This window comes from Desulfovibrio inopinatus DSM 10711, from assembly GCF_000429305.1.
Classification (GTDB): Bacteria; Desulfobacterota; Desulfovibrionia; order Desulfovibrionales; family Desulfovibrionaceae; genus Alteridesulfovibrio; species Alteridesulfovibrio inopinatus.
In genome coordinates this window covers 57,672-115,342 of the sequence record NZ_KE386878.1, presented here as the reverse complement: position 1 = coordinate 115,342, position 57,671 = coordinate 57,672, and the positions used below count along the sequence as shown (strand labels likewise).

45 protein-coding genes, 3 tRNA genes and 1 pseudogene (2 of these 49 cut by a window edge) are annotated in these 57,671 nt (G+C 49.3%); 17 read left to right on the top strand and 32 right to left on the bottom strand.

From position 1 onward, the window contains the following. The 9 genes from G451_RS0120990 to G451_RS33860 form a co-directional block, all read left to right on the top strand. A protein-coding gene (locus tag G451_RS0120990) for an amino acid ABC transporter permease (RefSeq protein ID WP_027185775.1) crosses the window boundary here: on the top strand, positions 1 to 173 show its 3' end. It extends 598 nt beyond the left edge of the window; 173 of the gene's 771 nt are visible here — the last part of the coding sequence; its start codon lies off the left edge, out of view; the stop codon is at positions 171 to 173. Positions 174 to 199: 26 nt separating this feature from the next. Beyond that, positions 200 to 451, top strand: coding sequence for a glutaredoxin family protein (locus G451_RS0120985; protein WP_027185774.1), 252 nt, complete (start codon positions 200 to 202; stop codon positions 449 to 451). A 2-nt stretch (positions 452 to 453) separates the two neighbouring features. Further along, on the top strand, positions 454 to 807 hold the full coding sequence (locus tag G451_RS0120980; RefSeq protein WP_027185773.1) for a ferredoxin-thioredoxin reductase catalytic domain-containing protein: 354 nt from the start codon (positions 454 to 456) through the stop codon (positions 805 to 807). 121 nt (positions 808 to 928) lie between these two features. After that, on the top strand, positions 929 to 1,468 hold the full coding sequence (locus G451_RS0120975) for a hypothetical protein (RefSeq protein WP_027185772.1): 540 nt from the start codon (positions 929 to 931) through the stop codon (positions 1,466 to 1,468). 6 nt (positions 1,469 to 1,474) lie between these two features. Then, complete coding sequence (locus G451_RS30890; protein WP_051261750.1) at positions 1,475 to 1,978, top strand: DciA family protein; 504 nt, start codon at positions 1,475 to 1,477, stop codon at positions 1,976 to 1,978. Continuing rightward, positions 1,956 to 2,309: a hypothetical protein gene (locus tag G451_RS0120965; RefSeq protein ID WP_027185771.1), complete on the top strand. Its 354-nt coding sequence runs from the start codon at positions 1,956 to 1,958 to the stop codon at positions 2,307 to 2,309. Before G451_RS30890 ends, G451_RS0120965 begins: the two co-directional genes overlap by 23 nt. A gap of 311 nt (positions 2,310 to 2,620) precedes the next feature. Next, positions 2,621 to 2,694 (top strand) — tRNA-Gln (locus G451_RS0120960). Positions 2,695 to 2,704: 10 nt separating this feature from the next. After that, positions 2,705 to 2,782 (top strand) — tRNA-Glu (locus tag G451_RS0120955). A gap of 265 nt (positions 2,783 to 3,047) precedes the next feature. After that, a complete protein-coding gene (locus G451_RS33860; protein ID WP_281171577.1) occupies positions 3,048 to 3,368 on the top strand; it encodes a sodium/glutamate symporter in 321 nt (106 codons plus the stop codon). On the opposite strand, the gene G451_RS0120945 is transcribed toward G451_RS33860, so the two are convergent. Together G451_RS0120945 and G451_RS0120940 are read right to left on the bottom strand one after the other, a co-directional pair. Beyond that, positions 3,307 to 3,771 carry a threonine/serine exporter family protein gene (locus G451_RS0120945; RefSeq protein WP_027185770.1) on the bottom strand — a complete coding sequence of 155 codons (465 nt, stop codon included), beginning with the start codon at positions 3,769 to 3,771 and terminating at the stop codon, positions 3,307 to 3,309. The genes G451_RS33860 and G451_RS0120945 overlap by 62 nt on opposite strands. Next, on the bottom strand, positions 3,771 to 4,535 hold the full coding sequence (locus tag G451_RS0120940) for a threonine/serine exporter family protein (protein WP_027185769.1): 765 nt from the start codon (positions 4,533 to 4,535) through the stop codon (positions 3,771 to 3,773). The genes G451_RS0120945 and G451_RS0120940 overlap by 1 nt, the downstream gene beginning before the upstream one ends. A 701-nt stretch (positions 4,536 to 5,236) precedes the next feature. Here G451_RS0120940 and G451_RS33240 point away from each other — a divergent pair. Then, positions 5,237 to 7,606 (top strand): PAS domain-containing hybrid sensor histidine kinase/response regulator, encoded by a 2,370-nt coding sequence (locus G451_RS33240; RefSeq protein ID WP_169727924.1) that lies wholly within the window; start codon positions 5,237 to 5,239, stop codon positions 7,604 to 7,606. 178 nt (positions 7,607 to 7,784) lie between these two features. Beyond that, the gene (locus G451_RS33235; RefSeq protein WP_051261748.1) at positions 7,785 to 10,679 is read left to right on the top strand and encodes a cache domain-containing protein; all 2,895 of its coding nucleotides are present in this window, start codon (positions 7,785 to 7,787) and stop codon (positions 10,677 to 10,679) included. 97 nt (positions 10,680 to 10,776) lie between these two features. Here G451_RS33235 and G451_RS0120925 read toward each other — a convergent pair whose 3' ends face one another. From G451_RS0120925 to G451_RS0120905, 4 genes are all read right to left on the bottom strand, one after another. Next, positions 10,777 to 12,297, bottom strand: coding sequence for a sensor domain-containing diguanylate cyclase (locus G451_RS0120925; protein ID WP_051261747.1), 1,521 nt, complete (start codon positions 12,295 to 12,297; stop codon positions 10,777 to 10,779). A gap of 96 nt (positions 12,298 to 12,393) precedes the next feature. Next, a complete protein-coding gene (locus G451_RS0120920) occupies positions 12,394 to 13,779 on the bottom strand; it encodes a S1C family serine protease (RefSeq protein ID WP_027185767.1) in 1,386 nt (461 codons plus the stop codon). Between the two features lie 102 nt (positions 13,780 to 13,881). Continuing rightward, positions 13,882 to 14,313, bottom strand: a complete 432-nt coding sequence (locus G451_RS0120910; protein WP_245587853.1) for a response regulator — start codon at positions 14,311 to 14,313, stop codon at positions 13,882 to 13,884. 123 nt (positions 14,314 to 14,436) lie between these two features. Then, positions 14,437 to 14,913, bottom strand: coding sequence for a DUF4440 domain-containing protein (locus G451_RS0120905; RefSeq protein WP_027185765.1), 477 nt, complete (start codon positions 14,911 to 14,913; stop codon positions 14,437 to 14,439). Positions 14,914 to 15,164: 251 nt separating this feature from the next. Here G451_RS0120905 and treS point away from each other — a divergent pair, with 251 nt between their 5' ends. Together treS and treZ are read left to right on the top strand one after the other, a co-directional pair. Beyond that, positions 15,165 to 18,461: a maltose alpha-D-glucosyltransferase gene (treS, locus tag G451_RS0120900; RefSeq protein ID WP_027185764.1), complete on the top strand. Its 3,297-nt coding sequence runs from the start codon at positions 15,165 to 15,167 to the stop codon at positions 18,459 to 18,461. Positions 18,462 to 18,522: 61 nt separating this feature from the next. Next, positions 18,523 to 20,364, top strand: a complete 1,842-nt coding sequence (gene treZ / locus G451_RS0120895; protein ID WP_034643339.1) for a malto-oligosyltrehalose trehalohydrolase — start codon at positions 18,523 to 18,525, stop codon at positions 20,362 to 20,364. A gap of 127 nt (positions 20,365 to 20,491) precedes the next feature. Here the strand turns inward: treZ and G451_RS34695 are convergent, their stop codons facing one another. Genes G451_RS34695 through G451_RS0120880 form a run of 3 tightly spaced genes read right to left on the bottom strand, consistent with a single transcriptional unit; the run spans position 20,492 to position 24,132 of the window. Next, positions 20,492 to 20,656: a hypothetical protein gene (locus tag G451_RS34695; protein WP_169727923.1), complete on the bottom strand. Its 165-nt coding sequence runs from the start codon at positions 20,654 to 20,656 to the stop codon at positions 20,492 to 20,494. A gap of 28 nt (positions 20,657 to 20,684) precedes the next feature. Next, positions 20,685 to 22,889, bottom strand: a complete 2,205-nt coding sequence (locus G451_RS0120885) for an ATP-dependent helicase (protein WP_245587852.1) — start codon at positions 22,887 to 22,889, stop codon at positions 20,685 to 20,687. Beyond that, positions 22,819 to 24,132, bottom strand: a complete 1,314-nt coding sequence (locus tag G451_RS0120880; protein WP_027185761.1) for an alkaline phosphatase family protein — start codon at positions 24,130 to 24,132, stop codon at positions 22,819 to 22,821. The genes G451_RS0120885 and G451_RS0120880 overlap by 71 nt, the downstream gene beginning before the upstream one ends. A gap of 96 nt (positions 24,133 to 24,228) precedes the next feature. Between G451_RS0120880 and G451_RS0120875 the strand changes: the two genes are divergently transcribed. Beyond that, positions 24,229 to 24,315, top strand: a tRNA-Leu gene (locus G451_RS0120875). A 142-nt stretch (positions 24,316 to 24,457) separates the two neighbouring features. Here G451_RS0120875 and G451_RS0120870 read toward each other — a convergent pair. The 9 genes from G451_RS0120870 to G451_RS30870 all read right to left on the bottom strand — a co-directional run bounded on the left by G451_RS0120870 (position 24,458) and on the right by G451_RS30870 (position 36,810). After that, positions 24,458 to 27,454 carry a hypothetical protein gene (locus tag G451_RS0120870; protein WP_027185760.1) on the bottom strand — a complete coding sequence of 999 codons (2,997 nt, stop codon included), beginning with the start codon at positions 27,452 to 27,454 and terminating at the stop codon, positions 24,458 to 24,460. A 122-nt stretch (positions 27,455 to 27,576) separates the two neighbouring features. After that, positions 27,577 to 28,155, bottom strand: a complete 579-nt coding sequence (locus tag G451_RS0120865; RefSeq protein WP_156921756.1) for a Yip1 family protein — start codon at positions 28,153 to 28,155, stop codon at positions 27,577 to 27,579. Positions 28,156 to 28,176: 21 nt separating this feature from the next. Continuing rightward, complete coding sequence (locus G451_RS35225; RefSeq protein ID WP_281171576.1) at positions 28,177 to 28,302, bottom strand: hypothetical protein; 126 nt, start codon at positions 28,300 to 28,302, stop codon at positions 28,177 to 28,179. 90 nt (positions 28,303 to 28,392) lie between these two features. Continuing rightward, positions 28,393 to 30,246 carry an SLC13 family permease gene (locus G451_RS0120855; protein ID WP_027185758.1) on the bottom strand — a complete coding sequence of 618 codons (1,854 nt, stop codon included), beginning with the start codon at positions 30,244 to 30,246 and terminating at the stop codon, positions 28,393 to 28,395. 39 nt (positions 30,247 to 30,285) lie between these two features. After that, on the bottom strand, positions 30,286 to 31,191 hold the full coding sequence (locus G451_RS0120850; protein ID WP_027185757.1) for a CBS domain-containing protein: 906 nt from the start codon (positions 31,189 to 31,191) through the stop codon (positions 30,286 to 30,288). Between the two features lie 40 nt (positions 31,192 to 31,231). Next, positions 31,232 to 31,675, bottom strand: coding sequence for a response regulator (locus G451_RS30875; RefSeq protein WP_051261746.1), 444 nt, complete (start codon positions 31,673 to 31,675; stop codon positions 31,232 to 31,234). Positions 31,676 to 32,040: 365 nt separating this feature from the next. Further along, positions 32,041 to 33,777, bottom strand: coding sequence for a sensor histidine kinase (locus G451_RS0120840; RefSeq protein ID WP_051261745.1), 1,737 nt, complete (start codon positions 33,775 to 33,777; stop codon positions 32,041 to 32,043). Beyond that, complete coding sequence (locus G451_RS0120835) at positions 33,774 to 36,383, bottom strand: PEP/pyruvate-binding domain-containing protein (RefSeq protein WP_027185755.1); 2,610 nt, start codon at positions 36,381 to 36,383, stop codon at positions 33,774 to 33,776. Before G451_RS0120835 ends, G451_RS0120840 begins: the two co-directional genes overlap by 4 nt. A 7-nt stretch (positions 36,384 to 36,390) precedes the next feature. Continuing rightward, positions 36,391 to 36,810 (bottom strand): response regulator, encoded by a 420-nt coding sequence (locus G451_RS30870; RefSeq protein ID WP_034643335.1) that lies wholly within the window; start codon positions 36,808 to 36,810, stop codon positions 36,391 to 36,393. A 200-nt stretch (positions 36,811 to 37,010) separates the two neighbouring features. On the opposite strand from G451_RS30870, the gene G451_RS30865 reads away from it, so the two are divergent. Then, the gene (locus G451_RS30865; protein ID WP_051261743.1) at positions 37,011 to 39,581 is read left to right on the top strand and encodes a sigma 54-interacting transcriptional regulator; all 2,571 of its coding nucleotides are present in this window, start codon (positions 37,011 to 37,013) and stop codon (positions 39,579 to 39,581) included. On the opposite strand, the gene G451_RS0120820 is transcribed toward G451_RS30865, so the two are convergent. The 5 genes and pseudogenes from G451_RS0120820 to G451_RS35095 form a co-directional block, all read right to left on the bottom strand. Next, a complete protein-coding gene (locus G451_RS0120820) occupies positions 39,559 to 39,969 on the bottom strand; it encodes a response regulator (protein WP_027185754.1) in 411 nt (136 codons plus the stop codon). The genes G451_RS30865 and G451_RS0120820 overlap by 23 nt on opposite strands. A gap of 101 nt (positions 39,970 to 40,070) precedes the next feature. Further along, positions 40,071 to 40,922: a sensor histidine kinase gene (locus G451_RS30860; protein ID WP_051261742.1), complete on the bottom strand. Its 852-nt coding sequence runs from the start codon at positions 40,920 to 40,922 to the stop codon at positions 40,071 to 40,073. Then, a complete protein-coding gene (locus G451_RS0120810) occupies positions 40,919 to 41,320 on the bottom strand; it encodes a response regulator (protein ID WP_027185753.1) in 402 nt (133 codons plus the stop codon). Before G451_RS0120810 ends, G451_RS30860 begins: the two co-directional genes overlap by 4 nt. A 17-nt stretch (positions 41,321 to 41,337) precedes the next feature. Further along, entirely contained in the window at positions 41,338 to 42,996 is a 1,659-nt protein-coding gene (locus tag G451_RS0120805; RefSeq protein WP_034643332.1) for a sensor histidine kinase, read from the bottom strand. Between the two features lie 567 nt (positions 42,997 to 43,563). Then, a pseudogene (locus G451_RS35095) lies at positions 43,564 to 44,188 on the bottom strand (IS256 family transposase); the annotation flags it as partial. Positions 44,189 to 44,622: 434 nt separating this feature from the next. Between G451_RS35095 and dctP the strand changes: the two are divergent. Further along, entirely contained in the window at positions 44,623 to 45,645 is a 1,023-nt protein-coding gene (dctP, locus tag G451_RS0120790) for a TRAP transporter substrate-binding protein DctP (protein ID WP_034643330.1), read from the top strand. Between the two features lie 41 nt (positions 45,646 to 45,686). Next, positions 45,687 to 48,224: an ATP-binding protein gene (locus G451_RS33230; protein WP_051261740.1), complete on the top strand. Its 2,538-nt coding sequence runs from the start codon at positions 45,687 to 45,689 to the stop codon at positions 48,222 to 48,224. A gap of 66 nt (positions 48,225 to 48,290) precedes the next feature. On the opposite strand, the gene G451_RS0120780 is transcribed toward G451_RS33230, so the two are convergent. The 9 genes from G451_RS0120780 to G451_RS0120740 all read right to left on the bottom strand — a co-directional run. Further along, entirely contained in the window at positions 48,291 to 48,692 is a 402-nt protein-coding gene (locus tag G451_RS0120780; RefSeq protein WP_084448693.1) for a rhodanese-like domain-containing protein, read from the bottom strand. Positions 48,693 to 48,843: 151 nt separating this feature from the next. After that, positions 48,844 to 51,078 carry a polyribonucleotide nucleotidyltransferase gene (gene pnp, locus G451_RS0120775; RefSeq protein WP_027185748.1) on the bottom strand — a complete coding sequence of 745 codons (2,235 nt, stop codon included), beginning with the start codon at positions 51,076 to 51,078 and terminating at the stop codon, positions 48,844 to 48,846. A gap of 275 nt (positions 51,079 to 51,353) precedes the next feature. Continuing rightward, positions 51,354 to 51,623, bottom strand: a complete 270-nt coding sequence (rpsO, locus tag G451_RS0120770; RefSeq protein WP_027185747.1) for a 30S ribosomal protein S15 — start codon at positions 51,621 to 51,623, stop codon at positions 51,354 to 51,356. 47 nt (positions 51,624 to 51,670) lie between these two features. Further along, a complete protein-coding gene (truB, locus tag G451_RS0120765; RefSeq protein WP_027185746.1) occupies positions 51,671 to 52,636 on the bottom strand; it encodes a tRNA pseudouridine(55) synthase TruB in 966 nt (321 codons plus the stop codon). After that, on the bottom strand, positions 52,636 to 53,607 hold the full coding sequence (locus G451_RS0120760; RefSeq protein WP_027185745.1) for a DHH family phosphoesterase: 972 nt from the start codon (positions 53,605 to 53,607) through the stop codon (positions 52,636 to 52,638). Before G451_RS0120760 ends, truB begins: the two co-directional genes overlap by 1 nt. Then, a complete protein-coding gene (rbfA, locus tag G451_RS0120755) occupies positions 53,588 to 53,923 on the bottom strand; it encodes a 30S ribosome-binding factor RbfA (RefSeq protein ID WP_027185744.1) in 336 nt (111 codons plus the stop codon). The genes G451_RS0120760 and rbfA overlap by 20 nt, the downstream gene beginning before the upstream one ends. A 124-nt stretch (positions 53,924 to 54,047) precedes the next feature. Continuing rightward, positions 54,048 to 54,335 carry a DUF503 domain-containing protein gene (locus tag G451_RS0120750; protein ID WP_027185743.1) on the bottom strand — a complete coding sequence of 96 codons (288 nt, stop codon included), beginning with the start codon at positions 54,333 to 54,335 and terminating at the stop codon, positions 54,048 to 54,050. 6 nt (positions 54,336 to 54,341) lie between these two features. Continuing rightward, positions 54,342 to 57,491 carry a translation initiation factor IF-2 gene (infB, locus tag G451_RS0120745; protein WP_027185742.1) on the bottom strand — a complete coding sequence of 1,050 codons (3,150 nt, stop codon included), beginning with the start codon at positions 57,489 to 57,491 and terminating at the stop codon, positions 54,342 to 54,344. Further along, a protein-coding gene (locus tag G451_RS0120740; protein ID WP_027185741.1) for a YlxR family protein crosses the window boundary here: on the bottom strand, positions 57,484 to 57,671 show its 3' portion. Its footprint extends 70 nt past the window's final position; the window shows 188 of its 258 coding nt (coding positions 71-258); its start codon lies beyond the right edge, outside the window; the stop codon is at positions 57,484 to 57,486. The genes infB and G451_RS0120740 overlap by 8 nt, the downstream gene beginning before the upstream one ends.

Here is a 57,671-nt window from a genome sequence, read left to right as displayed (position 1 = left end):
CGTCTGAAATAGTAAACGCCACCACCTATAAAACGTTTGAAGCATACCTTCCGCTGGCCCTCATCTACCTCCTCTTAACCTTCCCCTTTTCTGCCTTGACCTACAGGTTGGAAAAGAGGATGAATTACGAAAAACGCAATGCATCCTCGTCACGAGGAACATTTTTTTCTTGATTATGACATAGTAAAGGAGAAGCAGCATGGCTCAAGATGTCAAAGTATACGCACTAAGCACATGTATTCACTGCAAAAACGCTAAAAGTTTTCTTGATGAAAAAAAAGTGGATTATGACTGCGTTTTTGTCGATACGCTCAAAGGCGATGACCGTAAAAGCGTGATTGAAGAAATCAAAAAAGTGAATCCGGCATTGTCCTTTCCGACGATGATCATCGGTGGCACTGTCGTCATCGGTTTCAACAAAGACGACATGCTGAAAGCGCTGGATATATAGCCATGGATGCTCAAACTCTTCGCACAACCCTTCGTAAAATCCAGGAACCGAAAGGATATTTTTTCAATGCTGATGAAAAAATGACCCTCGCTCTGATGGATAGCTTACTGACCAACAAAGATCGATACGGATACATGGTATGCCCTTGCCGTCTTGCCTCAGGGAATTATGAGGCCGATAAAGACATTATTTGCCCATGTAACTACCGTACTGCTGATGTCGAAGAATACGGCACATGCTTTTGCGGGCTCTATGTCAGCAAAGACTGGAACGAGGGGAAAGTGGAACACCACGTTGTTCCTGAACGTCGCCCTCCTGAAAAGCTCATGGCCGCTCTTGGTATGACGGACGAGTAAGAGTAATATCGGCCCGACTCGAACACGACACCATGGTGAGCGCCTTTCGTTTCGGGCTTTTTTTCGCTTCGCGACAACACCTCGTGCCGAGTCGACATGAGGCGCAACATTGGAACACACCATGCCGAGACCTCCAACGAGCCATTTCATCAAAAAAAAATTTGATGTCAATGAATCTAATAAGACTGTAACATTCAAAAAAAGCGAACAGGTATCCCCACCTCTTGCCTCCCAAAACAGTAATGCAGTGTTTCTGGGATTGCCGGGAAGCCCGTATGTGAAAATTGCCAAAGATACGGCGGAGCGACTGAATATGGAATTTATCCATATTCAAAGCCCCGAAGCACTCCGCAATGCAGCAAGCACAACCGGATTGAGCTTAGCAGTCGATGCCACAATCGGCCTGCATGACGAGACCGTGCGTGAAACGCTTTTTCACTGTGGACATGTTTTTTATATCATGGCTGATGTTTCCACGTTGTTGGCCGGGCATGATGAGACAAAACAATCTGCACATGAACGCGACGCTTTACGCGAACACCTGGCGAAAATACTCCTCGACCTGGAACCATTTTGTCTGCAAACAAGCCGTTTCATCCTCCGTCCCGACGCGCCCTATGGGGAAATCGCAATGGATGTCGATGAAAAAATGCGACTTTGAGGATTTATGCAGCCACTGGCAAAAGTAATTTTCCAAAGTGTCGGTGAATATGGACGAGAACGTTTCCGCTTGGCAGAACTCTGGCGGAATTGGCCTCGCGTCATGGGATCAATGGCTGATATGGCCCGCCCTTTGGGAACACGCAAATCAACGTTGCTTCTCGGTGTCGAGGATCCCGTGACCATGCAGGAGCTCAGTTATTATGGTCCAGAGATCCTGGACCGCGTCAATGGCTTTTTGCAGAAAAAGATCTTTGACAAAGTAAAGTTCGACCTGTTACAGGGTCGAGTTCCTTTGGACGCCATCACTGTCCAAGGACCAGAATTTCATAAACCGAGGCCCATTCGTCCAACCGGGTTCGGCCACTTGGTTGGCCGTTTTCCAGCTGATTCGGCCTTGGGACGATGTTACGCTGCATACGCGGCCCTGTATGATCGAGCCGAGGCGTCCCAAGACGCCGTTGAGGAAGACACTTTTGGAGGAACCCATGAGCGAAGAAATTACGCTTGAGCAACTGAATTTGAAGAAACCCCTGGACAAAATGACCGCCAAAGAACTGCGCGAACTCGTCATCGAAAAAATTCCGCAGATCACCGGTGCCTCGGGCATGGACAAAGACCAGCTCGTCGCTACCATCAAGGAACTGTTCGGAATTGTCGATGAAGAAGGCGCTGTTTCCCCATATAAGAAACAGATCCTCAGCCTCAAAGCGTCGCTGAAGGCACTCCGTGAAGACAAAGCCGGTCTGTCCAAAGAAACCCCGCGCAAGGATCGCGAAATCATTCGCCGCAAGATCAACAAGATCAAAAAGCGCACTCGCCGCTTGGCGCGCGCTTCCTAAACGTACTTCACCTCGTGAAGGAAAAGGCCGGGGATGCACGCCATCTTCGGCCTTTTCGTTTTCCAACATACCAAACATTCAGCGAAAAGTGTTGTTTCCAACTCAAGACATAGCACGACCAATGCACCAAACAACACTCCCACATTTTTTTGAAAAAATCGTTTTTTTTACTTGCCAACCATACCATTTCAAGCTATCTAGCCCTTCCTTTACGTGACGAGGGAATGGCTCACAAAAAACGTAAAAAGTTCAATTTTGATCTTGACAACGCAGAGCCAAAAGAATAAAAGCACTTCCTCGCTACGAATCACTGGGGGATCGTCTAGCGGCAGGACTACGGACTCTGACTCCGTCAACCAAGGTTCGAATCCTTGTCCCCCAGCCATAAAATATGCGTCCCCATCGTCTAGCCTGGTCCAGGACACCTGCCTTTCACGCAGGCGACAGGGGTTCAAATCCCCTTGGGGACGCCAAAGATTTTGCATAGTTAGAAGTTGCTAACTATGTTTACTGGGAACAGAGAATGCCCAGTTAATATATTTACGCCCTGAAAGTTGCCGCTTTCGGGGCTTTTTTGTTGGGTTCTAGCCTCAACTGGTTTGTTGGTTCTACGGTTCCAGGTTGGTTGGTTCTACTTCAAAGATGGGCCTGGAAACCGCTTTTCCGACATGATTATCTTCTTATCCGCACAGCATTTTTACCCGTAGTCTGTCATTCTCAAAGGTCCGCCCCCTGAGTGTGGTCTTCACAGCATTTATTATTTTCAAGATCATGGGAAAAGATTATGAAGCTGCCGTCATCTGTGCCGGGTTTGGCGGTATCTCCATGGGGTCCACGCCAACTGCTATTGCCAACATGACTGCCGTAACAGAACGCTACGGAGCAGCCCACAAAGCATTTATTGTTGTCCCTCTGGTCTGTTCATTTTTTATTGATGTCGCCAACGCAATGATTATTTCTTTTTTTGTGATGTGCGTTTTGGAAAAAAACGCCCTCATTACAACGTTCGTTTCTCAATGCGAAAGCACAAGCTCGGCAAAACCAATCCGAATGAGATAGCAAGGACAACATATGCCATTTCAAGGAAATGATGGGAGGCCTCTAAAAATACAATCGGGTCGTGAGTTGTTGCGAACTGCATAAATCCAGTCATGGCTTTAAAGGCCAACACGCCCGGCACCATATTGATCGTTCCAGGGATGGAAATAATATGCGTCGGCATGCTGAGGCGCTTATGAAAAGCATATGCGGCAAACCCAACAGCAAGAGAACCAAAGAGCGTCGACATTTCCAAAGAACCCCCTGCAGCCAAACCACACGTCCTCAGGCCAATCCCCAGCGCACCGCAAAATCCGCATAACCACAAACGATATACGGGGACATTGAACAAAATAGCGAACCCTATCGATGCAATGGCCCCGAAAACCAGCTTTACCGCCAGATTCAATAAAAAGTCTTCCATTAGAACACACTCCGAAGACTCAACGCCAAATACATACCTGACGCCAAAAACAATATCATAAGCAATCCCATAACGCCTCTCGTCAAGCCGACAGTAACGTATCCTCGAATGAGATCTTCAACGGAATCAATCAACGGCACTCCGGGGATGAGATACAATACAGCTGCCGATTGAACTACATTGGGCTTGAGTACAAAGCCAGAACACAGCATTGCCGCTAACGTTGCAACAAACGCACTTGCCGCAAAAACAATAAAGACGTTGAAACGCATCTTAGCCAGGGAGAATCGAACCATCGCCCCTAAGAATGTCGAGGCCGCCGTCGCGAAAAATTCTGGAGCATGCCCCCCAAAAATGACGGCAAAAGCCCCACAGGCAATACTGACAGCCACCGATGTACTCGTCATGGAAAAAATTGGGCGAGCGTTTTGAATACGTGTCAAACGACGTCGAATAACGACGGAATCATAGCCTGACTGCTGTACCTCCATGGCCAAATCAAAGAGTTCCGACAGCTTTGTGAAATCAACACCCAAGCTATGTATTGGACGAACTTTCGTTTGACACTCTCCTGCTCGTGAAATCGTCACCATCAGCGCATTATGAGCTACAAGCGTACTGACATTATCGCATCCCGTGCCGGTGAGCATGCTCGTAATAGCCCGGTTTACCTTGTCTATCTCTGCTCCTGAACGGAACATAAGTTCCCCGGCCCATAGCGCCAGATCAAGGGCTTCCTGCAATTCATGCTTCTTTAACTCCATAGAATTCAACCTACTTTACGTGTGACTTGTGTACCATCTGCTCTACTCTACAGGCTCAGGCCGCTTCCCTTACAACCGTCTTGAGACCCTGGCAAGCAACGCTTTGCCCTGTTCTTTGATAAATACATGAATAAACACGATATCATGACTTTTTAATAAAATATCAACTGCATTTTTGATCGTAATCTTCCATGAGCTTGAGCCAATACAACTCTACATCATGCCTATGATGTTGGCGAGGGTGCAGCAGAGAGATTCTCCGTACGAAGCTGTGCTCTGTGTCCCCCCATCACGCACGATAGCATCGTGAGGTGGGAGATGCATTATGATTGTATTGGCTGATCAATCAAATTATGGTAGAGACTACGCAATGCACCAACATGCTGAATTTTGCCTGTCTCGTCGTGAGCGCACTCCAGCCCTCAACCTTTCTCCTCAATCAGAAAGGCTTGATTCTTTTCTTAGCAGTTATGCCTATCGTATAATTTTGTTCACAACATCCTCGCACTCTTCTCAAACATACGTTTGTCGATTTCATTTTCAATCCACAAACACTCCATGTTGTCACATGTCGTATTCACATTACAAAAATGCAATACGAGATATACAGCTCAGTCATACTCAACGTTCCCTTACGATCATACCTGTTTCAAATTCCACTCATATCGATGGACATTGCAACCGAGCCTGTGGTGATCGCTATGCTTCATAAATATCCTGATGAAGAGCCTGTACATAGAGAACTCGAAAAATTACGTCATCTTTTTCTTTCCATGCATCATGGCATTCTGTTCCTTGATAACAACGGACGAGTAACGGAAGCCAATCCTGCTGCCGAGAAACTCTTTGATCGCTCATGTGAAACAATGCTTGGCAGGACTCTTCATGATCTCTTTCAACAATTGGAGAATGAGAACTATATCGCATATTACCCCTGTATGAATGCATGTATAGAGACACTACAAAGAGGAGAGGCAATTCATAACCAAGTCATACACTTCCATAATACTCAAACAAAAAAATTTTGCTGGATATCATTCAGCGCTACGCCACAAATTCTGCACGGAAACGATTCTCCTCAACACATTGTGGCACTCTTCGAAGATATCACGCAGTACAAACGTGCGCAGGATAAGTTAACCGACAGTGGACGTCGCCATCGTATTATCTTTGAAAAATCTCCTTTGGGTATGGTCCATTTTTCACCTGAAGGTATTATTCGTGATTGCAACGAACGATTCATTGAACTCATGGGCTCATCCCGGGATAAACTTATCGGTTTTGATGGACTGCAAAGAAGTAGTCACCCAATACGCGAAACGCTGCAAAAGGCTCTCGCTGGTCAACATATTTCGTATGAAGGTACTTATACATCGATCACAGGCAACAAAACCACATTTCTCCGGGTCGTGCTCAATCCCGTGTCTACGGAGCATCTTCCAACTGAAGTTATTGCGACGTTGGAAGATATTTCAGAACGAAATGAAGCCGAACAGGCACTCAAGGAAAGTGAAAGCCGTTTTCGTGCACTGGTCGAAAATGTAGAACTCGTCGCAGTTCAGGGATATGACGTCAATCGACGTGTTACGTTCTGGAACAAGGCCAGCGAAGTATTGTACGGCTTTTCGAAAGAAGAGGCATTAGGACGGCAACTTGAAGATCTTATTATCCCAGACCCCATGCGGGATGATGTCAAAAATGCAATCTCCAACTGGATGGAAAACGGTATCCCAATTCTTGCGGGAGAATTGGTGCTCTGTCGAAAAGACCGCTCTCCCATCCATGTCTATTCTTCTCATGCTATGTTTATTTCTGCCGATGGAACACAGGAAATGTTCTGCATTGATGTAGATTTAACGCAAATGCATATAATCCACGCCGAGCTTTTGGAGGCGAAACAAGCTGCAGAGAGTGCGAATAAAGCAAAATCCGTCTTTCTCGCCAATATGAGTCATGAAATCCGCACTCCGCTCAACGGAGTTATGGGCATGCTCCAATTACTGCAAAATGTTGCCTGTACCGACAAGCAACGTTTGTACACAGAAACAGCCCTCGACTCATGCAATCGACTCACTCGGCTTTTAGGAGATATACTTGATCTATCGCGTGTCGAAGCGGGCAAAATGAATATAACACATGAATCATTTCGACTTGATACTGTTCTCGACGCCGTTTCCCAAATTTTCGAACCCATCGCTCAAAACAAACAGATTGGATTTTCCATCTCAGCTGCTCCGGAAGTACCCGTCGTCTTGTACGGTGATCCTATCCGCTTACAACAAATATTAAACAACCTCGTGGGGAATGCCGTCAAATTCACCGATACAGGGAGCGTATATATCACCGTTCAGGAGCTCGCAGCAAAAGGCGAACAAATTCGATTACTCTTCACAGTACGTGATACCGGTATTGGCATTGATGACGCTGATATTTCTCGTATCTTCGATGCATTCAACCAAGCTGAGACAAGCTTTAAACGCGCCTACCAAGGCGCAGGACTCGGCTTGTCCATTACCAAAAAACTTGTCCAGTTATTAGATGGAACACTCACTATCTCGAATGAACCAGGAGTTGGAACAACCATCTATATTAATATCCCATTCACATCTCCTCCCCAAACAGAAGTGTGTTCAACACCCTCCCCCGCGCTCTCTCCTCCTGTACTCCAACCATCTCCAGTTTCTATTTTGGTCGTCGAGGATGATGAACATAACCGCATGTTCATCTTGGACCTTCTCGAAAATAAAGGATTCACGACACGCCAGGCACACAATGGGCTTGAGGCTTTGCAACACCTCCAACAGACTACTGTCGACATCATCCTCATGGATGTACAGATGCCTGTCATGGATGGACTCGAAGCGACCCGACATATCCGATCCAATCCCAAATACAGCCATGTATCCCACGTTCCCATTGTCGCCATGACGGCATATGCCATGGCAAAGGATGAAGAATACATGCTCAACTCTGGCATGGATGGTTATATTGCGAAACCCGTCAATGTTCAGCAACTCTTTGAAACGATGACGAACATTAATCGAAAAAAAGCTCGTCCCAAACACACATGAACCTCTCAAAAAAGTCTACGTTATCACCATGGACACACACGTACGCCCATGGCAACATAGACAGAACGAACAAAACGTGATTCTATTTTCAACATTACTCAGGTTTTCTTTCCGTCGTATCGCTGACCATACGGCCTCATTCAACCCTTGACTGCAGCTTTATGAGGCAACGGACGTCATGTTGCGCAATCAGAAATTCTCTACTCTTTTTTTCGTTTGTATCTTCTCCATAACGCTTTTAACGATCATCTTATGTGTAGGATTCTGGAGCGCCGATAAATATTTCACATTTCTGCGCGAAGCCGATGATGTTCGCTCCTCCTATGTTGCTGCCAACCGTCAACTCTCTCGCGACGAAGTGGACCGCGCCATAGCATACGCCAGGCAGCATATGGATCTTGCTCAAAAACGTCTTATGGCTTCTCTGCGGGAACATACCAACAACGCAGTATCCATGGCTTGGGCGTTGTATAATGCCGATAACAACGGCATGCCTCGGGATCAGTTCAGATCCCTTGTTCTGACAGCATTACGAGATATTCGATTCAGTAAAGATCGAAGATATTTCTTCGTCGCGCATCTCGACGGAAATTGGCTGCTCAATCCGATTTCATCCCAACACGATACCATAACGGGAAATGACACAGATCTCCTACGCCAAATGATCAGTCTTGTTCAATCCAAAGACGAAGGATTTATTGAGTATGAGGGACAATTGCCGGGAGGGACTGGAGAGAAGCAGAAACGAATTGCATTCATTAAATATTTTGAGCCGCTCAATGCCCTTATTGGCACCGGTGATTCCCTTGCAGATGCCACTCAGGATATTCAGCAAGAAGTCCTCGACTGGCTTGTTCAGGTCCGTTTCGGACAAAATGGATACCTGTTTGGCAGTACGTTCGCGGGAGACCCTCTTTTCACCAATGGAACGATAACCAAAGGTGGAAAAAATATCATAGAGTTAACGGACCCGTATGGCGTAAAAATTATTCAGGAACAGCGTAATGCCGTGCGTGATCCGGAAGGCGGATTTGTCGAATACTCTTGGAAAAAACTCACCGAAAGTGAGCCATCTCCCAAAGTCGCTTTTGTACGAGGCATTCCAGAATGGAAGTGGATTATCGGTTCGGGATTTTATGTCGACGATATCGACGAGCTCATTGCAGCAAAACAAGTAGCGCTCAAACATAAGCTCATCGGTGATATCATTACAATCAGTTTCATCGCATTAATTCTTCTTGCGCTTGTCATCGCTATATCGATAGGCCTCTCCCGATGGGTCGGCAGTCAGTTAAAGATTATTCTCGATTTTTTTGCCCAAGGATTCCAAAGAGATGAACTCCTCGACATCAACCTTTTTCATCTTGATGAACTCAAACAAATCGGCTCTTCAGCCAACCTCATGGTCGAATGGTACAGGCAGGCCGATATCTCGATGCGACGAAGTGAAGCGTTTCTCAATGAAGTAAGCCACATAGCCAAAGTTGGGGGCTGGGAGCATGATCTTGTACACAATACAGCGACATGGACCGAGCAACTCTACCGCATTATAGAACTCGACGATGGTCCACCTCCTGGGCCCAATGAACATCTTGCCTATTATCCGCAGCACGATCGCGTTCTCCTGCAACAGGCCATCACCGAAGCCATAGAACAGAAAAAACCGTTTGACCTTGAATTGCATTGCCATTCTGCTAAAGGTCGCCAGCTTTGGGCTCGGATCATTGGCTACCCACAGTTTGAAAACGGAACGTGCGTGAAACTAAAAGGCACTTTCCAAGACATCACACATCAGAAAGAAAGTGAAATAAAGTTGCGCGAAAGCGAAACTCAACTACGCGAGGTCGTGACCGAGTTGCTCGAAGCCAAAAATGCAGCAGAAACGGCCAATCGGGCAAAAAGTGAGTTTTTGGCCAATATGAGCCATGAAATTCGTACTCCGCTCAATGGCATTATGGGCATGATTCAATTACTCAAAAAAACCGAGCTCGACAGCCAACAACAGGAGTTCATCGAGTACGCGTTCCAGAGCAATAAACGCCTCACCCGACTTTTAAGTGACATTCTTGACCTCTCACGCATCGAATCGGGGCATATGGAGCTCGTGAACGAACCGCTTGACCTTCATATTGTTCTCAACGACACGGTCAACCTGTTCCGTCCCACGACACAACAGGCCGGAGTGCCCCTTAAGCTGGAGTGTGCTCCAGAAATACCACATACACTCATGGGCGACGAACAACGTATTCGACAAATCCTTTTCAACCTTCTTGCCAACGCAGAAAAGTTCACCCCAAGTGGTTCAATTTCTATCAAGGCATCACTCATTGATCCTCGTACTCAGGATCAAAATTCTATCGCTCGAATCCTCTTTCAGGTAGCCGATACTGGCATCGGTATCGATGACAAACATATAGCGATGCTTTTCCAACCGTTTAGCCAGGTTGAAAGTTCATATTCCAAACGCTTCCAAGGAGCAGGCCTTGGTTTAAGTATCGTCAAACAACTCGTCAGTATGATGGGTGGATCTCTGTCTGTCGAATCGGAAAAGGGCAAGGGAACAACCTTTTACCTCTCAATTCCGTTTGTCAGAGTCTTTGCATCTCCCGAACCCATGCCGATTGCAATGCCTTTGGTTGACAATACGATGCCGACTCCTCCTGACTCGCCACCACAACATGCTGGTCATATTCTTGTAGTCGAGGATGACGAGGTTAATCTCTTTACCATGACACATTTGTTGAAAGCACAAGGATTCCATGTCCAGTATGCGCAAAACGGCAAGGAAGCCATAAACATGCTGAACAATGAATCGTTCGATATTGTTCTTATGGATGTTCAAATGCCCATAATGGATGGAGTGGAAGCGACGAAAGCAATACGTGGAGGCAAGGCAGGAGCACAAAATACAGACATTCCCATTGTTGCCATGACAGCCTACGCTATGACAGGAGATCGCGAAACATTTCTCGTCTCAGGTATGGATGCCTACCTCGCTAAACCGATTGATATGGATACCATGAAGGATGTCATCCAAACGCTTCTCACCAAAGGCAGACACCGGGAACAATGATCTCCGCAAAATATGAAATCACTTTTTGGCGCTAGCGTTCTCATAAACGTGACGTCGCAAAATTCTTACACAGTAGAACTATTATTCTGAAGTCATCTCATTGGGTAGGAACGTCTTCCCCTTCAACGCATACATTATTTTTCCCCTCATTCTTACATTGATACAATAACGCATCTGCACGCATGGTGATGGAATCAATGGTGTCTCCGGGGTGAAATTCAGCGACCCCCTGGCTCATCGTCACATGAGTGAAGAGGGAAAAATGCGGCGAATTGTTATCGCTGAATTCCTGTCCTTCTATACCACTACGAATACGCTCGGCGATTCTTTTTGCCTCTTCTCGATCACATTGAGCAAGAATAATGAATTCATCGCCTCCCCAGCGCGCGACGTGATCATCTGGACGAACACCGTTCCGTAGCAGCTGGGCTGTTTCAACAAGCACAGTATCCCCGGCAAGGTGACCGAATTTGTCATTCACCTGTTTCATACCGTCAATATCCGCCAAAATAACGGAGAACGGACGCTGGTCATGGTCAAATCGTTTAACTGCCAGCTTGAATTGACGTTCAAATTCACGACGATTGGATAAGCCCGTCAAGTCATCGGTTGTGGCTAAATCGAACAATTTTTTCTGAAAACGGTAGGTCATGTATCCACTGACAAACAGCACAAATAATGAAGCAAAAAGGCCAATAAACAGTGTGCGTTGAAAATTATACCGAGCAAAGGCAAGCGCTTTCGATTCATTCTCTTCGACAATAAGAATCCAATTCAACTCCGGGATATAGCGAGCGGTCAGCAGATAATGATTTCCGTCTTCGTCATATTCGAAATCAATGGGTTGCGTCTGAATGCGTAAAATTTCATTCGCAAAAGGAGCTATACCAGCAATATTTTGAATTGAAGGAACAGCATGTCTAAATGACTTGGCCCGAGCCACGATATATCCATGGAGATCAATAAAATATATGGAACGCCCAAATCGTTCCTGCGTCTCTTCAAGGAGCCTCGAAACCGTATCAAATTTCAGCCCTACACCGGTAACACCAACAAGATGGCCCTTTTTATTCTGAACACGAAAATTGATAAATATCGTGAGAAGATTGTTATTTGCTTGGTTTACATCAACATCAAGGTCAAACTCTTTTCCTGACGCAATAAAATCGTAGTACCATTTATCATGATCATCGATACGTGTTATCTTTTTCAGACTCCCACCATAATAATAGTAATTGTGGGAACGACTTGAAATAAAAAAAGTCGTAAAAAAGCCATACTTCAATTTTATTGAATCGAGATATTTCTTTATCTTTGAAATATCTTTTTCTCCAGAAGAAGCCCAATCTATCAAAAACGCATCGTTTGCCATCGACGATGAAACATAAATGGGCTTCATTAAATTCTGAAGAATTTCAGAAAAAATAGTGTCTCGAGTGAGCGGAAGAGATGATTGAAGGATATCCTGACGGATAGATTCTCGCGCCAAATTATAATTAATAATGCTCGTTATAAAAAAGGAGAAAAAGAGGATAGAAGAAAGAAAAAAAGCGAGACGAAACGATCGTTGGCTCTGCAATTTCCACAAAGCTTCGAACAGACGGCTTAGAACATGCATTGAGAAACAATCCCTTCATTAAAAACACGTGAAGAACCTCATAAGACGACAAAGCTATTCCCCAAACGAGAGCCAACCTATTCCAGTTTTCATACGTCAATCCTCCGCATGAGGTTCTCCCATCACTGTTTTCAATATAGTATTTCCCCTTGGGAGGAAACTACAAAGATGGGCTTGTTCCGGGACTGGCAGCTCCTGCCCGTGAACAAGATTCAACACCCGAGTGGCATCAAGGATAGGTATAAAATAATTCACACTGGTCGCCTTTTCATCACCAGCCACAGTCAACGCGACAACGTGCCCATCGACATCAATCAACGGCCCCCCGCTGCTTCCATGCGTTACCCCGACATCACTCTGAATATAATCCTGTTCATACTGATGTCGTATGGCACTAATAACACCACAACTCACGCTCCCCTCCCGCTCTGTACCACCTGGAGAACCAATCGCATACACCGGAGCACCGATTTCAGGGCTGGACATTGCCAAGGGGAGACATGGTGTCTTGGTGAGATCGGCCTGAATCAATGCGACATCGCGCCTAACATTGGTTCGCACCACTGACCCCGTAATTTCAACACCGGAAATAAGGCGTATGCGAACATCCTTGGAACTTCCAACAACATGCTGATTGGTCAATACGAGACCGTCTTCAGAAATAAAAAAACCGCTTCCGATGGCGGCCCCGGAATCAATGGTAACAACCCGCTCCCGAACTTCGGCTAACGGAACTCGAACAGAGCTGGAATCGCTTTGTCCCACTAAAACAATTGGTCTCAGCCCCGTCGAGCCAGCATCATGGGCCTTACGAGACCGAGGGGCGTGTTCAGGGGTGTCGCGCACAAGCGCTTGAAACGTCGGATCGGCAATAAGAAAGCGCACAGCCTGCGCAAAAGCCTCGTAAATGGAATCCATATCAGCTGTATCACGCGGAGAATCAATACGAGCGGTTCCACGAACAGGAATTGTTGCCACCATTTTTTTGTCGAACAGGCTGAACACCTGCCATTCCACCTTGATAGACGCCTCACTTGTTCTGCTCGCCGAATCAAATAGGTAATCATTTGGCCGACACACGTTATGGTGAAAATCTCGCACCAATGCAGCAACATAATAGCGGGCAGCCGACTGCATCGGATCACCGAAAAGCTTTTCTCGATCACCAACAACCGTGATATTTGCTCGCTGCATTTCATCGCGAAAGATGTCTTGGACTTCTTCATCCCAAAATGGCCGGCTTCCACCTCGCCATACCATTTCGGATTCAGGCAAACATAAAGGCCCGGATTGTATTTCACCGATAACCTGTCCACGGCGCAATTTAATGACCGCCTTGGTAAACATGACAGGTTGTGTGCTTTCAGTAACGGGAATATCAACCAGAACAGGGTCTTGAAGCGTCGTGAGGACGGGTCGAGAACCGCATCCGCAACTCAACAGAATCCAAAGCAGGGAATAGAGAACACCAACACGTGACATGAAACGAGACCTTTCTCGTCAGATCATTCCCGAAATGCAGGCTTCATTGACCGCCAGACAGATTTTTCAACATACGGGAAGATGCCGCAAGAAAAATATCGCCTAATCGATCAAGTTCAGCTTTTGCAATTCTTCGATCAGAGCTTCGTGATTGAAAGGCTTAGTCAGGTACGATGTCGCTTGCCCTTGAAAAAAAGCACGTGAGACATTTTTCGGATCATCAAGAGAAGAAATCATGATGACCTTAACCTGGTCAGCTTCGTTAATATTGTTTTCCGATTCGAAGTGTCGAATGGATTCAACAGCCTGATGTCCATCCATACCAGGCATCCTGATATCCATAAGAATCACGTCAAAGGGTTCCCCTTGATCAAAGGCTCTCCGAAATGATTCCAAACCTTCGCTTCCGTCTGAAGCAAGATGGCAATCTGCATGTGGAGAAAGCACTTCTGCAAGGTATTTTTTGTTGATATTATCGTCGTCTACAATGAGCGCTTTCATCGGCCTGCCAGAATTTTCCTTGATGAGTTTCATGATCTTGGAATCGAATGAGGCGGGCTTGCTTTACCAAATCCGCAACAAACGTCAATGAAAATATGGCGTGTCGAGCAGCAGTAACGCAGCTACCGACACGCCGAAACACATCTGTCGGCGACCTTACAGCTTCTTGGTGGTCGACTTGGTGAGATACCAGTCACCGTGACGTTTGGCTAGCTCTAGATCGTAGACAAGCCGAGGTTGTACGTGTCCGGCTATATATACGTCAACTTCCATGACAGCCGTCGCTTTGTCATCTTTCACGACAATATCGCGAACTGCGGAAACATTCTGAATAACATCATGCTGCTGCATCATCTTGACAACCTTCTTCATTCTCTCTGCTTGTTCAGCTTTGGTCCAGGTCTGGCCATCAAGCGATGTAATGACGGCGTCATCGGCATAAAACGCCATAATCTGCCCAGAATCATGCGCATTACGCGCCTTGGTAAAATCAAACAAAAGCGCATAAATTCGATTGGCTTCCTCTTGCTCAAGCGCCAAGCCGGAATCCGGAGGAGGAGTTTTCTTTTGACACGCAACAAGTGACAAAACAATACACAACCCCATAACCACAACGGTGAGCCTGTTCTTCATTATCTCCTCCCCGATTGATAAGGATTGGTTTCAGCTTGCTTTCTCTTACCACGAATTCGTGACGACGTCGCGCCCAAAAACATTTTTTTTATGATTCCTTCAAATTCAGGACAACCAGCTTGCAATAGGCCGCAGGACTGATACCATTCCGAGCATCTCTATGATACGTCAAGGCCGCAAACACATTGATATGAGACCATCAGGCAAGCACCCATTATATTTAATTTCTATCTGTACGGAGATACCTATTTATGACCCGAAACGGCGTACTCGTCAGCGATGCTCTCTGGTACAAAGACGCCATTATCTACGAAGTCCACGTCAAAACGTTTTGCGACGGTAACGCGGACGGTATCGGCGACTTCCCTGGGCTTATCCGAAAACTCGATTATCTTGAACATCTCGGAGTAACGGCCATTTGGCTCTTACCTTTTTATCCTTCTCCACTCCGCGACGACGGGTATGATATCTCCGACTATCGCACTGTGCACCCCGATTATGGTACATTGGCAGACTTCAAAAAATTGCTGCGTGAAGCCCATGCTCGTGGCATTCGAGTCATCACCGAACTCGTCATCAACCATACCTCCGATCAGCATGCGTGGTTTCAGAAATCGCGTTTGGCAAAACCGGGGTCAAGCTGGCGAAATTTCTACGTGTGGAGCGATGACCCCAAAAAATATAGTGAAGCACGCATCATTTTCAAAGACTTCGAGCATTCCAACTGGTCCTTTGACCCCGTAGCCAACGCCTATTATTGGCACCGTTTTTACCACCACCAACCCGACCTCAATTTTGATAACCCCCGAGTCCATGCTGAAGTCATCAAGGTTCTCGATTATTGGTTCAACCTTGGAGTGGATGGCTTACGTCTCGATGCGGTTCCGTATCTCTATGAACGGGAAGGAACCAATTGTGAGAATCTCCAGGAAACATACGCCTTCCTTCAAAAGTTACGGGCCCACATCGACACCCACCACCAGGATAAAATGCTCTTGGCCGAAGCCAATCAATGGCCAGAGGATTCTGTCAAGTATTTCGGCTCGGGCGATTCATGTCACATGGCCTTCCACTTCCCGCTTATGCCACGAATGTTCATGGCACTGGAAATGGAAAACAAGTACCCTGTACTTGATATCCTCGACCAAACACCGCGTATTCCGGAAAACTGTCAGTGGGCGCTCTTTCTCCGGAACCATGACGAACTCACCTTGGAAATGGTGACGGATGAAGAGCGGGATTATATGTACTCTATGTACTCCAAAGACCCCCGCGCCCGCATCAATCTTGGTATTCGTCGACGACTCGCCCCTCTTCTGGGAAATGATCGCCGTAAAATAGAGTTGATGAATGTGCTTCTGTTTACCATGCCTGGCTCCCCTGTGTTGTATTATGGGGATGAAATCGGCATGGGAGACAATTATTATCTTGGTGACCGTGATGGTGTTCGGACTCCTATGCAATGGAGCTCAGACAAAAACGCCGGATTTTCCGCGACCAACCCACAACGCCTCTATCTTCCCGTCATCATTGACCCGGAATATCATTATGAATCGGTCAACGTTGAAACCCAAGAGCGAAGCAGTGCCTCGCTGCTCTGGTGGATGCGTCGAATCATCGATCTGCGCCGGCAATGCAAATCGCTCGGTCGAGGCAATCTGACCTTTCTTCCCATGGAGGACGCCAAAATCCTGGCGTATATACGATCATCCCAGGAAGAAACGATTCTGGTTGTCGCCAACCTGTCTCGTTATTCCCGCATGGCGGAAATTGATCTCAATGCCTATGAAGGTCACACCCCCGAAGAGATTTTCGGCGGTTCTCGGTTCAAGGCGATCGACAAAACGCCGTATGTACTCAGTCTGTCACCGTATGGGTACTATGTCTTCCGACTCCACTCGCCGGATCAAAAAGCCATGGGGACCGGTCTGCCGGTGCTGGAAGCCTCTTCACTGGAAGCTCTTCTGTCCGATAAAACCCTGCGTCTCGGGTTCGAAAAACGTATCTTGCCAACCTACCTCAAAACGCAACATTGGTTCGGAGGACGGACTCGACGTATTCGGCGGCTTTCTCTGTCGGCGTGGCCCCGGTTGCTACCGGACAAGAACTGGTTTGTGCTCTTCATTGAGACCGTCTACGATGATGGAGAGCCGGAAATCCATATCTTACCGCTTGCCCAGGTCCCGTTTGAAGAAGATCACAACATCGGATCCATTGCGCAGCTCAATGTTAACGGGACATCAACGCTCCTCATTGACGCCGTCAAAGACGAAAGCTTCTGTCTTGAACTTCTCCGTCTTATCTGCGAACGAAAAAAAGCTGGACTGCCGGGACACTTCTTTACGGGAATGTCTACCGAGCGTGCCCGACGTATCTTTTTCGGATCGAACGACCTCACACCGAAAGTCGATGCGGATGAACAAAGCAACACAACCATTCGCTATGGTCAGCATCTTATCCTCAAAATGTTTCGCAAAACCGAACTCGGCGTCCACCCGGACTTGGAGATTGTCCGCTTTCTGACACTCCAAACAAAATTTACGCACGTTCCCGCCTATGCGGGATCGTTGGAATGTACAGTATCTGAAGGCGGCTCCGTTGTTCTTGGCTTGCTTGAGGCGTTTGTTCCGAACCAGGGAGAGCTCTGGCAACTCATGCTTGATAATGTGGCCCGTTTTTATGAACGCGCTTTGGCCTTACCGAGTGAAACGGAATTGGTGTTTCCTCGAAATGCCAATCCCTATACTTTGGATCTCACGATTCTTCCGGAAGATATTCAGGCTCTGTTCGCCGGCGACGAACAACAGGGGGCACAACTTCTTGGTCGAAGAACGGCGCAAATGCACAAAGCCCTGGCCAGAGATTACGGTGATGCTTCCTTTACGCCCGAACCATTCTCCCAGCTCTACCAGCGTTCACTGTATCAATCGATGCGTAACCTTGGACGAGAACAGTTCCGCGCACTCAAAGCAAAGTGGCCCCGCCTGAGTGAAGGTGTACAGAACCAGGCTGAAATCGTCATCGGTCTCGAACCTGTCCTTATCGAACGTCTGCGCGGCATCATTCGTCAGAAGTTACGAGCACAAAAAACGCGCATTCATGGTGATCTCCATCTTGGCCAAGTTTTGGCGACGGGGAATGACTTTGTCATCTTTGACTTCGAAGGCGATCCCGAACGGCGACTCTCCGAGCGCCGCATCAAGCGTTCACCATTACGCGATGTGGCCGCCATGCTCAGGTCGTTCCAGTTTGCCGCCTACCATCCGTTTGTCGAACGTTCGGTTATCCGAGAAGCCGATATCCCCTATCTGACCCCGTTTGCCGACATGTGGTACTTGGCAATGGGACAGGCTTATCTTGATGGGTATCTCACGGAATTCGGCCCGAGTCCTATTCTGCCTGAAGAGCGTGAACATATTGACAGCATGCTTGTTGCGTACTTGGTGGAAAAAGCCCTGCTTGAAGTCGGACGGTACATCAAAACCAAACCGGAATGGCTCCTTATTCCACTGCGTGGTCTGATCCACCTGCTTGATGAAGAAGATTAGTCATGTTGAGAACGTACGTAAAAAGACCTCGCTACGACACCATGAATGAAAGGCTATCGTAATGGAACAGAACGCACATGTTGGACATCGCCGCATTGATGATACAGCCTATGAATTTACGGTATGGGCTCCCAAGCCCAAGTCTGTGGAACTCGAACTGCTTGATTCGACACCCCGTCGGTTGCCCATGGATGCAATAGGTCGTGGATTATATCGTCTTCGTGTTGATGATGTGAAAGCAGGCAATCGATATCAGTTTGTACTCAATGGCGATATCCGTCGGCCTGACCCGGTATCGCATTTCCAATCCGAAAGCGTCCATGGCCCGTCAACCGTGGTGGACCATGACGCGTTTCGCTGGACCGATCATGGCTATACGCCACCACCGTTCGGTGCTCTGGTGATTTATGAACTGCATGTCGGCACATTCACGCCTGAAGGCACATTTGCCGCAGCCATGTTAAAAATCGACTACCTTGTGGAGCTTGGGGTATCAGCCGTGGAAATTATGCCGGTGGCGGCCTTTCCCGGTGAGCGTAATTGGGGATACGATGGCGTCTTTCCGTACAGCGTTCATCAGGCCTATGGAGGCCCTGACGCGCTCAAAGCATTCGTTGACGCCTGTCATAGTCGAGGAATGGCCGTTATCATGGACGTGGTCTACAATCACCTTGGACCGGAAGGAAACTATCTGCGCGACTTCGGGCCATACTTCACCAATCACTACCACACACCATGGGGAGACGCGCTCAATTTTGACGGCGCGGGGTCGGATGGGGTGAGAAACTTCTTCCTGCAAAATGCTCTCCATTGGTTGGGACTCTATCACATTGATGGTCTCCGTCTGGATGCCGTGCACGCTATTTATGACCAGCAGCCCATTCACATTCTGCAGGAACTCGCCCAAGTCGTCTCATCGTACGGCAAAGCCTGTGGATTCTCGCCGTATCTTATTGCCGAATCCAATTTGAATGACCCTCGACTGACATCCCCGCTCGATACGCATGGACTCGGTATGGATGCAACGTGGAGTGATGATTTTCACCACAGCGTGCATACACTGCTCACTGGTGAACGAAACGGCTATTATATGGACTTCGGGAGCATCGATCATCTCGGGACGGCAGTTCGTGACGGGTTTTCCTACCAGGGAGAATACGCTCCATCACGCGACCATGCCGTTGGAGCCCCTTGCCGGGAATCACCGGCCACAGCGTTTGTGAATTCAATCCAGACACACGACCAAGTCGGCAATCGAATCGGTGGAGAACGTTTGGCGGGGTTGGTTGGTTTCGAAAGCCTCAAGCTTGCTGCCGGCCTTCTTCTGGTAACGCCATGTATCCCGATGCTGTTTATGGGCGAAGAATTCGGAGAAGATCACCCCTTCCATTATTTCGTGAGCCATACGGATGATCGTCTCATCGAAGCCGTTCGAAAAGGACGAGCACGCGAGTTCAAATCATTCAAATGGAAAGGCACACCGATTGATCCACAGGCCGAATCGACGTTTATCGATTCGAAGCTCGATTGGTCCAAGACATGTACGGGCAACCACGCAATTCTGCTGGAATTCTACAAGCGCCTGTTGCAATTACGGCGTGCGCTTTCAACGCTGAGCTGGCCGCAAAAAAATGGACTGGAGGTCACCGCACTTCGCGGTAAAAACGTCCTTGCCGTGGTCCGGCAAAACGAACTCGCCTCAACACTGGGGCTGTTCAATTTTTCCACGCAGGAACAAATCATTGATGCCGCCAGCTTGAGCCCGACGAGCAATGCCATTAAAATTCTCGACTCTGCCGACCCGGTGTGGAGCGGGCCTTCAGCCCAGGCCCCCAACATCATCGCCGACGGCATCACATTGCCCAGTCGAAGCATGGTGTTATATCATGGAGAGAAGAAATAGAAATGAAAGAGGAAGAGAGCGATCTCTCTTCCTCGCTTTATCGTGAAATGCAGACGACAACATTTACCCTATTATCCAATACATCCACTGTTACAAAGAGGTGAAGGGGTCTCGCTTTCCACCCTACTTACTCACCAGCCCCAGCCGGCACACCGGCGAGACCACAGTAGCCTTTGTCTTTAACGACACGCCACATCATGCACTGGCTGGTTTGACAAAACTTGAGCTTGTCGTCGGATGTCTTGAGGTAGGGACAGAATTTAAATTTCGCTTCACTTTCACTGAGCAACATGGAGCCTCCCTCTGGTTGCAATGCCGAATCAGCTTTCTTCCATGGTCAAATAGTCACCAACAATCACTTTGAGACCAAAACCGGGAAAATTGACGCGATACTTGTTGTTGCCGATATCTTCAACAATTTTGCCGCGACCGAAAATCTTGTGGCGGCAATACCCGGTATTGCCCGATGCACCCAAGCGTTTCGGTGAAACGGATTCCTGCGGTCGCGACAGAGGCTCAGGAACAGGTGGTGGAGCCTGGACATCAACACCACCCATCCGATTCTCGTTGTGCTCAACATAGAGATGCTGATCAAGTTCACGTAAAAAGAGACTCGGCATGACCGGCACATGGCTCGCGTTTTGTCGTTGATACACCGTTTTCGGGACAAACAGGCCAAGATACTCACGAGCACGCGTTGCCGCGACATACAGTAACCGGCGCTCTTCTTCGAGATCTTCGGATTTCACCAACGCATGCCGCGAAGGAAAGCGGTCATCCACGAGATCAATAATGCAGACAGCAGACCACTCAAGCCCCTTGGCCGAATGGACCGTAGACAAACACAACGTGTCTTCACGGGCTTTCTTGCGATCGTCCTCGGGATTTTCAAGCACAAGTTCAGCAAGAAAAATATCGAGCCCGGAATAATCGGCCGCAATTTGATAAAGCTGTTCAAGCCCAGCCTCACGACGCGGATAGTCATCGGGAAACGATTGTTTGAGTAGCGGCAAATAAAATTGAATGACTTTATCGAGGAGATCCTTGGGAGAATCCATGCCGTTGAGCGATTTCACGAAATAGATGAGTTCAGCCAATTCTTCGTTTTTCTTGGTATAACGTGATAACGCCTGGTCATCATTGGTCTTGATCGCTTGAAATATCTTTTCTGCAGTTTTCGGCCCCACCCCTTTGATATAGGAAAGAATCCGCCTCCATCCAGGGACGTCATCGGGGTTATGAGCCACGCGTAAGTACGCCAGGGCATCTTTCACATGAGCCGCTTCGGAAAACTTGATGCCGCCAAACTTCTGATAGGCAATGCCTATTTTATTCAGCTCGACTTCCAAGGGAAACGACATATACCCAGCGCGAAACAGAACAGCAATTTCGTGGAGCGGATACTTCTTAGCTTGCTCCACGACTTTGGCCACGACAAGTCGCGCCTGGGTCATGTCGGAATAGGTTCGAAAGATTTCAGGCTTGGGGCCGGTTTTGCGCTTGGTAAAGAGATGCTTTTCAAACTTACGTTCGGCATGCTCCAGAACAGAATTGGTCAAATCAAGAATCGGTTGCGTGGACCGGTAGTTCTCTTCGAGCCGAATGACCTTGGCTCCGGGAAATCGGTTTGGAAATCGAAGGATGTTTTCCACATTCGCTCCGCGAAAAGCGTAAATGGACTGCGCATCATCCCCCACCGCCATGATGTTGCCCCCTTCCCCGGCCAAATGCTGCACGGTACGGGCCTGAACAAGGTTCGTATCCTGGTATTCATCCACCATGATGTAGGAATACCGCATCCGCAGATAATCCCGTAAATCAGGATGTTCGACGAGTAATTTTTCGAGATAAAACAGCAAATCGTCGTAATCGAGCAGGCCGTGTTCCCGTTTATATGCGGTATACCCGTCAGCAAGCCGGGTGAGATTTTCAGCATGCGGCGCCAAATGGAATGCTTCGCGGTCCAAGATATCGGACAATGCTGTTTCCTTGTTCCGTGACTTGCTGATGAGCCCCATGACGGCCGAACGTTTGGGAAAACTCTTGTCGGATTTGGCAATACCGAGATTCGTGCGCAATAATCCAAGGACGTCTTCGGAGTCTGCTCGATCAAGCATGGAGACGCCGCCGGAAAATCCGACGGCGGCGGCATGTTGTCGTAAAAGAGAGAAGGCAAAGGAGTGAAACGTTCCCCCCGCGACCAGTGACAACCGGGAGCGGTGCCCGTCCTGCCCGCTTCCACCAAGCAATCGCGCTGCTCGGTCGAGCATTTCCTGTGCGGCCTTACGGGTGAAGGTCAGTAGAAGAATGTTCTCCGGAGGCACGCCCATATGGACAAGCCGGGCCAGACGGTAGACCACGGTTCGGGTTTTGCCACTGCCGGCTCCGGCAATGACAAGGACTGGTCCTTGCGTGGTTTCCACGGCCTCACGTTGGGCCGGGTTGAGATCGTGTTCAAAGTCGATTGGCATGGGGCTGGTTGTTTCTGGGGATGTCGAAAAAGTCAAGGACGGCTCGACCAGCATCCCGTACTCGTGGAGCAGCATACCCTGTGGAATCATAATACAGAGCATCGTGGGCAGTATGAACGCCATGACGATTAAAATGACCAAACACTTCGGTGCGATCAAACTTGCCGGTCAGGCAGAAACCGGGATTGGGTACGCAAACAATCTGAGGAGCGTACTTGGCCAACGGACCGAAATACAACTCGGTTTTCAAATGGATAGCTTCAAAAATGGGCTTACCTTCATATTCCATCTCAAGCAGGGCATCACGAATGGCGGCGGCATGTTCAAGTCCGACGTGCTCGTGAAACACCCCGCGGGCATACCGTTCTTTGATGTGCATGTAGATACGTCCCGGATCAAGAGCAAACGCGGCCGTGGGATGACCGATACGTTCAGAATTCCACTCTCCGGGCTCACCGGTCAGCTTGAGCAAACCGACAGAAGCCAACCAGGCATTGAGATCTACTTCGACTTTAAGGTCGGCAAATCCGTGGTCAGCCATGACAATAAGCCGTTTGGGTTCGGGCAAGGCGTCATATCGATCCAGCACTTCCCCAACGAGGAGATCCCACTCAGCCAACAGGTCGAGACAATCTGTATGAAGAAGATGATTGGGATTCGTGATAGCTGGATGAAAAAAATGAAAGAGGCGATCGGTTTCGGTCAAGACGAAAACAAACAGATCAAAATCAAGGTCCGGCCAAAACATTCTCAAGGCAGCCCGTCGCCCGGCCAACGTCGCTCGGAGTTGATCGAACAAATATTCCGGAGCGTCGGCACCCCGCGTGGTATCGGCTTCAATTTTATATCCAATGTCGCGAAGCGGTCCAAACAATGGTGGTGGATATATTGCGCGCGACAAGTCCGGCGCAACAAACCCGGCCACCATGACACCGTTGATTTTGTGGGCCGGATAGGCATGCGGCAAATTGATCACTTTGGAGACCAATCCGGCATGACCAAGCCGATCAAAAATCGTTTGGCAGGCGACAGCGGTGCTGTCGGTGATGGACATGGCGTATGAACCGGGATGGATGGCGGTAAACCCATATACCCCATGCTCTGCGGGACCGGCAGCCGTGGCAAACGACGTCCAATTGACCGGAGACAATTCCGGAAGCTCTGCATCCATGGCCACAGCCTTTTCAGCAATACGGCCAAGATTCGGACATTTCCCCGTTGCGGCCAAATTCTTGGCCATGGTCAAGGCAACGCCATCCAACCCCAGGACTACACATCGTTTTCGTATCGAACTCATGGAGGGGGCTATATCAATAAGCCACACTGAACGCCAGCAAACATGAACAATAAAGTTGACTGAGGCACCATATTCCGGCTAATAGAACCGATTCGTGCCCGCGTGGTGGAATTGGTAGACACAAGGGACTTAAAATCCCTCGGCCGCAAGGCTGTGCCGGTTCAAATCCGGCCGCGGGTACCACTTTTCGAAAGGTTGCAACGGTATATGAAACCGATGCAACCTTTTTTATTATGCAACAAAACGATTTTCGCCCCTGCCCCCGTCTTTGAGGAAGAACTAACCATTTAGACCCAGTAGAAGCTATGGACTCAATATAGAACCACTAGACAGAGAAAATCTCCTTAAGCTCTTCGAGATATGTACGGTAGTTGAGGAGATAACAGGTGAGCGGCCGGGTGAAGTCCTGCCCCACGAGGCCATCAACAAAAAGCCGTGCAATATCCCGTTCTTCGTCGAGAATGAGCTGCGAGGAATAAAGGATGTCCTTTTCGTCGTGCGACATCGTTTTGATGACTTGGAGAAAAGCTTCGGACGCCCGGGGCTGATACATTTTAAAATACAAGAGATCCAGAGCATTGACCATGAGGATATGAATATAGTTTTCGTCCCGTGTGCGCAAAATTGCGCAGAACTCTGCCGGATTTTTCATAGCGTCTACAATGCGGATGGTTGGAAAGAGGATCTCAAGTTTCGTGTATGTTTCGAAGACCTGCTTAATTTTGTTTGCATAGTCCCACTGACGCATAGCTATGTTATGCTTTCTGTCCGAAAGCCCTTCGATCAGCCCGGCCACAAAATCAGAGGCAAACTTGGAAATGACCGCTGCCCACGTTTGGAGCACCATGTCGATGCCTGTCACGCCGAGCGTAACCAGAAGGATACTCAAAGCCCAGTTGAAGGCAATGGCCACCGGGATGGAAAAGACACTGCGGAAGAAGTTGCCCGCCACGATCTCCTTAGGGAGTCCACGAAAAATATTGTGTCCGGAGATATAGGCTCCGTTTACTATGGCCATGATCGCGTAGAGCAACATCGGAGCCGTGGTCGTCGTGATGTCAAGTCCCTGCTTAAGGAGGAGATTTTTGCAGAAGTAGTCCAGAAGTGGCACGGAAAACCCCGTATACAAGAGCGAATCGGAAATCCTGTTCCAGCTCACATATTCGTTCCAACGTAGATACTTGGAACGAGCAAAGCCCCCACCCCCGAGTACAGATTGAATGATATTCCTGACGCAGGTGATACCGAACCAAAGGAGACCTCCACAATAGGCTAACACCCACCACTCTTTGGTTAAGAAAAAGGTTAAAAAAGCAGGCACAAAACCGACCACGACTTTAATCCAATTGACGAGTGTGGAGTTAAGATAACGTAGTTCAAGCCGACTATCGGATTTTTCTTCCTCGCTATAAATCCTGAGTCCGTTGTCCACCTCTTCTCTTATCCCGCCGAGACTGGCGACCTCACTGGCGCAGGAATCATCGACTTGAAAGCCCGCCATGTGCCAGCCTTCAATCTTGGAGCACAAAAGGTGGCGAAGCAGCCGCATACGACTGGCCTTTTGGAGTAACGCGTCGAGATGTCCCTTGCCGCGTGCTGGGGGCATAAATTCCACAGTTTGCGCGACTGTGGCGACGAGAGGAATACGCCAGGCGTACTTTCGTTTACGTAGATCGCGCTGGGAACGAGGAGATAACGTCATGACAACAGCAAAGCCCATCCCCGGAGTGCGAGACGAAATGCCCGTTGAACCGCTGCCGACCAGCGTACGTATTCTGGAGTGTTTATAGAAAACGCTAAGCTTTTCGAAGTGGTTAAGGATGTCCGTATAGTGCGCGAGCCTATCCGTGGAAGAAGCATTGTCCGAACAGCGGATAGCCTCCATACAGTCGAGGATAATTTGCTTAAAGGCAAACGTGTTCTGCTCGTTGATCGCCTGTTGAAACATGCAGATGGGCTTGCGGCAACGAACCTGCTCCGCTGTGATATTTTTGAGATTGAAGAGTTCGAAATCTGTAATAGCACCTTTGCAATCATAGACTATTTCAACGACATCTTCTAATTGCAAATCGGACAAAATGAGGCTCAAACGGCTTCCGCCAAGAGCCTGTTTTAAGCGGGCCGTCAGTTCTGCAGGGCCGATGCATAAAAGCTGAGGCACATCCTCCGTTAAATACGGCAGGTCTGGGTTACGCAGACCAGGATTGGCCTCGGGTGCAAGGTAACGCTCAATGATAGTATCTGCGTCAAAGGCATTCAACGATTCCACGAGCATGGCGATTTCAGCTTTCTGGTCGTATCCGGCCTCGGCATAGGGTGTTGTCAGATCAACCATGCGCTCCCGAAAAAGGGGGAGAGCCATCTCATGAATGTATTTACCAAGGTGCAGAAGCGACGGCTGGCCCGCGACAACGTTCCGCTGCAACCCTTCGGCGCTCACGGGCGGGAGTTCAATACCGAGTTCCTGGTAGATGGATGCCCGGTGCACCTCATTAAAAATTTTGATCACATCTTTGATATAACGTATGCGATATTCCTGAGCTTTTTGTCCCTGATTCATCAGCTCCAGCGTTTCGGGATTATTGAAAAAATCGTCAATGTCCGATTCGTCCCGTAGTACGACTGGATCCCAAATAATATTAACAAACCGACCCCGGAATACGGCCCGATATTCGATGCCGATACGTACGCGAATCCCCATAATGCGTGCTGCGCTAAGTAACTCCACCGCTACCCCGCGATCCAGAACGTCATAATAGACCACGCGCAGTTCCTTGATACCTTTAATCCAAGCGTCCATAATCAGATGTGTGGCGGACTTTCGGCCTTTGCTGTTGGCGTCATGCACGCGATCGTCAAAGGTAATCTGGTTCCATTCTTCGGGCATTTCAAGCAGGTGGTACTTCTTGAGCTGCTTGCGCAAAAAATGCGTTTTTCCACCTGCGACCATATTAAAATCGTGGGCGAGCTTCAGTTGGGCCGTATGATCGCCCCGAGCGCGAACCAACTCCTTGACAATCTGGATCAAGACTCTCGCCCTGTTGTTACGCATATTGACGCGCGCGGCGGTTAACATCTCGTCTTTGAGGGCTGCAAGCGCGGTCAGCCGGTTCTGAGCCTGCCGTGACTCGAGAGATCCGATCAGGTGGGTGATGGCATAGGCTATACGGATACCTGGTACGGCAGCCAACTCCTTAATTCCGTGCGGCTTCAGATAGGGAGTGAGCAGTGTCCGAAATTGGGCATGATCGATTCTCCTGTCGAGAACCTCATTAATGACTTCCAACAGTCGCTGGTCAGTTTTATCGAAATATATCCCCATTGTGTCCCTATTGAGTCAACGAGATTCAAGGACTCACAGTGAGCAGTTCCTCTAGAAGCAGCAAACAACGGAAATTACCAATGCCTGCCCCCCCCAACCGACATTTCTTTGTACACCATGCATTAGCCAGCAATGTTGGGACGGATAAGCACTCGAAGTTCAGCCACTACGGGCAGGATAGACCAAATCAAAAGCATGATGATGATAAATGTCGCCACAACGATAACCAAAGATCGTCCCCATCCTGTCTTCAGTCCCTTGGCCAAAGCACAGACCATAAGGCCAGCCTTCCAAAGCTCACAAATAAATCCAACCATCGGGATCCATGAAAAGAGCATCAGCGCGCCGGAGGCATACGCATACATGCTGAAGATACGTTCAAAGGCATAACGGCCCGTCGTCATCGTCAGAAGTGCCCACGAGACGGCCGCCAGGATGAACGGCATGACCAGTGCGTTGACGAAAACGGCTATCGCGAGAGGTATGGAGTTGCCCAAGAAATACATCACACTGACCGCTGTGTAGAACATGGCGGAAAAGAGCAAGAAAGTAAGGGGACGGCTGTAGCCGGGCTGTTCTGGAAAGTCTGCAAAAAACACATGTGGCTTCTTGAGCACATTAACGAGGGCGCTATAATGCCCAGGGAGACCGGAATCAGTCATCGGTGTACTCATTGCCGATTGGATGTTCATCGTAGACATGGTGTTGCCTCCATCATGTGATCATGCAAAAAGTTTTTCGAGTCCCAGCCAGAGGAGCATGGCCATGGTCAGGATGAAAAAAATTGTCCGTTCGGTCCGTCGTGAAAAGTAGGTTATGCCGTTTTCAGTATGAAAAGTTTTTTTCATTGCCGGTTCCTTTCGGAGGTTATCATTACGTGAAACACGTTGCAGAACGGGCGGCCCGATATTCCGGGCCGCCACGTCACGTTTTTGCGATTAGAAGCTGGGAAGTCCGTTGAATCCTCTCATGCTCCAGTAGATTGCAGTCAGGGCGATAAGCGCGATATTGGCCAGAATCCACATGGGCAGTCCGGCTCGGAGATAATCCTTAGGCTCCAGGTAGCCAGAGGCATAAACGATGGCATTAGGCGGAGTGCCTATGATCAGGCAGTAGGCGAATGAGGACGCGATAGCTGTACCCATTGCCATAAAGGGAAGGAAGGTCGTCCCTGGATGCACCAATGCTGCCATGTTCAGTGTGATGGGACCAACGGCGGCTGCTGCCGGACCATCCGCCATGAGGTTAGTCAGGATGGCCGTGAGACCATTGGAGGTTAACATCAGCGGCAACCCCGAGTTCATGCCCAATGGAGCGAGTCCGTCAATGGCACTGCGCGCCAGCCAAAAGGCAGCACCGGTCTTGTCGAGCACGCTTCCGAAGATGATCGCACCCGCGTAAAGCCAGACGACGCCCCAGTCCACTTTCTCCTGATAGTCACGCCAGTTGACGACGCCTGCCAAAAGGTAGGCTATGGCACCGGCTACGGCGATGGTGCCGATACCAAGGCGCACGGGGTAGATACCAAGTTGGTAAAAAGCCTTTTCTGTAAACCAGCCAAAAACCATGATGACGAAGATGATAACGGCCCAAATTTGATGTTTGTTCCACTTCCCCATCTTATTGATTTCAGATTCAAGATGCTTCATGGCCGGAGCCAGCGTCTTGATTTTCGGACGGAAACGCATGTTGACGACGAACCAAGTAATCGGAATCATAACCAAAATAAACGGGAAGCAGTAGGTAACCCACTGAAAATAGCCGATATCCATCCCGAACATGTCGTTAAGATAGGCGATCATAATGACGTTCCGTGCACCGCCGGAGGGAGCTCCAGGTCCGCCTATATTACACGCCATGGCGATGGTGATCATGAGCAGCTTGGCCAGTTCCTTATCATCGGGAATTTCATCTGTGAGGCTGTTCTGATAAAGCAGCATACCGATAGGCAAAAACATCGCTGCCAAAGCATGGTCCGAGATGAACGCGGCCAGGGGAGCAATGATGATAAAGAAGATAAAAGTGATAAGCTTGACGTTGGGTGTGGCAAGGCGCTTAAACATAGCCATGCACATTCGTTTATCCACTCCGGTTTTGACAAACGCTGCGGCAAACATGAGCGAGCCCATGATAAACCAAGCCGCGTCAGACCAATAGAGTTGGGTCACGGTGTCTTTAGGCACAACCTTGCAAAACACCAGGATCAGGCCGATCATAAAGGCTACGCCGGGAAGCGGCATACACTCCGTCATGAAGCAGAAAACCACGAACACGGCCATAGCGATGGCGACCTTGATTTGCCATGCTCCCACATCCGCTTTCTTCTTCTGACTATCGGACAGAGCATCGTAGTGGAGCCCATCCATGCGGAGTTCAAAACTTTTCTTCATCAGTGTTTCAAACCGGTCGGCCTCCACATCCTGTTTGACGAAGTCCTTTGCTCTCTTGAAATTGGTTGATCCTACTTTGATGTCGTACTTGTTGGCCCACTTGAGATTGCGATTGAGCAGACGATCTTTGGTCATGGCGCCCATGCGCATATTGTGTTCCATCATTTCGACAGTGGCCACTTGCCATTGTTCAAGGTCGCTGACTTGTTTATGAAAAAGTTCCTCGGCCAAAAAAGAATGAACAGCTTCCGGTCCAACTTTATACTGAATGCCGACCTCGACCATGCCGTTGGGTGTGGGGAGAACGAGGATGAGGAAAAAAAGAATTACTGGTATAATGAGCAACTTCCAGTTGACGTATTTGTCGTAGCCGGTGGCCTTCTTTTTGGTTTCGTGTGTCATTTCGAACCTCATTGGTATCGTATGGTGAAGGCGGTCGGACTAGCCGAGGACCTTGATCAGTTCGTAAAATACTTCCTGCTCGCGAACGAGACCGATGACATCGCCGTTCTTTTTCACTGCGAGACGACGTTTGCCGGACTCGTGCATGGCCTGGATGACCTCCATGAGGTTCGCTTCGGCATCCACGCTGGGCGGTGCGTCCGACATGATGTCCTGCACTGATTTGCCCAGAAGCGTCTTGGCCTGGGCTGTAAAAAGACCAGTCCAGAACATTGCTGAGTACCCCATGGAGTACATTTTCGGCGCCGTGCTCGGCATGGAGATCGAAAGATATTCCGGTCGAAGTGCAGTCAGGATCGCCTGCGGTGTCAGAATTCCCTCAAGTTGTTTGTTCGCGTTGAAGACGAGCAGTGAACGTCGTCCCTGGTCATTGATGGCATCCGTGGTCACAATGCGTTCGTTGTTTTCCTTGAGAATCTTGACGGCCTCGGCAACAGTCGCCGAATCGGAAATGGAGGGATAATCTGCGAGTGGAATCATCAAATCTCTGGCATTTTTTTCGGTATCCGGGAGGCTGTGTCCAACCCGATAGGCATCTTTGATGCGCGACACGAAGATATCAATGTCACACGGTTTGTTGAGGTAGTCGAAGGCTCCTTCCTTCAGTGACTTTTTAGCGCTCGGAAGAGCTCCATGCCCGGTAAGCATGATGACGGGCAGATCAGGTTTTTTAGCCTTGATGGCTTTCAACGTCTCGTGACCGTCCATTCCTTCCATCTTCACGTCGAGGACAACCACATCCGGGTGCTCCGACAACTTTTCGATGGCTTCCGGACCACTCACGGCCATAATCGTCTCAAAGCCGCGCCTTTCCAGTATTTTGCTCGTCGTGATCCGGAACTGCTCCTCGTCATCGACCATGAGCACTCTGATTTTCTCTACCATCCTTGCCTCCTCTTCATGTTTCGAGAACAGCATTTGTATGTTAATCCAATCCGTTGTTCCGTTTTTTGAACAACGGAGCTGTATGCAGGGCATCGTCTATGCGGTGTCGATGGATCTGATATCGTCGACAAGCCGCTTCTGATTTTTCGAGTAAAGACTTGATGCTCACAGGCTTGACGAGATAGTCACTGGCACCGTGGCGCATCGCCTCAGCCGCATTGTCCAATTCATGCGAGTCGACCAGAAAAAAGACCTCCACGACGGGGTGTCCAAGACGAATCGCTTCAAGGAGCGAAAAGGCGTCAAGCCCGTGCATGGAGTGATCGATAAAAACCACGGGCACGTCATGCTCCAGCAAGTATTTCAATGCTTCCTTTGCGTTGTCGGACACGAGCACGTTGAATCCCATTTTGGGAAATAATCTCTGCACTGTGAGAATCAGCTTTTCTGTATCGGCAACGAGTAATATGTTTATTGTTTTCATCGGTTGAGTTGCCCCTTTTTCTCGCAAATCCTCGCCAAGAATAATCCTGCATGACGTTTTCAGAGACTTCTTTAGCAACTCTTGTTCCAACCAATATAACATTTAAAATCAGATAGATAAGATGGGAATCACACGATTCAATAACGTGCAAAGGAGATTGCACGATTCATTGACTGCAAGAAAAACAGTCTGCAGCTTACAAAGCTTCCCGAGGTTGTGTGTCGTTGCGTAGGCATGCAAATGGAGACAACAATGCTTGTGCCTGAGGAGGAAATATTACGTGGTCGAAAGCGTTCCCCCCGCTACGTCGCTGATACGTAGCGGGGGGAACTGGGGGGGGAGGGTTGGGGGCCCTCTGCGTGATATTAGGCTATGGGCAAGGCAATGGTGAAGACTGTTCCTTGACCTGAAGTACTGTCGAGATCGATCGAGCCTCCCATGGTCTGAATGATACCATAGCAAATGGAGAGCCCGAGACCTGTCCCTTTTCCTACAGGTTTGGTAGTAAAAAAAGGTGAAAAGGCCTTATCCTTGATTTCCTCGGTCATACCTATGCCGTTGTCACCAATTATAATTTGCACTTTAGATGGGGATACTTGTCCTATTCGAAGTTCGATTTTGCCGCCGCCTTCTGGATGCTGTTCCAAAACTGCATCACGGGCGTTGTTGAGAAGATTGAGGAGAACCTGTTGCAATTGTCCAGGATCACAATAGACATTTGGGAGGGAACGTTGAATGTCCTTAGCTAACGTAATGCCAGAGACTTCGGTTTGTTTCTCCACCAAATTCAAGGTATCGTCGATAACGTCCTGAATGTTCACACTTGCGCGTTCGGGTTCACCATAGCGACCGAATTTAAGAATACCAGTCGTTATTTTGGCGCAACGATTGATTTGTTTTTCGAGTTGCGCCATGGATTCGCGCAATCCATCAAAAAGCTTCTCGCAATTTTCAGTTTCTTTGTTCTCTATATCCCCCATATCCATGTCCATGAGCGTGAGTTCGCTTTTCATGGTTTGCAATGGATTGTTGATCTCATGGGCTATGCCTGCGGCCATCTCGCCTATTTCGGCGAGCCGCCCGGCATGAAAGAGCTGTTCCTGGAGTTGTTCTTTTTCACTCACAACACGCAAAATATGCTGATGAAGCCTGCGCGAAAGAGGCCAGGCTGTTGCAAGAATAAACACGCCGCCAAGAACCATGGTGACAAGCGAGTAGAGTCCAACGCGGCGTAATGGTTCGAATGCTTCGCCCTCCTCCTGTCGAACAACAAGGCGCCAGCGTGATTCGTTGACCGGCACAAGGGAGTAAAGGTATGTTCCACTGCCGGTATCAACGACGAAATCTTGCAATTTATCTTCGATCGGAGGGAAAGAGGAAAAATCTGAGGTGATATCCATCAAGCTGGTGGATGATTTCCGTCGGGTTTGAAGACGGCCCTGCAAATCCATAACATACGCCTCGCCCGTTGCGCCGAGAGAAAAAGACTCTACAAGTCTGTCGAATATCTCGTTATCGATGGTCGCTCGTAGCACCCATCCCGAAGCGTCCCCTTGTCCGGCGATAGCCACAATGAAATGTGGTGCCCCTCGATGTCCCAAGAAACTGTCCGAGACCAATGCCCCCCTGGCCAGAGTTTGGATGCGCCAAGGACTATTCGCATAATCTCTTCCCCGAAGGTTGAGTGGACCGGCGTAAGCCACCTGTTGCCCGGTCGGGTCGATGAGCCCCATGTCCACGAAGGCATTTTTAGAATTTTTAAGGCTCTTGAAAACGGACTCGAATTTGTTCCGATCTGCAAGATCGGGCAGATTTTCTAATGCGGCCACCATGTCCAAGTCATTGATTCGTTCATGAAGAAAAGCATCAAGCATTCGCCCGTGGTCCAGAGCGATGTGATGGAGTCGCCAAACTGCTTCTCGTTTGAGATTGTCCGCGCTGAAGGTGAAACCTATGGTGAGCAGCAAAAGGAGGGGAACGAGAGGAAGAATAATCATGACTCCGAAAAGCGTTCGGGCGATTGCGCCTAAACCTCCATCTCTGCCTCCGGTCAATCCCCGGTTCTTTGGGGAAGATATTTCTTGTCGTGTCTGCTTTTTCATGAGGTTGCCTCACTTCGCCACTGCCCTGTCAAAAGTGTCGTCAGATCGGTGCGGATACGGTTTTCATAGTTTCTTGCGGTAGTCTGATTTTTCATCACCATGTCCAACTGCTTGGTGTGAATCATGACATAACCCAGCACACGAAGTCTGGTTGCTATTTCCTGCTCGGGCAGAGCCTCAGCCCGAGCAAGGAGAGCGTCATAACGAAGTTCGGTACGAAATCCATGTTCTTCCAGAATATCGGACACCAATTCGGCACGCATGACACGACGATCGAGATTTGCAGCACCTCCCTTAAAGCGAAAACTGACATAGTTTTCTTCTTCCTCTTCGGCCATCAATGCCTCCAAGGTGCAAAAGTGAAATCCAAGCCGGGATTGAAGCGAAAGGAATGTATCGGAAAGCATAAAATAGTTGCGGACCTCAAAGTTGGACGCCAATGCAGGTTCCAGATGACGGTTGGAAGCGGCCTGACTTATAATAGAAGCAAATCCTTTTACATCCATGGCTGGTGGCCCGGCCCATTGCTTCACCGTGATGCCTTCCCAGAGAAATTGAAACGGTCGAGACACAACATGCTCAAATTCCACGTATTTTCCCTGTGGTGAACCACTGAATGCACCGCCGAGGTCGATGAGCCAATACATGGATGGCGCCCCTTTGTAGCGCAATCTTTTGGCCAAGATATTGCGGGAGGTGCCTTGTTTGGTATCAAAAAGCTGACCTACAGACTTTTCATGACAAAACCGGGTGATATCGTGCAAAGTTTGACATGATCCGGGTGTAAATTGTGGAGATTCAGGGTCGAGCAGGTTCAGCGGGACGATGTACTGCGCGGCTTTGGTCAGCATGGTATGTACCGGACTGCCCAACATGGGTAAGGGGCGTTCTTTGTGTGCTTCCTTGAGAAGCTCGGAAACCCGTCCTTCGAACACGCGCCCAATGCTACCGTCCACTGTGACCATATCCATGCCTTGCAAAACCGCAATGGCGTTCTCCAGTCCAAAAACTGCGGGAACGCCGAATTCGCGGGCAACGTTGGCCAAGTGTCCGGCCGCACTGCCTGTCTCCGCCACCACGGCAGCCGCATGTGCGAGAAGAGGCGCCCAATGGGGGAGCGCCCTGGACACAACAAGCACCGCGCCTTCAGGAAAATGCAGAGCATCAGAATTCTTTTGAGCCACGAAAGCTGGTCCGTATCCAACTCCGGCCGAAGCTGGCTGGCCTTTATCAAGAAGGGGCGCTTGTCCCACGTCCGCAAGCGGTTGCTGGACTGCTCCATCAAGATTGGTCATCGGACGGGCCTGAAGAAAGACGATCTTCTTCTGTTTGTCCAACGCCCATTCAACGTCTTGAGGATCTTCAAAATGTCGTTCAATTTCAAGAACATAGCGAGACAGCTCTGTAAGTATTTCCTCTTCGAGCACTGGGAGGTCATGACCGTTAGCATCCAACATGGTCGTGCACGATCCTTCCTCGTCGCTTACGTCAACACGAAATCGTTTGCACGGCACATAGGACTCAATATGCTTAGGCTCTTCTTCACGTGAGAGGCGGTAATGATCGGCCTGCCCTTCACCGTCCACGACCTGCGAGGCGAGTCCGAGTGAAGCGTGTATCACCATCGTATCCGATGCCGGGTCAACGGGATCAAGGGAATAAGCTACACCACCAGCTTCGGCCCGAACCATAGCTAGACAGCCAACGCACATCGCCATGCGTTCATCTGGAATTCCCCTTCTCCAACGATAAACCATGGCCGTAACATCATATTTACTGGCGACAACGTCCTTGTAGGCCTGGATAACGTTTTCTGGCCGTATTCCAAGTTTGGTACGGTATTGCCCTGCAAAGGATGCCCCGTGCAGGTCTTCACCTTGGGCCGAAGAACGGACAGCGAGAAGCAATTCGCCATCCGTCTGCTCGGCAAGCGATTTGCATTGTGCGATGATTGTACTTTCCAGCGCTGGGGGCAGATCACTTTCAATAACACGTTTCCTGATTGCCGCAGAAAGCATGTGACATTCATTCAACCGTTCGGGAGATGTCTCGCGAATGAGCCGTTCCACAGCATCGAATAGTCCGGCCTTCTCGAAAAACAGTCGAAAGGCGCTCGCCGTGATCACAAACCCCGGTGGTACGGCAAGCCCCATACGTTGTAACTCACCGAGATTGGACATCTTCGGGCCTGCCTCGCCCACGTTGGCCATGGAAATATCGTGAAGCGACAATACGAGAGGACCGGCGACAGGATCCCGTCCTCCCTCCACATGCTCTCCTATCTTCTTCTGAATCTCATGGAGCCGATGATAGAGACTTTTGTAACGTCCGTTGGTCATGCCATCCAAACTTCGGACCATCTTGAAGACATTGGCCGTGGCCTGTGCACAAAGGGTGCGCACACCCAGGAGATCAAAGGGCGTTGTCCCGTTGAGCAACTCCTCGATATCGCTCATGGCCTCCAGAGCCCGATTGTTGGCATTGATAAGCTGTCGAAACTGAGAGCACCGACGACGAAAATCAATTTGCATGGCACGCTTCATTGCCTCGTCTTCGTGAGACCGAAGGCCCAGGATGCGGGCGACACGTTGCACTATTCCGCTCATGGCTGCCTCACTTATGTGGGAAGACCGGGCTACGATCTGTTTTTTCTTCTGGGATACCTCGCGTACCAGAGGCATCTTCGATCAGACCTATCAATTCTTCGAACACCACGGGTTTAAGCAAATAGTCATAGGCTCCGAGTTCCATTCCTCGGAGTGCCGATTCCGTCGAGGCATGGGCTGTGAGCAACAGCACTTCGACTTCAGGGAAATGGCTACGGATCTCCTTCAGCGTTGTCAGACCGTCCATTTCCGGCATGAGCATATCGAGTACGACAACATCGGGTTGTTTAAGATTTATGCTTTTAAGTGCTTCGCGGCCGCCCGAGGCTATATCCACGTTGAACCCGCGCAGGCGTAATCGTTTGGAGAGAAAATCGAGCAGTCCCGGCTCGTCGTCCACTAAAAGGACGGAAATGGACTTGTTCATGAAATCTCCTTTGAGCTGTTTGGGGAAGATTCCCCCCTCGTGCCGGCTGGCGATCTCATGTTAACAGCAAGGTCAATGCCAGTTGCTCCTCGCAAACATCGTCTTTATCATACTAAATTTAATAATGTATTTTCCTGTTGACCGTCGTGTCGTATTGCGCAATTGTGCAATTGCGTGATTCCTGCCAGGAGGGCACCGATATGGGTACACGTCTTTCCAATTGCACCAGCATTTGGGGTTGGTTTTCCAACCGCAGCCTCAAGGTCAAACTTATTTTGACTCTTGTTCCGACCGTCATCATCGTTGTACTCATCACCGGCTATATTCATTATAAAATAGGCAACCAATACACGCGTATCGGGCTTGAACGCAGTGTTCGACTTCAATCTATGGCCATGGCCCACGAAATCGAATCGTGCCTTGATGGCTATCGTCGAATGCTTTTGGGTATCGCCCAGGGCTCTCTTAACGAGAACCAACTCCGTGATGCCTTGGAGCGACATTCCCTGGCCGGTGACAATCCCATCCTGGAGTTGGCCTACTTTCCGCCTGACGGAGACGAATTTATTTTTCTCGTGACTGATGGAGGAGGGATTGTTCGACTTTCCGAGGTCGAGGTGCGCAATGTTCGGCCCTCTCCTTTTTCGTATTTTCCAAAAATTTTCGCTTTGGCTCCGGACGAGAGTATTCTTCTCCCTGTCGAGAGGGTAGAACTGCCCTTCGCCATAAAGGCCAACAAAAATCATCGCCTTGTGGACCCTCTGGTCCAAATGGCTACGGCCGTTCCGGACGCTCACGGCGGGCGAGGCGTGTTGTTGCTTGGATTCAAAGCTAAATTGTTGCGAAACATCCTTTCGCTCTACAATTCGACAAATTCACCTATCTACGCCTTTCCACGCAGTGAAGAACAGCGCTACTCATATATGGTTGATCTGGACGGATGGGCACTTTTTCAATCTGCTTCTGTAAAAGCTCCGAATGCGGCGTTATCCACGCTTCTGGTTCGGAGTGGAGTCGAAGGCAGCCTCGGGAGGCCTGGACTGCCCGGTGCTTTTCTCCCCTCCAAGACGGATGTCACACATTGGAAAATGATCTCCGAGTTAACAGAGGAGAAACACAACGGCTTCGCTTTGGACTCCACAAGAGGGAGAGAAAACTTCAGCGCCGTATCCTTTCTGTCCTACGCCCCTGTTGTCTTTCATGGCAGTCCGGATCAGAATACCGTTGTAGGCGGTGTGGCCTTTGTGGATCGTAGCCAGTTGACTCTGGTCGCGGGCTATCGTCATCTGGACATGATGATTTTTGTAACACTGTCCACAGTCGTCGTTCTTGTTCTCGTCGTTATTGTGCTTTCTCGAGTCATTGCTCGGCCAATATTCGGTTTGTCCAAAGCGGTACAGGAGATCGATTTGGCGCATCCTGACCCCATCGACATCTGTTACCCCGGATATGAAACCAGTCATCTTAAAGAGGCCGTGAATAGCCTTATTGCTCGCCTTAAGGAGCAGCACGAAGCCAACAGGCAAAAAGATGAAGAAATTCGTATAGCGAGCCTCCAAGAACGCGTAGCGCTCGAAACAGATCTCCCCACGGATGGAGAAAAATCGGGACTTCTGCCTGAAATCATAGGAGCCGGACCTCTCATTGCCCAGATGAAGACGGATATTCTCAAGGCATCCCGCGTGGATGTGGATGTGCTGGTTATCGGCGAAACCGGCACGGGAAAGCAGCTTGCAGCCGAAGCCATCCATAAACACAGTACTCGCAAGGCAAAGCCTTTTATCTCCATCAACTGCGGAGCGTTGGACGAAAATTTGCTTTTAGATACGCTCTTTGGTCATACGAAGGGAGCCTTTACCGAGGCTAAAACTGACCGTAAAGGTGCGTTTTTGGAGGCAGACGGAGGAACGCTCTTTCTCGACGAGATTCAAGCCACTTCCCTGAAGGGGCAACAGGCGCTTTTACGAGCCATTGCCATGCGCAAGATTAAACCCTTGGGAAGCGATAGAGAGATGGATGTCAACGTCCGTCTTATCGCCGCTACAAATGTAGACCTGCTCAAACAGATTGAAGAAAAGGGATTTCGGGAAGATCTTTATTACCGATTGCGGGTATTAACTATCGATGTACCGCCTCTACGCGATCATCTGGAATCCATTCCCGCGCTGACGCTGTATTATCTTCGCCAGGCCGAGGAATTGGTTGGTAAGTCGGGCCTTGGGCTCTCACGTGGAGCCATGGAAAAGATGACTTCCTATGACTGGCCCGGTAATATCCGGGAATTGGTCAACTGTATTACCAGGGCGGTCATTATGGTTGAGGGGCCGGTCATTCAGGCCCAGGATATCCATCTTGAGGACGGAGCCTTTCCTGAACCCTTGCCGCTTTCGACCTTGCCCATTCCGCTTGATCGATCCGCGACGCCAACTTCCGAAAAAGATACATCTTCACCGATTCCCCCCCTGGGACCGCCACCAGCTTCACAGAAGTCTGACGAGGTTCGTTCCGTGAAAAGCGGTCCCTCCGGATTGGGGCTCAATGAACGACAGCTCAAAGCCCATAGCTATTTGATTCGTTCCGGGAGCATATCGCGCAGTGAATACCAGGAGCTTATCGGTGGTAAACTTTCGGCGCGCACGGCCATCTACGATCTCAATGACATGGTCAAGAAAGGTCTTCTGTCCAAGGTTGGAAGTGGACCAGCCACGCGGTATGAACTGTTTCCAGGCCACGAGCTGGCCGGAGGGCCTACGGACGAGGACTCCCGGTAACAGATTCCCGGTGCAGGTCATGCAGATCCTTGGCGTGATCAATCATTTTCAATACCTCACTCGTTTTCGCCGGCTTGATCAGATAGTCCACCGCACCCATATCGAGCAGAGCCATGGCATCATCCATTGAAGCGTGGCCTGTGAGGATGACCACTTTACTTGGCAGATCCATGACGTTCATGCGCTCCAACGTGCCTACACCCGAGAGGCCGGGCATTTTGACATCGAGCAGTACTACATCGAACTCCTCGTTTGCCAGTATGTTCAGAGCGTGTTCTCCCGTATTCGCCGCTTTTGCCACAAGACCGTTTTCCGTGAGAATCCTGACCATATTGCTGGCAAAACGTTCCTCGTCGTCTACAACGAGTACGGTTGTCTTGTCTTTCATAGCTACCTCCTTGGTTGTGTGCGGAGCTCTGTTCTTTTGAAGAGACGCCTCCCCGAGATCGCTTTGTGGGATCTCTGAGGATATGCGCGCTTGTTGGTTTCCTACAGTCTGGTCTTCGTCTTGGACTCTTGCGCTTCCCCTGGCATTTCCGTAGCCGGAAGCAACAGGGTAAAGTCCGTACCTCTACCCTGTTCACTTCGGACATGTATTGCCCCACCTAATCGTTGGGCGATTTTCATGCAGATTGAGAGCCCAAGCCCTGTCCCTTTACCCGGAGGCTTGGTTGTGAAAAAGGGGTCGAACACCCGGCGCAAGTTTTCAGACGAGATGCCGCAGCCTGTATCCGATACCGTGATTTCTGCCCATTTCCCGTTGTTCCGTGTAGAGACTGTAACGTTGCCATCTTCTTCTACTGCCTGGACCGCATTTTGAAGAAGATTGAGAACAACCTGACGGACAAGCGAGGGATCGGTGCGTACCATACACTCCTTCTCTGTGAACTCGCGCTGAATGATTATGTTGTTGTAGCTCGCTTCGCGTTCCACCAGACGGATCATGTCTTCGCTCACCTGTGAAAGATTTGTTGCCTGAAAGATCGCACCGGTTTTTCGGGCAAAGTCGAGCAGTTGGTGGGTGATTTCACCGCAACGCTCCACCTGCAGAGCGATTTGCTCCAGGCGGTCGAGAAGTTCGGTTGTGTCCGGTCCCGCATTAAAAGAGCGATTCGCAAGCATTTGCAGCAGCTCGGTCTCTTGGCCGATAATACCAAGAGGAGTATTTATTTCATGGGCGATGCCAGAAGAGAGTTCACCGAGTACACTCATCTTCTGAGAATGAATAATCTGGTCGTCGATATCTTTTTTTTCCTCTGCACAGCGTCGCTCCTTGCTTATCGCAAAAAAGGCGATCCCGACCAAAAGCATTGCTGAACAGAGCCAAAACGCGGGAGTCACTGGGAGCTCCGTTCGATTTCATTCAGTTTACGGCGTTCGTCCGCTTGTTTGATGCGGACCAACAGGTCGTCGATCTGAAATGGCTTCATAACGTAATCGTAGGCCCCATGACGCATTCCTTTGAGGCCCATATCCACAGAGCCGTGGCCGGTAAGCATGATGACTTCCAGGTGCGGGTGGAGCTTCTTGATTTTTTTCAGAGTTTCAATGCCGTCCATGCCAGGCATAAGCACGTCGAGTATCACGACATTTACCCGTTCGGCGTCGAGTACTTCCAATGCCTGTTGGCCGCTTGAAGCCGTCAGAACGTTGATGCCTCGCCTACGGAATCTGTTTGAAAAGAGTTCAAGAAAATAGGCTTCGTCGTCCACGACAAGAACAATGATTGCGTCTTCCATTCCAGCTTCCCCCCTTGTTACAGTCTAGCCAGTGGCAAGATGAGGGTAAACGTAGAGCCCTGACCTACAGTACTGTCGACCTCTATACGTCCGCCGAGCTTTTCCATAATGGTGAAGCAAATGGACAAGCCAAGTCCCGTTCCTTCTCCCACAACCTTGGTCGTATAGAACGGTTCGAAAAGGTGTTCGAGAACAGCCTTGCTCATCCCAGGACCGCTATCTTTGACTTCCAGAAAAATCTCCGTATTCGAAGGCAGCACACCGCTTTTGAGATGAATTTCCCCATCACGGCCCACAGCATCCAGAGCATTGTCCGCAATGTTCAAAATAACCTGCTGCAATTGGTTGGGGTCCGTGGTGAGGCGGGGCAAATCTTGGGCAAAATCAGTATGAATAGCTATATTGCGATGTATGGCTTCCTGCTGCAAAAAACGTATGGTCTGGTCAACCAGGGAATTCAGGTCCACGTGCTCTTGTGCCGGCTCCATACGCCTCCCGAAACCGAGCATGCGATGTGTCACATCGCGGGCGCGGTCCACGTGAAGTTCAATGAGATCCAAGCTTCGATCAAACTCCTCATAGTTGAGCATTGCCTCGGACGATTCTTCGGCAAGGAGATCTTTAAGCCAGCCCGCACCTTCGCGAATGAGAGCGAGAGGATTGTTGATTTCGTGAGCAACGCCTGCGGCCAGTTTGCCCAGTGCAGCCATCTTACTCGACTGCATAAGCGAAGCATCAAGTGCGGCTTTTTCGCTGTCCGACTCTATAAGTTTACTGACGATGGATTTGGCCATGATCGTCGCCCCAGTCGCGATGACGAGCATACCAACCAATCCCACGAGCCAAAGCAAAGATCGTGTCCGGAACAATGCCGACATCTCTTCAGCCGGGTCTTCGAGAATAACCAGACGCCAACGTACACTTTCAAGCCAAGCAGTTCCTATGAACATGGGAGAGCCGTCCACCATCGCCGTATCGATATGAATGCCATGAAACGGCATGGCCGGAGGTAAAGACGAAAGGCCAAGAACTTTCCCCTGAAACCTGGATGCAGTTTGAAGACGATTTTCACTGTCCAGAAGGAAGGCATCTCCCCGTTTTCCCACCTGCACCGCACGGACTAACCTGTCGAATACATCTGAATCGATGGTGGCCCGGAGTATCCATGTTTTACCATTCTCGAGTTGTGAGACCGCGATGACAAAGTGAGGAAACTTTCGATAACCAAGAAATACATTGCTGATGTAAATGCCCTTAAGTAGGGTTTGTTGAAACCACATTGTACCGGAGTAGTTCACATTTTCGAGATTGTATGGCCCCACATACGCGAGATGGTGCCCCTCTTGGCCTATGAACCCCACATCCACAAAAGACTCTGAGCTTGACTGCATGGCGTTAAAAAGCTTTTCCAGCGAAGCTTTGTCTCCTAATTCCTCGGGTGAATGAGTCATGAGTAAGGTCTTGAGCTGAGCAACACGTTCTTCAAGAAACATATCCAAAGCCCTGCGCTTGTCTCCAACCATTGTTTCCAGATTCTTGGTCACTGTTGCATTGAACGCACGTTGAAAGGTATGGGTGGCGAAAAAACCCGCAACGAGCAAAGGAATGAGCGAGAAGGCCATTGTCCCGCCGATTATTTTCCAGCGCAGTCTGGAATATTTGTTATCGCTCCACATGGACTCCTCCCGTATCGTTGGCTGGCGGGTTGTTTGCGCGATACAAGGATGTGAAGCAATAAATATTCCACAATATACTATTGATTTATTTACATTTTATCTCGCAAAAAATCGTGCATCAAAAAACAATGAGCCGTGAATCGTCTGCGCGATACGTCTAAAAATGATGAGTATGGATGTTGGAACCAAGAAATAAGAAGGTGAGAAGGTATGGTTGAAGGGAATACTCACAGCCTGGTTTCAGTGCAACGCGCTTGGTCAGACGGACTCAAGATCTTCGCAGGAAATCATACCAAAGCTGATCCACATTCTTGCTTGCCTGTCGGCTTGTTGTCCAAGGCTTCTGATATATTCTTAGCCACAAACGTTGTTTTACCCACGGTAAACGCCTAGGGCGGAAGGTAAAATTTCAAATGGTTGCAGCCGAACATACGGTTTAAGGAGATAACTACGCAGAGAGATGGGGGTTCACTCCCAAAAAGCAAAGCCTCAGCCTCACTCTCTAAAAAGCAAGATTAAGACCACGCAGATACGATCAGGAGTTATAGTCAAATGTGGTGTATGGGGTCAGGCGGCTTCACTGCCAGATTCATCCAGCATTTCCTCAGTCAAGACTTCTTCGCCGTTGACGAATTTCGTGCCAGTGATCAGTTTGTCGAGCAGTTTATATCCGCGTAATCGGCGCCAGCCTTGTTGTGCGGATTGAACCAGCTTGAAGACCATTGCCAGAATCGTATCCCGCGAAACACAGCCCCTTGTTTTACTCGTCCGCAATCGAACCGTGGCAAAGGTCGATTCAATCGGATTGGTCGTCCGGATGTGCGCCCAGTGTTCCGCCGGAAAATCATAGAAGACCAAGAGTTCCTCTCTGTCTTTTTTGAGACATTGCACAGCCTTGGGGGTACTTGGCCTCGTACTTTTTGGGAAACAAATCGAAAGCCGTGTTCTCTCCCTCACGCGTTGCGGCCATCCATACCTCATGCAAACCGGCTTTTGCTTTTTTTTGCATGGATTTTGGAAACTTATTGAGAACATTGGCTGTTTTGTGAATCCAACAGCGTTGTTGTTTGGTTCCAGGAAAGAGTTTACGCAATGCCGCCCAAAAACCGAGAGCACCGTCTGCGATAGCCAGCCTGGGAGGAATTTCCAGACCACGAGTTTTGAGATCGACGAGCAGTTCATACCTCCAGTTTGTCGGTTTCCATCGTGGATTCTCACCCGACAGGGTACGTCACCCCTCAGACCTCTTCAAACACCACTTTTGGGTATAGCTCTAGGACGGTACCTCTATACGACAATTGACACAAAGAAATGCTTTGAAAAAACAATACATCAGACTACAGGAAGATATGACTCAAGAAGATTATACACATACGCCTCATCAATTTATCAAGCAAATCATTCATAACATGACTTAACACAAGCAACTCGAAACCCATTATACACCACTACCAGAAACATAATATGGCGTGGCTCCTTCTATAAATATACTTACAACGCCTATTCCTTGGGACAAAGCTCGTATAAAATATTTTTTCTTTACAAAATAAACATAAACAGGCGATCATACTTGGAAGTGGCTATGTTATTCATGCTCAACCTCTTCACGTACCTCGGAGCGAAACAATGCCTCATTGCGTGCTCATCTCCTTTCAAGCGGCCATATTCATCATCCTCCTTTGCCTTCCTCGCATTGGATTGAGCCAAGTCCTTTTGCCAACACTACGAATTTCTGTCGAAAATGCGCCAACCCATGTTCAAACTATGGCTGTACGTCGTTTCGCAGAGGAATTGACAACGCGCTTAGAGGGAGTGCTTGATGTAAAATTCTCTGATTCTGCTCAGTTATATAGGGATAGAGATGTCTTTACAGCGCTTCGTGAAGGAAAACTGGAAATGGCTGTTCCAGGCACATGGCAGGTTGCCCGTTTCGAATCCAACATAAGCCTTTTTCTCTTACCTGAATTCTATGGTCGCAGTGCCAATGCAACATATAAAGTGCTACAAAGTTCTGTTGGCAAAGAACTCAATACACGCATCGAACAAGCTCTTGGCGTTGTTATCGTTGGGACGTGGCTTGATCTCGGGTATGCAAACCTCTTTAGCACCAATAAAAAAATTACATCGCTTCACGATATTCAGGGCATGAGAATTCGTGTGGCCGGAGGTCGTGCCAATGAGTTGCGTTTGCAGGCCGCAGGCGCTGAAACGTTGACCATCCCTTGGCCGGATTTCCCATTATGGCTTGGAAAACGAGAGGTTGATGGAGTTTTAACCACCTACGAAACTATTCGAAGCGCCAAACTCTGGGAAAAGGGACTCGCATTTGCATATGAAGATAAAGAGTATTTCCCACAATATATCCCAATCATCAACAGGCGGTTCTGGTCCAAACTTCCGCAGAACGTCCGTGAAACCATTATCGAATGCTGGGAAAACGCGGCGGAATGGGAACATGGAGCTGCCGTCCATGCACAACAAGAAGCTCGCAACACCCTGAAACGGAACGGTATCGCAATCGTGACGCCTTCACAGGAAGAACTCACTTCAGCTCGGACATTCCTCCTGAAATACCAAGATGACATAGTCAAGAAACTCGGTCTCGATCAAAACCTTGTCATGCGATCCATTGAACTGCTCCACGAATAAAATTCTCTTCATCACAATAAACGCCCATTTGGAATCGATATATGCGGCTTCCCACAGCTAAATACTCATCCACCCTCATTGGAGTAATCCTCGTTTTTTCTTCGGTTCTTTTTCTTCTTGTACAAAATGCATTAACTGAACGTCGCCATCTTATCGAAATCGCAAGAAATAATTCCGAAAACCAAGCACAACTGCTCGCAGAACACGCGTCGAGTCAATTACTTGCTGCTGACACGATCCTTCAAGCAATCACGCAACAACGTGATGTTGCAAACTATCTTTCATCAAAAGAGTATGGGCCACTTCGTAATCTTCTCTCCGTAAAATCTGCACTCCTCCCACAAGTCTACAGTCTGTTCATTGTCAATGCTCAAGGACGGCAATGCGCTTTGGTTGGAAGACCAACTTCTCCACGCGACGAGACAGAATGGTTTCTGACTTTTCGAAAACATCGTGACACATGGATGCCATTTGTCATTGGCAGTCTGCGTACATCGTCGGAGAATGGAACTATCTCGCTGAGCCGAAGCATTGAAGACGCCAACGGTGTCTTTCTCGGTGTCGCGTTTATGATCATCGATACCAATTTTTTTTATCAACGCTATCGAGATCTCAATAACGACGCCATGGACCTCATTACATTGTATACAGGACAAGGGTACATTGTCTCTCGATGGGGAAACACGGAGATACTCCAACACGCCCATATCGGTGACCCCGTAAATGCCACCTCTCTCTTTGCCACACTGAACACCAAGACCCTCTTATCCGGAGGGGTGCATTCCTTTATGTCCTCCAGTGCCATTGGAGCAACATGCCAACTCTCACGATTTCCATTGTATATTGGTGTCGCGTTTTCTCGGTCTAACCTTCTTCATTCCTGGCAAACCACACTTATTTATACTGCAATTTTTTTCATCACGCTCTGTGCCATTGTTGGTGCCCTTTTCCATTATGGCCAACGAGAATCACTTCGTCGCAAAAAAGCGCAGTCTGAACTTGAAATTATTAAAGAACGTGAACAACTGTACCATTCAATGTTTATGGATCAATCTTCTGTACAGATGCTCATCAATCCAGAAACAGCCTGCATTCATGATGCGAATAACGCAGCAGAATACTTCTATGGTCAATCTCGCGAGAGACTCATCGCTACACCACTTTCGAATATCGATATTGAAGATGAAGTGAATATAAATCAATTCCTACACCTTGCGTTAAGTAAGGAGCAAACCAATTTCCAAAGCCGACATCGTATTCTAGATGACAATATTGCTAATGTTGAAATATATACATCTATAATATACCTCGATAACTCTCCATACATCTATGCACTTATTCATGACGTTACTGCACAAAAAGAAGCTGAGAATAAACTCATTGAATCGAAAGAAGCTGCTGAAGTGGCCAATAAAACCAAAAGTGAATTCCTTGCTACGATGAGTCATGAAATTCGCACGCCACTCAATGGGATTATGGGGATGCTGCAATTATTAAAAACTGAAATAAATAACGAGGAACAACAAGAATATATAAATGTTGCCATGAATTCTAGTAAAGGCCTGCTCACTTTAATCAACGATATACTCGACTTGTCGCGCATTGAAGCAGGTAAAATCCATTTGCAGGAATCTCCGTTCAACGTAACGGAAGTCATTGAACCCATGATCCGAATATTTGAACGGGATGCAAAGAAGAAAAAACTTCTGTTCGATTATACTCTTGATCCAAATTTACCTCGCCAAATCATTGGGGACGAGGCCAGGTTACGCCAAATCATTTTCAACTTAGTCGGTAATGCTATCCGGTACACAGAGTCAGGATCAGTACATCTTTTCGTTAGCAGACTGCAGCACCATGTCGACAATGAAACCTTCATTCTCTATATCACTGTCTCCGATACAGGAATTGGTATTTCTGACGAAACACTCTCACGAGTCTTTGACGTTTTTACGCAGGCGGACGGTTCTTTTACAAGAAAATATGGAGGAACGGGACTTGGTCTTGCCATTGTTAAACGACTCACCCAGATGATGCATGGCAGCGTATCAATCCATTCAGAACAAGGTATTGGAACCGAGGTCCACGCAACAATACAAATGCGGGTATCCAAGCCGGAAGATATGCCGCTCCCACTGCAGGATTCATTTTTTTCAAAAACAGCAGACACAACGCAAAATGATCAACTTCATGTCTTGCTTGTCGAAGATGACGATATTTCTCTCAATATTGCGTCACTTTTTTTAAAACGATTCGGTGTCACGTGCCAAACAGCATCAAATGGTTACGATGCACTTGAAGTTCTCAAAAAATCATCTTTTGACGCCATATTTATGGATATACAACTCCCCGGCATGGATGGGGTGGAGGCGACTCGACGTATTCGAAACGGAGAAGCTGGTGAGAAGTATCGCAATATTCCCATCGTTGCCATGACTGCCCATGCTATGACCGCCGAAAAAAAATCATTTCTTGATGCCGGTATGAATGCACACTTGGCCAAGCCTATCTTGTTTGAAGATTTAATCGATCTTGTACGCGACCTTTTTCCTCATGCAACGCTCAAGACATCTGTATAAGATACTCGACACAATACGAGGCAAGAGCCAATTCCAAAAACTTGCTCCCCACGCCTTAACTTACTTCTATTGAACAAGAGTAAAGCCACTCCCTTTCCATGCAGAAACTCCGCCGGAAAGATTCCATACTCGTTCAAAACCCAGACTTTTCATACGTTTCAATGCCGATACACTTCGGTTTCCCGAACGACAATACACAAGATACGAAGGGCTCGTGTTGAGTTTGCTGAGACGGCTGGTGAAGTCACTGCTGTAAATATCTATATTACGTGCTTGTGCGATATGTCCCTCTGCGAACTCAGTTGGGGTGCGGACATCCAGAATGGCAACACCTGGAATTTCCTCAAGCCGTGCGTGTGCCTCTTCAGCCGACAAGTTTTCATATCCTTCTGGGAGAGACGGTTTAAGAAACTTCACGACAACAATTCCAACCAAAACGAGAAGAAGAACAGGAGCAAGAGAATTCATAACAATCCTTTCTATCTTAACGACGAAAATGAGGCACATGGCAGCAATGCCATGTGCCTCACGTTTTACGACATATCAATATCGACGCGCACAACGATTTGACGCGCACTCATCACTGATGATCCCAGTTCGAACACGCATCAATTCATCTTTAGCGACGTCGACCTCCCGAACCACCCCGACGATCGCCGCCACCGGGATTTCCGCGACGATCACCGCTGGGAGCACCGCGGCGCGGTGCGGGACGAGAGTATTCTGCAAGATCAATTGTCTCGCCCTGCTCTTCCAGCAACACAGCTTTACGGCTCAAACGAACCTTCCCGCTGGGCTGCACTTCGATAACTTTGACTTCAAGTTCATCTCCCATCTTCAAAACGTCACTCACATTTTCCACGCGAGCAGTATCAAGCTGGGAAATATGAACGAGACCTTCCAAATTGGGTAAAATTTCGACAATGGCACCGCAATCAATAATCTTAATGACTCTTCCGTTGTAATTCGCACCTAGATCGGCTTTTTGATCGTAGGACAAAACCATTTCTTTGGCTTTTTCCATCGCTTCCAGGCTAGGAGCGAAGATGGACACTTTGCCCGAGTCTTCAATGTCGATAGATGCACCAGTTGTCCCCGTGATGGCTTTGATATTCTTGCCTCCGGGGCCGATGATTTCCCGAATTTTTTCGGGATTCACTTCCACAACAATGAGTTGCGGCGCATATTTTGATAACTCGGAGCGCGGTTGTTCCAGCACGGCATTCATATTTTCGAGGATATGCAAACGGGCATCTTTCGCCTGATTCAAGGCACGACGCATAACATCGGCCGGAATGCCCGTAATCTTGATATCCATTTGAATGGCAGTCACCCCGTCTTTCGTTCCGGCAACCTTGAAGTCCATATCTCCCATGGCATCTTCATCACCAAGAATATCGGTCAGAACGATAAAATCGTCATCTTCCTTGATGAGTCCCATGGCGATACCGGCAACGGCATCCTTAATGGGAACACCTGCATCCATGAGCGCCAAGCTCCCGCCGCATACTGAGGCCATGCTGGAAGAACCATTGGATTCCATGATTTCGGAAACGATACGCATGGTGAAGGGGAACTCATCAGCCGACGGCAGAACCGGAGTGATCGCGCGTTCGGCAAGATTTCCGTGGCCAATTTCACGACGAGAGGGACCACGCAACATTTTAACTTCACCCACACAATAGGGGGGAAAGTTGTAATGCAGCATGAAGCGTTTGCTCGTTTCACCAGTCAGTGTTTCAATACGCTGTTCATCACCGGTGCTCCCCAAGGTGGCAACACACAACGATTTGGTCTCTCCACGAGCAAATATACAGGAGCCATGGGTCCGAGGCAGTGCCGAAACTTCCATCGTCAGCGGACGCACCGTGGTTGTATCACGACCATCAATGCGCACCCCACGCGACTTGATACGTTGGCGCATGACTTCTTTTTCCAGGTTGCCAAGGATATCTTTTACTTTTCCTTTGAGTGCGGGATCGGCTTCGACTTCGTCGGCCATGGCGTCCAGCAGCTTGTCTTTCACTTTGGACTTGGCTTCTTTCCGCTCCAATTTGGCCACAACGCTTAAAGCTGCTTCAACATCGGCCAGAGCAAGTTCACGTACTTTCGCAACAAGTTCGGGATCTTCTTCAGGGGCAACGAACTCAATTTTGGGAACCCCGACTTTTTCACGCAATTCTTCCTGAGCGTCGAGCAAAGGAATAATGCGCTCATGTCCCCAAGCCAATGCATCGGCAATAAGATCTTCGGAGATGAAATTCGCTCCACCTTCAACCATGACAACAGCGTCACGGCTGGCAGCGAAAATCAGATTGAGTTCGCTTTGATCGCACACCACGTCACTTGACGGATTAAATACAAATTCCCCGTCAACATATCCCACACGGCCACCGGCGATCGGTCCAAGGAATGGAATTTTCGAGATGGTCAAGGCCGAGGAAGCTCCCGTCATAGCCAGGACATCAGGATCATGGAATGGATCGGCCGAAAGAACCGTTGCAATGATTTGGACTTCGTCTCGAAATCCTTTGGGGAAAAGCGGACGACAGGGTCGGTCGATAAGGCGGCATACAAGAACTTCACGTTCCGAGGGACGACCAATTTCACGACGGAAATAGCTCCCCGGAATACGACCGGCCGCGTACGACATTTCCTGATAGTCAACAACAAGCGGAAAGAATCCTTTGTCGACTTCAAGGGCCTGTGTGCAAACCGTGACAAGAACAACAGTTCCCCCGGCTTGAATCCAAATCGCACCATCGGCTTGATTGGCCAGGCGACCAGTTTCGAGGATGTAATTATTCTGTCCGGCTTTTGCTTCAATTCGAGTAGATACAAAGGGTGAAGGCATAGGCTTTCCTTTTCTGTACCGGTCCGGGCATTTCGCAAGACGGTCTCGGAACGCAACAAGCGCGACGGCTGTCGCAAAACCCTAATTCTTTTCGGGTTGCGCCAGCGGGCGCGCGTATTGAAACCGGTTCCGCGCGAACGTTTGCCCATCCCAGTCGGTTGGAGGGCTGTATCGTGGACGAATCACGTGCTCATGTATCGCAACACAGAACACGCTCCAGCCCAAGACACAAACGCGGGAGCCACCCGTGTGACCCCCGCGAAAAAACGGCTTGACTACTTGCGGATACCCAAGCGCGCGATGATGTCGCGATAGCGCTGAATATCTTTCTTTTTCAAGTAGTTCAGAAGCTTGCGGCGCTGGCCGACGAGTTTGAGCAGGCCATTGCGGGAGTGATAGTCCTTGGCGTGCTTCTTAAAATGGTCGGTCAGGTAAGTAATACGGTTGGAAAGCAACGCAATCTGGACTTCCGGGGAACCGGTGTCACCGTCGTGCTTCTTGTATTCTTCAATAATCTTAGCCTTCGTTTCAGGCGTCATGACCACAGCGTCTTCTCCTTGTTATAATGTTGTCATGCCAACGAGCGAAGCAGCTACCATAAGCCGCGCAGTATCGCCCACCGTTCCACGCCATCCTGCAATTGACGCTCAACCATGGCCAAGGCTTCTCCATTTTCATCCAGACAGAGCGCACGTACGGCGTCATCTCCATCGGATTCGCACGGGCCACCGGGAACTCTCGGAGCTTCGAGCGGAGGAGTTTTGACCACATCGAGCCATTTCCCGTTGCGGACCATATCGGCCTGCGCTGTCGACACCACGAAACGCGGCCAGTGCGGCAAGGCATCGGCCATGGGAATCACGGCCTCTGCCACGGTCTCGGGATTTGCGGCAAGAACATCAAGTTCATGCGCATGGTCGAGTGCAAACGGATGGCTATATTCCCGAGTCAAAGCCGTCATCACGGCACCGCACGAAAGTCGCATCCCCAAGCTGTGGACCAGGGAGCGGATGTACGTGCCGGGAGAAACCCGGACTCGGAAATGAATACGAGGCAAGTCCATGGAAAGAACTTCGGCCTCGGAAACAACAATATGCTTTGTTTTAACGGGAACGTCACCACCCTGACGAGCAATTTTATACAGCGGCTGACCTTCATGTTTTGCCGCAGCATACGGTGGAACCTCTTGCTCAGTAGTTTCATTCCAAGCCAACACCGCGGCTTCAGCTTCTGCTGCAGTGATGTGCTCCCAAGGAGCAGTTGCCGTTATCGTCCCTTCGGTGTCGTACGTATCTGTCGTTTGGCCAAGCATCAACTCACCACGATAGATTTTATACCCACCGGAGACATACGAAGCAATCTTTGTGCCCCGGCCCAAAAGAACAACGAGAACGCCGGAAGCCATAGGATCAAGGGTACCGGCATGACCGACTTTTCCCTGATCGAAAATACGTTTGATCTGATTCACACACCCTGCCGACGTCGGCCCTGTGGGTTTGTTGATAACAACAACCCCGTGGAATCGATCTGGGCGGCGTGCACCGCGTCGACGTCCCATTAAACTCCATCCGTTGCAATGGGTTCGACCGCCTCAAGCAGTTGCGCTTGAGCCGTTTCCAAATCAGACACAATCTGCCCACCGGCAGCATTTTTATGCCCGCCGCCGCCAAAAGATGCCGCGACATCGCGAACATTGACATCGCCGACTGATCGCAAACTAAATTTAATATAGTCGGTGTCTTCACGGAGACTCATGGCCACGCGTACCCCTCGGATACGCATGACATTATTGATCAGTCCGTCACAATCAGCGCGTGTTGCACCGGTTCGATCAAAAATATCTACCGGGAGTCGGATAACACCAATACGTCCATCGGAGTACATAGCCACATTCGACATGACTTCAGACCAAAGCTTGATTCGCGCCATGGTCCATTGATTGTCAATTTTCGCATTGACCAATCCGGGATTAAGGCCGGCACGGATCATACGTGCGGCAAGCTCCATGGTCTCGGGGCGCGTATTGGAGAATCGAAATCCTCCGGTGTCAGTAACCATGGCCGTATAAATCGCTTCAGCGAGGGACCCACGCAAAGCCAATCCCAGGGCATCAGCAAGACGGGAAATCATCTCTCCCGTAGACGAAGCTGTAGTATCGACCCAATTCAGCGTGCCATATTCGGGGTTACCTAAATGATGATCAATGTTGATGGACTGCTTTTTCGGCAACAGCGCTTTAAGATCTGCTCCGAGCCTGTCGGCATCCCCACTATCAAGCGTAATAATCCAAGAAATACTGTCTGCAGGTGGAAGCTCTGTGACGAGAGGGCCAGGCAAAGCCATCCACACAAACTGTGGCGGTATCCCCGTTGCATTATACAACTGAAATTGTTTGCCGAGAGCGGACAAAATAAACCCAAGAGCTGCCGTAGCCCCAATCGCATCACCATCGGGATTGAAATGGGCAGCGACAAGAAAATTGTCTTCCCGAGTAAGAAGATCAGCGATATCAGCTGGGATTGTCGACATACACCATATCCTCAAGGAATTGATCACGCTCAAAACGTAATTCAGGCACAAACTTGATACGCAGCGCCCGACTCAGTTGAGAACGCAAATGCCCTGTAGCTTTTTCCAATCCCTTTTGAGCCTCGGCATGCCGGGCTTCATCACCCATAACAGTATAACGGACAAGAGCAATTTTCATATCGGCGTTGAGAACAACGCCGGTAATAGAAACCAACTCCAGTCGTGGGTCTTTGATTTCGGTGGAAATGAGCGAGGCAAGCTCACGAAAAATTTGGTCGCCAAGTCGCATGGATCGGCGTGAAGTCGCATGTTTCATATTCGATAGACTCGTAAGAAAGTCGTCTCCCGGATCGGTTACAGAATGTGGAGCCGGTAAGCCAACGATATGTGACGGCTCATCCGAAACGGAATCCTTTACGTCGAGGAAACGTGCTCGTTGTTTAGGCGCCGATCAATTCGATATCGTCGTATTCAAGGTCGGCTAAATGTGTGGCTTCAACCATGTTGAGAGCCTTTTGCAGTTGGCTTCGTGCTCGGTTGGCATCGTTTGACACCGTAACAGCGGCCAAAACAAGAACAGAATGGGTATCGTGCTCGGCAATTTCGCTAACGGCAACATTAAACTTGTTGCGCAATTTTTGCTTCAGGGAAAGCGCAACTTTGCGCTTTCCCTTCAGCGAATTATTACCGTGCAACACGAGGTGCATGGTCAAAATGCCGATCACCATAGCGGTCTACAACGTATCGCGTTCTTCGACTTCTTCGAAGGCTTCGATAACATCGCCCACTTTGATGTCGTTATAGTTTTCCAATCCGGCACCGCATTCGTAGCCTTTGGCCACTTCGCGCACATCGTCTTTGAAACGTTTGAGCGAGTTGAGCTTGCCCGTATAGACGACCACCCCTTCACGCAGCAATCGAACACCGGCGTTGCGAGTGATCTTGCCGTCGAGTACCCCCAAGCCGGCAACAATGCCAACCTTGGGAACACTAAAGGTTTGCCGGACTTCGGCCTGGCCCAGATACTGCTCACGGATAACCGGAGCAAGCATGCCTGCCATGGCGTCTTTGATGTCACTGACAAGCTTGTAGATAATGTCGTAAAAACGAATGTCCACACCTTCTTGCTCGGCAATCTCTTTGACTTTGACCGTCGGTCGGACGTTGAAGCCAATGATAATGCCTTCGGATGCCGAAGCGAGCAAGATATCGGTTTCCGTAATGGCACCGGCTCCTGAGTGTGCGATATGAACACGAACCTTCTCGGTGGAGAGCTTTTTCAGTGCATCGGTAATAGCTTCAAGCGAACCTTGCACGTCAGCTTTGAGCACCACATTCAACGTGAGGATTTCAGCATCACGCTTGGCTTCAAACAAGGTTTCCAACGTCACCTTGCTCTTCTTGCCGAGTTCACGTTCGCGCTGCTTGGACATACGGGTATCGGCAATGCGGCGAGCGACTTTATCGTCTTCCACTCCAACGAATTCTTCACCCGCTTCGGGCACGCCGTCAAACCCTTGGACTTCGACCGGAAGCGAAGGACCCGCTTCTTTGATCTTTTTGCCCTGATCATCAAACATGGCGCGAACACGGCCGTGGAAGACACCACATACAAAGGCTTCGCCTTGTTTAAGTGTTCCTTCCTGAATAAGAACGGTTGCAACAGGACCGCGTCCTTTGTCGAGTTTGGCTTCGACAATGTGGCCCCGTGCGCGCTTATCCGGATTCGCCCGAAGTTCCATGACTTCAGCCTGGAGCAAGACGTTTTCCAAAAGCCCATCCAGCCCCATGCGCTGTTTGGCGGAGACGTTACAATACATCGTATCGCCGCCCCACTCTTCGGGAACAAGACCAAGATCGGCCAACTCACGTTTAACGCGATCCGGATCGGCCCCTTCTTTATCCATTTTGTTGACAGCCACGACAATGGGAACTTTAGCTGCCTTGGAGTGGTTCACCGCTTCACGCGTCTGGTCCATAACACCGTCGTCAGCAGCAACAACCAGAATAACGATGTCGGTGACCTGAGCACCACGAGCACGCATGGCCGTAAAGGCTTCGTGACCAGGCGTATCAAGGAAAACGATTTCGCCGCGCGCCGTTGTCACGTGATAGGCACCGATGTGCTGCGTGATGCCGCCAGCTTCACCGGAGGTGACATTAGATTTACGAATGGCGTCGAGCAACGACGTTTTCCCGTGGTCAACGTGACCCATAATCGTCACAACAGGCGGACGCGGCAGCAACTCTTCAGGCTTATCAGCTTCCGCCGGTAAGATGAAGGCGTCTTCGGAGAAACCGATTTTTTCGACTTCATAACCGAACTCACTAGCTGCCAAAGTTGCCGTATCGATATCAAGCGACTGGTTGATTGTGGCCATAACACCAAGCCCAAGCAGAACCTTCATAAGATCCTGAGACTTGATCCCCATTTGTTTGGCCATGTCGGCCACACGAATGGTTTCATCCATGCGGATTTTCCGCTTAGCCGCCTTAAGAGGCTGCGTCCCGGCTGCCTGGTCAAAAGACTGATTATCCATACCTCTGGATTTTTTCTTCCGACCGCCACGCCGGCCTCCCGTACGATCTTGCACTTCGGTACTACGCCGACGCTTTTGTGCTCCGCGCGGCATTTCACTCGTATCGGGTTTGGACGAGAAATCAACAACACGTTTATCTTTTTTCCGCTTGCGCTTATTCCGCGAGTCGTCATCTCCCGTTGCCGGAGCACCCGCTCCACCAGGCGCCTGGGCAGGGGCATTGCCACCACCGGGAGGAAACGGTCGACCGCGACCACCGCCCGGTTGCGGGCGACCGGCAGGCCGTGCTGGTTTAGCCGGCTGTGCCGGTTTCTCGGCCGGATCGGGCATGGAAATAATACGCACCTTAGGCGCGGACTGTTCAATGCGTTTGGGCTTTTTCTTCTTTTTGTCCTGCTTAGGTTCTGCAGCTTCTCCTTGAGCAGGCGCAGCCGTGACACGGGCCGAGGATTCAACCGGTTTGGTACGTTCTTCTTGCACGATTTCAGATTCTTCGCGTTTCGACGTTTCGACTGTCTCGGGCGCTTTCGATTCCTTGGGTTCAGGAACAACGTCCTGGGGAGCTTCCGACGTCACGGGAGCATCGTCAACTTTTTCTTCCGAGGCGGATTCGGGGAGCGATTCCTCGGTTTTAGGTGCAGAAACGATGCGGGCCGTCTGTGTGGGGACAGAAATGATGCGGGCTCCTTTGTGCGGCTCAGCCTTGGATTTCGACTTAGCGGGTTCGACAGGCTTGGTTACGGGCTCGTCTTCAACCGTCTTGGCCTCATCGGGGCTCGTGACAGCTTCGACTTCAGCGGCAACAGTGCCTTCGTCCTTAACCGTATCTGACGCGGGTTCTTCCGGAGCGGCTTGAACCGGCTCAGCGGCTTGCTTGGGCTCGGGCTCGGGTTCGTGTGCAACCTCATCGACAGCGACTGATTCAACGAGCTCTTCCCGCTCGACCGATTCAGTCTCTCCATCATGAGCGGTGGTCTCCACCACTTCTTTAGCTTCCCCTTCGGCTTCAGGAGCCTCAGGCGCTTCAGATGTCTCAACGGGTTCCATAACATCGCTTTCAGAGGTATCGTCCTCGATGTCTCCACTCTCGTCCTGCGTTGCTCCGACCGGGCGCCGGGATACTTTGCGTCGTCTGACAATGACATCGGGCTTGACCTGGGTGTCGATCACCTCGGTCTGGGCAACGCTTTGGCTAATGCGAGATCTGACCTGGTTCGCTTCGTCTTCGGTCAGGGTTCCCATGTGGGATTTCACCTGGATACCGAGTTCGCGAAGCGCCTGGATCATTTCCTTATTGCTGATGCCAAGCTCTTTTGAAATGTCCTTGACCCTAACTTTACTCACGTTCAAGCTCCCCTTTCCACTTCTTGCGCCAGCCCGTATAGCGTGGAAATTTTTCCCGGCATATAGCGTCGTTACATACGTAAAAGCCTCTGCCGGTCAGACGGTTCTCGGGATCGATGACCAGCCCGGGCCCGCATCGACCCGCGTCAACGACCACGACATGACGCGTCAACTCGGTTT

Coding starts and splice junctions, on each gene's coding strand:
- G451_RS0120985 (WP_027185774.1), top strand. CDS start 200: ATGGCTCAAGATGTCAAAGTATACGCACTAAGCACATGTATTCACTGC.
- G451_RS34695 (WP_169727923.1), bottom strand. CDS start 20,656: ATGTTGCTCAGTGAAAGTGAAGCGAAATTTAAATTCTGTCCCTACCTC.
- G451_RS35225 (WP_281171576.1), bottom strand. CDS start 28,302: ATGAAAAAAACTTTTCATACTGAAAACGGCATAACCTACTTTTCACGA.
- G451_RS30865 (WP_051261743.1), top strand. CDS start 37,011: ATGGGTACACGTCTTTCCAATTGCACCAGCATTTGGGGTTGGTTTTCC.
- G451_RS33235 (WP_051261748.1), top strand. CDS start 7,785: ATGTTGCGCAATCAGAAATTCTCTACTCTTTTTTTCGTTTGTATCTTC.
- truB (WP_027185746.1), bottom strand. CDS start 52,636: ATGGGACGTCGACGCGGTGCACGCCGCCCAGATCGATTCCACGGGGTT.
- G451_RS0120980 (WP_027185773.1), top strand. CDS start 454: ATGGATGCTCAAACTCTTCGCACAACCCTTCGTAAAATCCAGGAACCG.
- G451_RS0120965 (WP_027185771.1), top strand. CDS start 1,956: ATGAGCGAAGAAATTACGCTTGAGCAACTGAATTTGAAGAAACCCCTG.
- G451_RS33230 (WP_051261740.1), top strand. CDS start 45,687: ATGCGGCTTCCCACAGCTAAATACTCATCCACCCTCATTGGAGTAATC.
- G451_RS0120835 (WP_027185755.1), bottom strand. CDS start 36,383: ATGAGCGGAATAGTGCAACGTGTCGCCCGCATCCTGGGCCTTCGGTCT.
- G451_RS0120820 (WP_027185754.1), bottom strand. CDS start 39,969: ATGAAAGACAAGACAACCGTACTCGTTGTAGACGACGAGGAACGTTTT.
- G451_RS0120945 (WP_027185770.1), bottom strand. CDS start 3,771: ATGGAAGACTTTTTATTGAATCTGGCGGTAAAGCTGGTTTTCGGGGCC.
- G451_RS0120925 (WP_051261747.1), bottom strand. CDS start 12,297: ATGCATGTTCTAAGCCGTCTGTTCGAAGCTTTGTGGAAATTGCAGAGC.
- G451_RS0120905 (WP_027185765.1), bottom strand. CDS start 14,913: ATGAAGAACAGGCTCACCGTTGTGGTTATGGGGTTGTGTATTGTTTTG.
- G451_RS0120870 (WP_027185760.1), bottom strand. CDS start 27,454: ATGGGGATATATTTCGATAAAACTGACCAGCGACTGTTGGAAGTCATT.
- G451_RS0120810 (WP_027185753.1), bottom strand. CDS start 41,320: ATGGAAGACGCAATCATTGTTCTTGTCGTGGACGACGAAGCCTATTTT.
- G451_RS0120885 (WP_245587852.1), bottom strand. CDS start 22,889: ATGCTGGTCGAGCCGTCCTTGACTTTTTCGACATCCCCAGAAACAACC.
- G451_RS30870 (WP_034643335.1), bottom strand. CDS start 36,810: ATGAACAAGTCCATTTCCGTCCTTTTAGTGGACGACGAGCCGGGACTG.
- rbfA (WP_027185744.1), bottom strand. CDS start 53,923: ATGAAACATGCGACTTCACGCCGATCCATGCGACTTGGCGACCAAATT.
- G451_RS0120940 (WP_027185769.1), bottom strand. CDS start 4,535: ATGGAGTTAAAGAAGCATGAATTGCAGGAAGCCCTTGATCTGGCGCTA.
- treZ (WP_034643339.1), top strand. CDS start 18,523: ATGGAACAGAACGCACATGTTGGACATCGCCGCATTGATGATACAGCC.
- G451_RS0120975 (WP_027185772.1), top strand. CDS start 929: ATGCCGAGACCTCCAACGAGCCATTTCATCAAAAAAAAATTTGATGTC.
- G451_RS0120855 (WP_027185758.1), bottom strand. CDS start 30,246: ATGACACACGAAACCAAAAAGAAGGCCACCGGCTACGACAAATACGTC.
- G451_RS0120760 (WP_027185745.1), bottom strand. CDS start 53,607: ATGTCGACAATCCCAGCTGATATCGCTGATCTTCTTACTCGGGAAGAC.
- G451_RS0120920 (WP_027185767.1), bottom strand. CDS start 13,779: ATGTCACGTGTTGGTGTTCTCTATTCCCTGCTTTGGATTCTGTTGAGT.
- G451_RS30875 (WP_051261746.1), bottom strand. CDS start 31,675: ATGAAAACAATAAACATATTACTCGTTGCCGATACAGAAAAGCTGATT.
- G451_RS33240 (WP_169727924.1), top strand. CDS start 5,237: ATGCTTCATAAATATCCTGATGAAGAGCCTGTACATAGAGAACTCGAA.
- G451_RS0120780 (WP_084448693.1), bottom strand. CDS start 48,692: ATGAATTCTCTTGCTCCTGTTCTTCTTCTCGTTTTGGTTGGAATTGTT.
- pnp (WP_027185748.1), bottom strand. CDS start 51,078: ATGCCTTCACCCTTTGTATCTACTCGAATTGAAGCAAAAGCCGGACAG.
- dctP (WP_034643330.1), top strand. CDS start 44,623: ATGCCTCATTGCGTGCTCATCTCCTTTCAAGCGGCCATATTCATCATC.
- G451_RS0120805 (WP_034643332.1), bottom strand. CDS start 42,996: ATGTGGAGCGATAACAAATATTCCAGACTGCGCTGGAAAATAATCGGC.
- G451_RS0120850 (WP_027185757.1), bottom strand. CDS start 31,191: ATGGTAGAGAAAATCAGAGTGCTCATGGTCGATGACGAGGAGCAGTTC.
- G451_RS0120840 (WP_051261745.1), bottom strand. CDS start 33,777: ATGAAAAAGCAGACACGACAAGAAATATCTTCCCCAAAGAACCGGGGA.
- G451_RS0120750 (WP_027185743.1), bottom strand. CDS start 54,335: ATGGTGATCGGCATTTTGACCATGCACCTCGTGTTGCACGGTAATAAT.
- treS (WP_027185764.1), top strand. CDS start 15,165: ATGACCCGAAACGGCGTACTCGTCAGCGATGCTCTCTGGTACAAAGAC.
- G451_RS30890 (WP_051261750.1), top strand. CDS start 1,475: ATGCAGCCACTGGCAAAAGTAATTTTCCAAAGTGTCGGTGAATATGGA.
- G451_RS0120880 (WP_027185761.1), bottom strand. CDS start 24,132: ATGAGTTCGATACGAAAACGATGTGTAGTCCTGGGGTTGGATGGCGTT.
- G451_RS0120910 (WP_245587853.1), bottom strand. CDS start 14,313: ATGAAACTCATCAAGGAAAATTCTGGCAGGCCGATGAAAGCGCTCATT.
- G451_RS0120865 (WP_156921756.1), bottom strand. CDS start 28,155: ATGTCTACGATGAACATCCAATCGGCAATGAGTACACCGATGACTGAT.